This is a genomic window from Flavobacterium sp. CG_9.1 (genome assembly GCF_015751645.1).
Taxonomy (GTDB): domain Bacteria; phylum Bacteroidota; class Bacteroidia; order Flavobacteriales; family Flavobacteriaceae; genus Flavobacterium; species Flavobacterium xanthum.
In genome coordinates this window covers 1-57,671 of sequence record NZ_JADOVC010000005.1, presented here as the reverse complement: position 1 = coordinate 57,671, position 57,671 = coordinate 1, and the positions used below count along the sequence as shown (strand labels likewise).

General features: G+C 35.2%; 56 protein-coding genes and 1 tRNA gene (1 of these 57 running past the window's edge). 27 read left to right on the top strand and 30 right to left on the bottom strand.

Going from position 1 to position 57,671, the window contains the following annotated elements:
* The 3 genes in view from IWX83_RS04215 to IWX83_RS04205 are tightly spaced (each overlapping or abutting the next) and all read right to left on the bottom strand, a layout consistent with a single transcriptional unit that may run on beyond the window.
* Window positions 1-48, bottom strand: the 5' portion of a protein-coding gene (locus IWX83_RS04215; RefSeq protein ID WP_196827871.1) for a glycosyltransferase family 4 protein. 1,053 nt of this gene lie to the left of the window's left edge; only the first 48 of its 1,101 coding nucleotides appear in the window; its start codon is at window positions 46-48; its stop codon lies off the left edge, out of view.
* On the bottom strand, window positions 45-452 hold the full coding sequence (locus tag IWX83_RS04210; protein ID WP_196827869.1) for an FdtA/QdtA family cupin domain-containing protein: 408 nt from the start codon (window positions 450-452) through the stop codon (window positions 45-47). The genes IWX83_RS04215 and IWX83_RS04210 overlap by 4 nt, the downstream gene beginning before the upstream one ends.
* Window positions 449-1,273: a glycosyltransferase gene (locus IWX83_RS04205; RefSeq protein WP_073353901.1), complete on the bottom strand. Its 825-nt coding sequence runs from the start codon at window positions 1,271-1,273 to the stop codon at window positions 449-451. The genes IWX83_RS04210 and IWX83_RS04205 overlap by 4 nt, the downstream gene beginning before the upstream one ends.
* A gap of 44 nt (window positions 1,274-1,317) precedes the next feature.
* Here IWX83_RS04205 and IWX83_RS04200 point away from each other — a divergent pair, with 44 nt between their 5' ends.
* A complete protein-coding gene (locus IWX83_RS04200) occupies window positions 1,318-2,454 on the top strand; it encodes a glycosyltransferase family 1 protein (RefSeq protein ID WP_196827867.1) in 1,137 nt (378 codons plus the stop codon).
* Here the strand turns inward: IWX83_RS04200 and IWX83_RS04195 are convergent.
* From IWX83_RS04195 to IWX83_RS04175, 5 genes are read right to left on the bottom strand one after another with little or no spacing between them, the layout of a single operon-like run.
* Window positions 2,426-3,715: an O-antigen translocase gene (locus tag IWX83_RS04195; protein ID WP_196827865.1), complete on the bottom strand. Its 1,290-nt coding sequence runs from the start codon at window positions 3,713-3,715 to the stop codon at window positions 2,426-2,428. The genes IWX83_RS04200 and IWX83_RS04195 overlap by 29 nt on opposite strands.
* On the bottom strand, window positions 3,715-4,284 hold the full coding sequence (locus IWX83_RS17145) for an acyltransferase (RefSeq protein ID WP_073353897.1): 570 nt from the start codon (window positions 4,282-4,284) through the stop codon (window positions 3,715-3,717). The genes IWX83_RS04195 and IWX83_RS17145 overlap by 1 nt, the downstream gene beginning before the upstream one ends.
* Window positions 4,285-5,421, bottom strand: coding sequence for a DegT/DnrJ/EryC1/StrS aminotransferase family protein (locus IWX83_RS04185; RefSeq protein ID WP_196827863.1), 1,137 nt, complete (start codon window positions 5,419-5,421; stop codon window positions 4,285-4,287).
* Window positions 5,418-6,368 carry a GNAT family N-acetyltransferase gene (locus IWX83_RS17430; protein WP_196827861.1) on the bottom strand — a complete coding sequence of 317 codons (951 nt, stop codon included), beginning with the start codon at window positions 6,366-6,368 and terminating at the stop codon, window positions 5,418-5,420. The genes IWX83_RS04185 and IWX83_RS17430 overlap by 4 nt, the downstream gene beginning before the upstream one ends.
* 35 nt (window positions 6,369-6,403) lie before the next feature.
* On the bottom strand, window positions 6,404-7,006 hold the full coding sequence (locus IWX83_RS04175; RefSeq protein ID WP_196827859.1) for a trimeric intracellular cation channel family protein: 603 nt from the start codon (window positions 7,004-7,006) through the stop codon (window positions 6,404-6,406).
* Between the two features lie 177 nt (window positions 7,007-7,183).
* On the opposite strand from IWX83_RS04175, the gene IWX83_RS04170 reads away from it, so the two are divergent.
* The 7 genes from IWX83_RS04170 to IWX83_RS04140 all read left to right on the top strand — a co-directional run bounded on the left by IWX83_RS04170 (window position 7,184) and on the right by IWX83_RS04140 (window position 15,401).
* Window positions 7,184-7,969, top strand: a complete 786-nt coding sequence (locus tag IWX83_RS04170) for an RNA methyltransferase (protein ID WP_196827857.1) — start codon at window positions 7,184-7,186, stop codon at window positions 7,967-7,969.
* Between the two features lie 68 nt (window positions 7,970-8,037).
* On the top strand, window positions 8,038-9,585 hold the full coding sequence (locus IWX83_RS04165; protein WP_196827856.1) for a serine hydrolase: 1,548 nt from the start codon (window positions 8,038-8,040) through the stop codon (window positions 9,583-9,585).
* 92 nt (window positions 9,586-9,677) lie between these two features.
* Entirely contained in the window at window positions 9,678-11,900 is a 2,223-nt protein-coding gene (locus IWX83_RS04160; protein ID WP_073353956.1) for a bifunctional (p)ppGpp synthetase/guanosine-3',5'-bis(diphosphate) 3'-pyrophosphohydrolase, read from the top strand.
* Window positions 11,901-12,020: 120 nt separating this feature from the next.
* On the top strand, window positions 12,021-12,488 hold the full coding sequence (locus tag IWX83_RS04155) for a Fur family transcriptional regulator (protein ID WP_073353888.1): 468 nt from the start codon (window positions 12,021-12,023) through the stop codon (window positions 12,486-12,488).
* A 43-nt stretch (window positions 12,489-12,531) separates the two neighbouring features.
* Entirely contained in the window at window positions 12,532-13,803 is a 1,272-nt protein-coding gene (locus tag IWX83_RS04150; RefSeq protein ID WP_073353886.1) for an adenylosuccinate synthase, read from the top strand.
* A 135-nt stretch (window positions 13,804-13,938) separates the two neighbouring features.
* Window positions 13,939-14,520 carry a GDP-mannose pyrophosphatase NudK gene (gene nudK, locus IWX83_RS04145; protein ID WP_196827854.1) on the top strand — a complete coding sequence of 194 codons (582 nt, stop codon included), beginning with the start codon at window positions 13,939-13,941 and terminating at the stop codon, window positions 14,518-14,520.
* Window positions 14,520-15,401, top strand: coding sequence for a DMT family transporter (locus IWX83_RS04140; RefSeq protein WP_196827852.1), 882 nt, complete (start codon window positions 14,520-14,522; stop codon window positions 15,399-15,401). Before nudK ends, IWX83_RS04140 begins: the two co-directional genes overlap by 1 nt.
* A 268-nt stretch (window positions 15,402-15,669) precedes the next feature.
* Here the strand turns inward: IWX83_RS04140 and IWX83_RS04135 are convergent, their stop codons facing one another.
* The 3 genes from IWX83_RS04135 to IWX83_RS04125 form a co-directional block, all read right to left on the bottom strand.
* Window positions 15,670-16,308: a peroxiredoxin gene (locus IWX83_RS04135; protein WP_196827850.1), complete on the bottom strand. Its 639-nt coding sequence runs from the start codon at window positions 16,306-16,308 to the stop codon at window positions 15,670-15,672.
* Between the two features lie 255 nt (window positions 16,309-16,563).
* Window positions 16,564-17,775, bottom strand: coding sequence for an MFS transporter (locus tag IWX83_RS04130; protein WP_196827848.1), 1,212 nt, complete (start codon window positions 17,773-17,775; stop codon window positions 16,564-16,566).
* 42 nt (window positions 17,776-17,817) lie between these two features.
* Window positions 17,818-18,726 (bottom strand): AEC family transporter, encoded by a 909-nt coding sequence (locus tag IWX83_RS04125; protein ID WP_196827846.1) that lies wholly within the window; start codon window positions 18,724-18,726, stop codon window positions 17,818-17,820.
* A gap of 597 nt (window positions 18,727-19,323) precedes the next feature.
* Between IWX83_RS04125 and meaB the strand changes: the two genes are divergently transcribed.
* Entirely contained in the window at window positions 19,324-20,415 is a 1,092-nt protein-coding gene (gene meaB / locus IWX83_RS04120) for a methylmalonyl Co-A mutase-associated GTPase MeaB (RefSeq protein ID WP_231379802.1), read from the top strand.
* 4 nt (window positions 20,416-20,419) lie between these two features.
* On the opposite strand, the gene IWX83_RS04115 is transcribed toward meaB, so the two are convergent.
* The 3 genes from IWX83_RS04115 to IWX83_RS04105 form a co-directional block, all read right to left on the bottom strand.
* Window positions 20,420-20,650 (bottom strand): hypothetical protein, encoded by a 231-nt coding sequence (locus IWX83_RS04115; RefSeq protein WP_196827844.1) that lies wholly within the window; start codon window positions 20,648-20,650, stop codon window positions 20,420-20,422.
* Window positions 20,651-20,723: 73 nt separating this feature from the next.
* On the bottom strand, window positions 20,724-20,954 hold the full coding sequence (locus IWX83_RS04110) for a hypothetical protein (RefSeq protein ID WP_066082618.1): 231 nt from the start codon (window positions 20,952-20,954) through the stop codon (window positions 20,724-20,726).
* Between the two features lie 30 nt (window positions 20,955-20,984).
* A complete protein-coding gene (locus IWX83_RS04105; protein WP_196827842.1) occupies window positions 20,985-22,367 on the bottom strand; it encodes an MATE family efflux transporter in 1,383 nt (460 codons plus the stop codon).
* Between the two features lie 225 nt (window positions 22,368-22,592).
* Here IWX83_RS04105 and IWX83_RS04100 point away from each other — a divergent pair, with 225 nt between their 5' ends.
* Window positions 22,593-23,177 (top strand): hypothetical protein, encoded by a 585-nt coding sequence (locus IWX83_RS04100; RefSeq protein WP_073355723.1) that lies wholly within the window; start codon window positions 22,593-22,595, stop codon window positions 23,175-23,177.
* A 57-nt stretch (window positions 23,178-23,234) separates the two neighbouring features.
* On the opposite strand, the gene IWX83_RS04095 is transcribed toward IWX83_RS04100, so the two are convergent.
* The 3 genes from IWX83_RS04095 to IWX83_RS04085 all read right to left on the bottom strand — a co-directional run bounded on the left by IWX83_RS04095 (window position 23,235) and on the right by IWX83_RS04085 (window position 27,619).
* Window positions 23,235-25,010 carry a cytochrome-c peroxidase gene (locus IWX83_RS04095; protein WP_196827840.1) on the bottom strand — a complete coding sequence of 592 codons (1,776 nt, stop codon included), beginning with the start codon at window positions 25,008-25,010 and terminating at the stop codon, window positions 23,235-23,237.
* Between the two features lie 93 nt (window positions 25,011-25,103).
* A complete protein-coding gene (locus IWX83_RS04090) occupies window positions 25,104-26,552 on the bottom strand; it encodes a hypothetical protein (RefSeq protein ID WP_196827838.1) in 1,449 nt (482 codons plus the stop codon).
* 185 nt (window positions 26,553-26,737) lie between these two features.
* Window positions 26,738-27,619: a PPK2 family polyphosphate kinase gene (locus tag IWX83_RS04085; protein WP_073354397.1), complete on the bottom strand. Its 882-nt coding sequence runs from the start codon at window positions 27,617-27,619 to the stop codon at window positions 26,738-26,740.
* A gap of 137 nt (window positions 27,620-27,756) precedes the next feature.
* Here IWX83_RS04085 and IWX83_RS04080 point away from each other — a divergent pair, with 137 nt between their 5' ends.
* The 3 genes from IWX83_RS04080 to IWX83_RS04070 all read left to right on the top strand — a co-directional run bounded on the left by IWX83_RS04080 (window position 27,757) and on the right by IWX83_RS04070 (window position 31,478).
* Window positions 27,757-28,608: a hypothetical protein gene (locus tag IWX83_RS04080; RefSeq protein ID WP_073354395.1), complete on the top strand. Its 852-nt coding sequence runs from the start codon at window positions 27,757-27,759 to the stop codon at window positions 28,606-28,608.
* A gap of 77 nt (window positions 28,609-28,685) precedes the next feature.
* Entirely contained in the window at window positions 28,686-30,554 is a 1,869-nt protein-coding gene (locus IWX83_RS04075; RefSeq protein ID WP_196827836.1) for a peptidase M61, read from the top strand.
* A gap of 213 nt (window positions 30,555-30,767) precedes the next feature.
* Window positions 30,768-31,478, top strand: coding sequence for a DUF4369 domain-containing protein (locus tag IWX83_RS04070; protein WP_196827834.1), 711 nt, complete (start codon window positions 30,768-30,770; stop codon window positions 31,476-31,478).
* 143 nt (window positions 31,479-31,621) lie between these two features.
* On the opposite strand, the gene IWX83_RS04065 is transcribed toward IWX83_RS04070, so the two are convergent.
* The 6 genes from IWX83_RS04065 to idi all read right to left on the bottom strand — a co-directional run bounded on the left by IWX83_RS04065 (window position 31,622) and on the right by idi (window position 34,567).
* Window positions 31,622-32,083 carry a DUF5362 family protein gene (locus tag IWX83_RS04065; protein WP_073354390.1) on the bottom strand — a complete coding sequence of 154 codons (462 nt, stop codon included), beginning with the start codon at window positions 32,081-32,083 and terminating at the stop codon, window positions 31,622-31,624.
* Window positions 32,084-32,218: 135 nt separating this feature from the next.
* Window positions 32,219-32,292 (bottom strand) — tRNA-Thr (locus IWX83_RS04060).
* Between the two features lie 78 nt (window positions 32,293-32,370).
* Window positions 32,371-32,637: a hypothetical protein gene (locus IWX83_RS04055; protein WP_091257270.1), complete on the bottom strand. Its 267-nt coding sequence runs from the start codon at window positions 32,635-32,637 to the stop codon at window positions 32,371-32,373.
* Window positions 32,638-33,124: 487 nt separating this feature from the next.
* Window positions 33,125-33,583 carry a peroxiredoxin gene (locus tag IWX83_RS04050; protein ID WP_196827832.1) on the bottom strand — a complete coding sequence of 153 codons (459 nt, stop codon included), beginning with the start codon at window positions 33,581-33,583 and terminating at the stop codon, window positions 33,125-33,127.
* Window positions 33,583-33,993, bottom strand: a complete 411-nt coding sequence (locus tag IWX83_RS04045; protein WP_066082628.1) for a 6-carboxytetrahydropterin synthase — start codon at window positions 33,991-33,993, stop codon at window positions 33,583-33,585. The genes IWX83_RS04050 and IWX83_RS04045 overlap by 1 nt, the downstream gene beginning before the upstream one ends.
* A gap of 13 nt (window positions 33,994-34,006) precedes the next feature.
* Window positions 34,007-34,567 carry an isopentenyl-diphosphate Delta-isomerase gene (gene idi, locus IWX83_RS04040; RefSeq protein WP_196827830.1) on the bottom strand — a complete coding sequence of 187 codons (561 nt, stop codon included), beginning with the start codon at window positions 34,565-34,567 and terminating at the stop codon, window positions 34,007-34,009.
* A gap of 166 nt (window positions 34,568-34,733) precedes the next feature.
* Between idi and IWX83_RS04035 the strand changes: the two genes are divergently transcribed.
* From IWX83_RS04035 to IWX83_RS04015, 5 genes are all read left to right on the top strand, one after another.
* Window positions 34,734-35,195: a GNAT family N-acetyltransferase gene (locus tag IWX83_RS04035; protein WP_196827828.1), complete on the top strand. Its 462-nt coding sequence runs from the start codon at window positions 34,734-34,736 to the stop codon at window positions 35,193-35,195.
* 307 nt (window positions 35,196-35,502) lie between these two features.
* The gene (locus tag IWX83_RS04030; protein WP_196827826.1) at window positions 35,503-36,822 is read left to right on the top strand and encodes an amidohydrolase; all 1,320 of its coding nucleotides are present in this window, start codon (window positions 35,503-35,505) and stop codon (window positions 36,820-36,822) included.
* A gap of 424 nt (window positions 36,823-37,246) precedes the next feature.
* On the top strand, window positions 37,247-38,032 hold the full coding sequence (locus IWX83_RS04025; RefSeq protein WP_196827824.1) for a CHAD domain-containing protein: 786 nt from the start codon (window positions 37,247-37,249) through the stop codon (window positions 38,030-38,032).
* Window positions 38,033-38,104: 72 nt separating this feature from the next.
* Window positions 38,105-39,136: a glycoside hydrolase family 130 protein gene (locus IWX83_RS04020; protein WP_196827823.1), complete on the top strand. Its 1,032-nt coding sequence runs from the start codon at window positions 38,105-38,107 to the stop codon at window positions 39,134-39,136.
* Window positions 39,137-39,251: 115 nt separating this feature from the next.
* Window positions 39,252-39,737, top strand: coding sequence for a nuclear transport factor 2 family protein (locus IWX83_RS04015; RefSeq protein WP_196827821.1), 486 nt, complete (start codon window positions 39,252-39,254; stop codon window positions 39,735-39,737).
* Window positions 39,738-39,800: 63 nt separating this feature from the next.
* Here IWX83_RS04015 and IWX83_RS04010 read toward each other — a convergent pair whose 3' ends face one another.
* Window positions 39,801-41,363: an NAD(P)/FAD-dependent oxidoreductase gene (locus IWX83_RS04010; RefSeq protein WP_196827819.1), complete on the bottom strand. Its 1,563-nt coding sequence runs from the start codon at window positions 41,361-41,363 to the stop codon at window positions 39,801-39,803.
* A 215-nt stretch (window positions 41,364-41,578) separates the two neighbouring features.
* Between IWX83_RS04010 and IWX83_RS04005 the strand changes: the two genes are divergently transcribed.
* A complete protein-coding gene (locus tag IWX83_RS04005) occupies window positions 41,579-41,818 on the top strand; it encodes a hypothetical protein (RefSeq protein ID WP_066082635.1) in 240 nt (79 codons plus the stop codon).
* Between the two features lie 76 nt (window positions 41,819-41,894).
* Here IWX83_RS04005 and recQ read toward each other — a convergent pair whose 3' ends face one another.
* Window positions 41,895-44,090 carry a DNA helicase RecQ gene (gene recQ / locus IWX83_RS04000; RefSeq protein ID WP_196827817.1) on the bottom strand — a complete coding sequence of 732 codons (2,196 nt, stop codon included), beginning with the start codon at window positions 44,088-44,090 and terminating at the stop codon, window positions 41,895-41,897.
* 85 nt (window positions 44,091-44,175) lie between these two features.
* On the opposite strand from recQ, the gene IWX83_RS03995 reads away from it, so the two are divergent.
* The 5 genes from IWX83_RS03995 to IWX83_RS03975 all read left to right on the top strand — a co-directional run bounded on the left by IWX83_RS03995 (window position 44,176) and on the right by IWX83_RS03975 (window position 47,478).
* Window positions 44,176-45,141: an SIS domain-containing protein gene (locus tag IWX83_RS03995; RefSeq protein ID WP_196827815.1), complete on the top strand. Its 966-nt coding sequence runs from the start codon at window positions 44,176-44,178 to the stop codon at window positions 45,139-45,141.
* Window positions 45,141-45,956, top strand: coding sequence for a twin-arginine translocase subunit TatC (gene tatC, locus IWX83_RS03990; RefSeq protein ID WP_073354373.1), 816 nt, complete (start codon window positions 45,141-45,143; stop codon window positions 45,954-45,956). Before IWX83_RS03995 ends, tatC begins: the two co-directional genes overlap by 1 nt.
* A complete protein-coding gene (locus IWX83_RS03985; protein ID WP_066082638.1) occupies window positions 45,949-46,302 on the top strand; it encodes a carboxymuconolactone decarboxylase family protein in 354 nt (117 codons plus the stop codon). Before tatC ends, IWX83_RS03985 begins: the two co-directional genes overlap by 8 nt.
* Before the next feature lie 142 nt (window positions 46,303-46,444).
* Window positions 46,445-47,185, top strand: coding sequence for an LPS export ABC transporter ATP-binding protein (lptB, locus tag IWX83_RS03980; protein ID WP_196827813.1), 741 nt, complete (start codon window positions 46,445-46,447; stop codon window positions 47,183-47,185).
* Window positions 47,186-47,241: 56 nt separating this feature from the next.
* A complete protein-coding gene (locus IWX83_RS03975; protein ID WP_066082640.1) occupies window positions 47,242-47,478 on the top strand; it encodes a DUF5808 domain-containing protein in 237 nt (78 codons plus the stop codon).
* Between the two features lie 9 nt (window positions 47,479-47,487).
* Here IWX83_RS03975 and IWX83_RS03970 read toward each other — a convergent pair whose 3' ends face one another.
* The gene (locus tag IWX83_RS03970; protein ID WP_196827812.1) at window positions 47,488-48,351 is read right to left on the bottom strand and encodes a glycoside hydrolase family 25 protein; all 864 of its coding nucleotides are present in this window, start codon (window positions 48,349-48,351) and stop codon (window positions 47,488-47,490) included.
* Between the two features lie 8 nt (window positions 48,352-48,359).
* Window positions 48,360-49,076 carry a phosphatidylcholine/phosphatidylserine synthase gene (locus IWX83_RS03965; RefSeq protein ID WP_196827983.1) on the bottom strand — a complete coding sequence of 239 codons (717 nt, stop codon included), beginning with the start codon at window positions 49,074-49,076 and terminating at the stop codon, window positions 48,360-48,362.
* Window positions 49,077-49,635: 559 nt separating this feature from the next.
* Here IWX83_RS03965 and IWX83_RS03960 point away from each other — a divergent pair.
* The 3 genes from IWX83_RS03960 (at window position 49,636) to IWX83_RS03950 (ending at window position 52,352) form a co-directional block, all read left to right on the top strand.
* Entirely contained in the window at window positions 49,636-50,622 is a 987-nt protein-coding gene (locus IWX83_RS03960) for a PorV/PorQ family protein (RefSeq protein ID WP_066082661.1), read from the top strand.
* 224 nt (window positions 50,623-50,846) lie between these two features.
* A complete protein-coding gene (locus tag IWX83_RS03955) occupies window positions 50,847-51,986 on the top strand; it encodes a DUF4105 domain-containing protein (RefSeq protein WP_196827811.1) in 1,140 nt (379 codons plus the stop codon).
* Between the two features lie 105 nt (window positions 51,987-52,091).
* The gene (locus tag IWX83_RS03950; RefSeq protein ID WP_196827810.1) at window positions 52,092-52,352 is read left to right on the top strand and encodes a hypothetical protein; all 261 of its coding nucleotides are present in this window, start codon (window positions 52,092-52,094) and stop codon (window positions 52,350-52,352) included.
* A gap of 45 nt (window positions 52,353-52,397) precedes the next feature.
* Here IWX83_RS03950 and IWX83_RS03945 read toward each other — a convergent pair whose 3' ends face one another.
* From IWX83_RS03945 to IWX83_RS03935, 3 genes are all read right to left on the bottom strand, one after another.
* The gene (locus IWX83_RS03945) at window positions 52,398-53,792 is read right to left on the bottom strand and encodes an exopolysaccharide biosynthesis polyprenyl glycosylphosphotransferase (protein WP_196827809.1); all 1,395 of its coding nucleotides are present in this window, start codon (window positions 53,790-53,792) and stop codon (window positions 52,398-52,400) included.
* Window positions 53,793-54,730: 938 nt separating this feature from the next.
* On the bottom strand, window positions 54,731-56,077 hold the full coding sequence (locus IWX83_RS03940; RefSeq protein WP_196827808.1) for an O-antigen ligase: 1,347 nt from the start codon (window positions 56,075-56,077) through the stop codon (window positions 54,731-54,733).
* On the bottom strand, window positions 56,074-57,153 hold the full coding sequence (locus tag IWX83_RS03935) for a glycosyltransferase family 4 protein (protein ID WP_196827806.1): 1,080 nt from the start codon (window positions 57,151-57,153) through the stop codon (window positions 56,074-56,076). Before IWX83_RS03935 ends, IWX83_RS03940 begins: the two co-directional genes overlap by 4 nt.
* Between the last annotated feature and the right edge of the window lie 518 nt (window positions 57,154-57,671).

Here is a 57,671-nt window from a genome sequence, read left to right as displayed (position 1 = left end):
GACACCTCCCGCGTTATTGATGTTAGGAACAATGTATAAAAGCTTCATTTTTTAGACTCCAAAAATTCATTAAAATCCCGAATATAGTCTTCTTCGTCATAAACATCAGAAGCTAAAACCAAACATACGGCTCCTGAAGAAAAGTTTTGTAATTCTCTCCAAATTCCCGTCGGAATATGCAAACCAACATTAGGTTTATTCAATAGAAATGATTTTTTTTCTACTCCGTCATTTAAAACTACTTCAAAACTTCCGCTCAAAGCGATTAAAACTTCTTGCTGCACAATATGTGAATGACCCCCTCTAAAAGCATTACTAGGAACATCAAAAAGGTAGTACACCCGTTTGAATTCGAATGGTAAAACGGCCTCTTGAATAAATGCTAGGTTTCCCCGCGTATCTTCTATAACGGGAATCTTTAATAATTGAATGGAATTTATAGTTGTTTTCATTTCTGCATTTGTATAAAATCTAACTTGCCTTTATTTGCTGATTTTATCGCTGCAAACAGTTGATTTAGTTTCACTTTATTTTGTTTAAGATCGAAAAAAAGCTTTAAAAAAACTCCTTTATAATAACCGTATTTTGAAATTCTGGTTAAGAAAGCGCCTTGCACGTAATACCGTTGTTTAAAATTTAATTTATTGTCTGTTGAAAACCTCGAATGACTTGCAATAACTTTTGGCACAATAATTACACTTTGCTTTTGCTTTCTCCAATCAGATAAAAAAATAGCTTCTTCACCCATTGCAAATGGACTTCCTATACCAAAATTAGTATCAAACTTAATATTCAATTGGTCGAGAGCTGCTTTTTTAAAACTTATTTCAATGGACAAAATATTAGAAATATCTAGAAAACTCAATCGAGTTTTTGCTGTAGAAGGATATTTTTTAAACAAGAAACCACTAAAATCATCGATTGCAAAACAAATACTTTGTGCTTCTTGATACTTATTGTGCGCTTCAAGAATAGTGTTTTCAAAATCTTCTTTAAATACTTCGTCGTCATCTGCAATTAAAATAATTTCTCCTTTTGCATTTTTAAAGCCCGTATTCCTGCTTTTTGACAACCCTTTTTCAAATGAATTTACTATTCGAATTGACGGATAATTGGAAACTAATAATTTATCCGGTTGGGTTTGGTTGATAATTAAAATCGAAAAGTTTGAAAAATGAGAGAATGAAAACATCGGAATTAAAAAATCCAATGAATCTCTATCCATGGTTGACAATACTATTTCCAGATCTCCTTTTTTAAATTCTTTTATCAATTTGTACTTATATTTACACAAATATAAATAATTCAGATTTGTAAATGAAAATACTTTTGATAGGCGAATACAGTCGATTGCATAATTCTTTAAAAGAAGGATTAATAGCGCTAGGACATGACGTCATTTTGTTGTCGTCAGGAGATTATTTCAAGAAATTCGATACCGATTATTCCTTTCATTCCTCTTTTACATCTGGACATTGGCTGCCTAGAAAGATAAAAAATATCATTCACAAACTCACTGGAATCGATTTATCAAAAGCTGAAAGAGGACTCCGTTTTTATCTTTTATTACCTAAATTAAAAAACTTCGATCACGTACAGCTCATTAACTCTGATGCCATTGAGACCTTCCCTTTTCTATCGCGACTACTTTATAAAAAGTTATTCAAGAAAATTAAAAATCGAAGTTTACTAATCTGTGGTGATGAAACCCCAGTGATTGACTATTTGTTAAAAAAAGAAACAGATTATTGCATTCTGACTCCATATTTCGAGAACAATTCTTTAAAAAATCATTTTGAATATCCATTGAAATATGCGGCTAAAAACTATAGAAGAACCTTTGACTGGTTGTCTGAAAATTGTCGAAATCTTATTACATCTGATTTAGATTATAAAATTCCTATGGACAAAATGAACTATAAAACTCACTTCATCCCTAATCCTGTTAATAGCAATAAAATAAAATTTCAAGATCAAGAAATCAATGAAAAGATTGTTATTTTTTTAGGGATAAATCGCTCCAGTTACATTAAAAAAGGAATTCCTTACTTTGAAAAAGCATTGCGAATTATACAGGAGAAATATCCTGAAAAGGTAACAGTCATTATCACTGAGAACATACCTTACAGCGACTATATTAATAAATACAATACCGCTCAAATTGTATTAGATCAAATTTATGCTATTGACCAAGGCTATAATGCACTGGAAGCCATGGCAAAAGGTAAAGTTGTTTTTACTGGTGGAGGAAATGATTTTATCGATCATTATAATTTAAAGGAGAGAGTAAATATACATTCAACACCAAATATTGACTCTTTAGTAAATGAGATTTCCTTTTTGATAGAAAATCCAGAAGCGATTGTTGTTATTGGAAATCGTGCCAGAGCCTTCATCGAAAGAGAGCACGACCATATTAATATTGCTAGTCAATATTTGGCCGCTTGGAAATAAAAAATAGTTTTCGAAACATAAATAAAATCAACAGGAACAAGATCAAATTGGCAATAAAATAAGCCATTAAAGCACCTTGAAATGAAAAACGACTGATTAAATAAAAAGATACTATCAAATAGGAAACATTAAATACTATTTCAAGAATAAAATATTTTTTGACCCTAGCTTTCACAACAATTTGATAGCCAAAAGCCAATGTCATAATCCTTAAAAAATCACCTAAAAGCTGCCAAATTAGTACATCCTTCACTTTTAAAAAAGATTTTGTAAAAGCAAGATCTAAAATAAATCCTTTCAATAAAAAAACAAGCAATAATACTGCAAAAAATAATGGAACAAAGACACGAAAATAGGATTTTAATTCTAATTTGAACTCCTCCTCTGTTTTTAAAGAAGATAATTTTGGGAGGTAATATAATGATAACCCAGAGCTAAAAACCAACATATAAAAACTAGAAAATTTATTGGTAGCATCCCAAATACCAGCTTCTTGTATAGAATGCGTTTTGATTATAAAACTTCTTATGAGTAATAGCGTTACAGGTGTAAGTATGGCACTTAATAAAGCCATTGAAGAAAAGCTCTTGATGGTATCTAAATATTTCTTTGCTATAATTTTCTGAAGGCTAAATTGAAAATAACTGCTATCCTTTATTATAAAAACAAAAGTCACCACCACCGCCACTAATTCGCTCAAAGCAATTGCTAACAATCCTCCGTTTATCGCATTATTTACTATCAAAAAAGTCGTTAAACTAAAAATTAATAGATTCGAGACAATCTGCAGAATGACAATTTTTTTATATTTTTCTAAAGCAGTATAGATGGCAATCCAAAATGTATTGATAACAAGTAAAGGCAGTAACAATCCAAAAAAACGAATAGGATATGCAAAGGAAATAGTAAGAAATAAAAATTCGGATATTACATTGGAGAAAACTAAAATTATCAAACCTAAACCTACTGAAACAAATAGGAAGAACCAAAAAAAAGTAGAATAAATGACACCTAATTCATTTTTATCCTCTTTATTCTCCACGAAAACTTTAATGAATGAATTGTTAATTCCTAATGTAGCCATGGACTTCATCATTGTTGTGAAGTTTCTAAAATTCCCTAATAATGCCATTCCTGACGTACCTAAATAAATGGAAATAATCTTAGTAGAAACAATCCCTAGCATAAAACTCACCACCACTGAAATCGAATTTAGTGAGATTACTTTAAGAAGCGGATTTTGTTTGATGGTCTTTAACATTATAAGTTTCTAATAACTTTAGCAGGATTTCCTGCCGCAATAACATTTTTAGGGATATTTTTGCTCACCACAGATCCATTTCCTATTACAGAATTTTCTCCTATCGTAACTCCTTTCAAAATAGAAACATTTGAACCAATAAAGACATTTTCCCCAATATACACTGGAAAAGAAATTGGATTACTCTCATTTCTTTTATCAAGATCTAAATAATGCCCATCGTTATCCATGATTGTACAGTTGCCGCCTATTAAAACGTTATCTCTGATTGTAACTTTCGAAGAACAAATAATCGAAAAAGCATTATTAATAGCAACATTACTTCCAATGTTAATTTCACTGCTATCATATTTAGCTTCCATAAAAGTATATCCTAAATAAAAATAGGGCGACGAAATTACCCCAATTTGTACATTTTCTTCAAAAATAATTGTTCCTTTTCCTTTCAATAGTACAGGATAGAAAAGCTTTGGCTTACCCACCACACGTTGGCAATCGGAGAGGAATTTATACTTTATAATCCGCAAATTAACAAAGCACAATTGTTTTATTTTGCTAATTAATCCCATTTAATATTTATTTAAAAGTAAAACAATATAACTGACCTCCTCGACAGTCAAAACTGGACTCATAGGCAAACTCAATACTTCATCATGCATCTTCTCCGTAATTGGAAAAGACAGATCATTGTACTGTTTTAAAGCTTTTTGCTGGTGTGGAGCAATGGGATAGTGAATTACAGTTTGGATACCATTTTTGCTAAGGTAATCCTGTAGCGCTATTCGGTTTTTAGTTCGAATTACAAACAGGTGAAAAACATGATTAGATTGCTCCGTCCCAAGCAATGACAGTTTGGGCAAAATGATTTTATCGTTTTTAATTTCAGACAAATAGCGTTTGGCAATGGTTCTTCGCTTTTCATTTTCAGTATCTAAAGACGGTAATTTTACGTTCAAAAAAGCTGCTTGCAACTCATCTAACCTCGAATTTACACCAATATAATCATTATAATATTTGGTTTCTGAACCGTAATTGCGCATTGAAAAAATTACCTTAGCTAAAGCTGCATCATTTGTAGTAACAGCACCAGCATCTCCTAAACAACCTAAATTTTTTCCAGGATAAAAACTAAAAGCTGCCGCATTACTTAAATTACCTGCTTTCCGCTCTATTGCATTTGAGATATCACTTTTGGCAACTAGTACAGCCCCATGAGCTTGAGCTGCATCTTCAATAACCAGCAAATTATTTGCCACAGCAATTTCGTTTATCGCATCCATTTCGGCCAATTGTCCATACAAATGAACCGCCAAAATAGCTTTAGTTTTAGACGTAATTTTAGCTAGAATCAACGCCGAATTTATGTTGTAGGTTTCTACATTTGGCTCGACTAAAACCGGAATTAAATCTGCTTGTAAAATCGACAATATACTAGCAATATAGGTGTTTGCAGGAACAATAACTTCATCGCCTTTTTGCAGTTTTCCAAGTTGAATATAACCTTTGAAAATCAAAACTAAAGCGTCAAAACCATTTCCTACGCCAAAACAATGTTTTACACCACAATAGGTAGCAAAATTAGTTTCAAATGCGGCAACCTCATTCCCTAAAACATACCAACCGCTATGTAAAACCGATTTCAATTTTTCTTGAAAAACAGTTTCGTAGGGTTCGTTTATTTTTTTTAAATCAAGAAAAGGGATCATAATAGCTTCATTTTATAAAAATCCTGGTTGTAAACAGAGCAACCTAATTCCTCTTTTTGTTTCAAAAGTCCGGCGTGGTATCCTTTTTCATTAGCGTCATTAACGATTCCCATATCAAAAAAAAGTTTTCCTTCCTGTTTGTATTTTTTTATTAAAGTAATAAATAAAAAATCTAAGGCACGCAATTCCTCCCCTTTTTTTGTTGTAGCACCATATTGCGATTTCACCACTGTTTCCGTCTCAAAAAGTGTTATCCCGGCAATGATAGTACCATCATAATAAGCTGAAAACTGTCTGATATTATTTGGAAACTTTTCTTTAAGTACTGTAATTTCTTGTAGCGTATGTACGGGCTTAGCATTGTGTTTTTCTAATAGTCTTGGCTCTAGGACCAATTCCCAAAACGACTCCAATTCTTGTTCTTCTACGAGTTCTACATCGAGTTCTTCTACTTTCCTAAAATGCTTTAATTTACTTTTTGAAATGGTTAATGGCATCGCTAAATTAATACCCAAATTCATTTCTTTTTTATCTAAAAACGCTCCTTTTTTAAACATAAAAAATTCCATTTCAGCGTTGCCTTTTGACACATAGAATAAAGGAATCGGATTGTAATAAAAGGACTGTATCTCCATCTCTTTGTAAAAAGACAGAACAGCATCCAAAATCGTTGCTACTTTTTCTCCATTTAATTTAGCCGAGTAAACTAATCCGCCATACGTTAAACCTTGATGCGAAAAAACGACAACTCCAACTCTATTGGCAGGTAAAACAGCCACTAGCTTGTCATCCTCAAAAATCATCAACGAGAAATCCTCGAACCGATCGTTGTGGTATTCCATAAAATCTCGGTGAAATAAAAAAGTAGCATTTTTGGCTTGACCAATAAAGGCATTCCAATTTATATAATCGTTTTTTTGGTATTGTTTGACAGTGTAGTTTATCACTATATAATTTTAAACTTCGTGAAAGTAAGCAATTTTTATTTATGTTCTAAAGTAGGTAAATACCATTTGAATTTTACAGCCATTAATCGAACCGAAATGATAACTAGTGACGTCGTTAAATACAAAACATCATTATCCAAATTCAGTTTTCGAAGCAGAAAAAAAACAATTCCACCTAAAATACATATTGTAGCATAAATTTCTCTTCTAAATATAACGGGAATTTCTGTACACAAAATATCACGGATCACACCACCAAAGCAAGCCGTCATTGTGCCTAATGCGATACAAATAATGGGATGAAGACCAATGTTGATTCCTTTTTCTAAACCAATCAATGTAAAAACACCCAATCCAATAGTGTCAAATAAAAATAAAGAAGTACGCAATCTATCGAATTTTTTTCTAAATATAATAGCCAAAACAAAGCCAATTGCTATTACATAAACATACTTTAAATCGAGCATCCAGCCCACAGGAGTCCGCCCAATCATGATGTCTCGGAGCGTTCCTCCACCAACAGCAGTGACAAATGCGATGATAAATACCCCAAAAGGATCCAGCTTTTTATTCATGGCCGTCAATGCGCCCGACATAGCAAAAGCCATCGTACCGATGATATCTAATAAGTGAAACATTTGATTTGGGATTTTGATTTTCGAATTCGGACAAAAATAAAGAAATTCCTCGTGAAACAACCTTAAAACTCCCACAATATGACATTATCTTAGTTTCCAACAAATATTCGAACCCTATTATAAAAACTGGATTTTCTCTATGTATCTTTGTAGCTATTAATTAAATAGTTGAACGTCTTGAAACAAATCACTTCTATACAAAATCCATACATAAAATCTTTAGTACAATTGCAGGAAAAAGCAAAGGCACGCAAGCAATCCGGAAATTTCTTAATGGAAGGCAAACGTGAAATTGCAATAGCGGTTAAAGGGGGTTACGAACTGGAAACACTATTGTTTTTACCTGAAATTTGTTCTGAGGCGGAGGCGAGTCAAGTAGCTCCGACTGCAGCACTGATAGAAATCAACAAGGAAGTATATCAGAAGCTCGCTTATCGAGATACTACCGAAGGTGTTTTGGCTGTTGCCAAAACCAAATCAATGCAATTATCTGATTTGAAATTATCTGCAAATCCTTTAATTCTAGTTGCCGAAGCGCCCGAAAAACCAGGTAATATTGGCGCACTACTTCGCACAGCCGACGCTGCTAATTTAGATGCCGTGATTATTGCTAATCCAAAAAGTGATCTATACAATCCAAATATTGTGCGTTCTAGCGTAGGTTGTTTATTTACCAATCAGATTGCCACTGGAACGACATCAGAAATTATTACTTTTTTGAAAGAACGAAATATCAGTTTTTATTGCGCCACTTTGCAAAATTCGACGGCATATCACACACAGGATTATACCACCCCAACCGCATTAGTTGTGGGCACAGAAGCCACTGGATTAACGGAGGAATGGCGTACGGCAGCAACTCAAAATATTATTATTCCAATGCAAGGTGAAATCGATTCGATGAATGTTTCTGTTGCAGCGGCTATTTTGATTTTTGAAGCCAAAAGACAAAGAGGGTTTTAGATTTTTGATTGCAGATTTATAACAAAAAAACAGTAACAATTCACCATTTTACAAACATCGTAGTTAATATGAAAAATAAATTATTCCTTGCAATTGCCCTAATTTCAACCTCTTTTTCTTTCGCACAAATCGATGCGGCTAAAGTTGACGATCTTGTGGAGCGCACTTTAAAAACATTCAATGTTCCTGGAATTGCAGTGGCAATAGTCAAAGATGGAAAGATTATTCATGCGAAAGGATATGGTGTAAAATCTATTTTGACTAAAGAAAAAGTAGATGCCAATACCCTTTTTGGAATTGCATCCAATAGTAAAGCGTTTACAAGCGCCGCTTTGGCCATGTTAGTAGACGAAGGAAAAGTAAAATGGGATGACAAAGTCATTAAATACCTTCCTAATTTCAAGATGTATAATGAATACGTTACGAATGAATTTACAATTCGGGATTTATTAACGCACCGTAGCGGATTAGGCCTTGGCGCGGGAGACTTGATGATTTGGCCTGACGGAAGTGATTTTACAGCTACTGATATTATTCAAAATATACAGTATTTAAAACCCGTTTCCGCCTTTAGAACCCAATACGATTATGACAACTTACTATACATTATTGCTGGAGAAGTAATACAAGTAGCAAGCGGCAAGAGCTGGTGCGATTTTGTAGAAGAACGCATGATGAAACCCTTGGAAATGAATTATAGTGCTGCTTCATTTGTACGATTGAAAGATACCACCAATGTTATTGCACCGCATGTTCCCATCAACGGGGAACTAAAAGTAATCAAACGCTATAAAAACCAACTCTTTGATGCAGCAGCTGGAATTTACTCCAGTGTGAATGATTTGAGTAAATGGACCATCATGCAAATGAACAATGGAAAATATGGCGCTGATAACAAGCAATTATTTTCGAAAAAGGAGCACGATGAGATGTGGCAATTACAAACCATAATTCCAGCGGCCACAAGACCTCCGTACAATACGCATTTTAGCGGCTATGGCTTGGGCTGGTTCCTAAGTGATGTAAAAGGATACAAACAAGTTACCCACACCGGCGGATTAGAGGGTATTGTTACTCAAGTAACGCTTTTACCGGAACTGAATGTAGGAATTATTGTTTTGACCAATCAGCAGTCTGGCGCTGCGTTCAGAGCAATTACCAATACTATAAAAGACAGTTACTTAGGCATTCAATCCGAAGATTACGTGGCTAATTACAGTACAAGTCTAAAACAAAATGAAGCCTCATCAGACAAAATCACAGACGAAGTTTGGGCAGCTGTAGCTAAAAATAAAAAAGACAAAATCAAAATTGATTTCAAAAGCTTTATAGGAACCTACCAAGACAATTGGTTTGGTGAGGTGGTACTTTCAGAAAGAAAAGGAAAATTGTTTTTTGCCTCTAAACGCTCTCCACAGCTTACGGGCGAAGTTTTTTTCTATAAGGATGCGAATTATGTAGTAAAATGGGATAGTGCTTATTTCCATGCGGATGCTCATTTGTTTTTTGAATGTGATGCTACTAGAAAAGCAGTACGACTAACAATGAAGCCCATTTCTGAATTAACTGATTTTAGCTATGATTTTCAGGATTTAGATTTTAAAAGAATAAATTAAATAATAAGCTCAATTTCTTATACCTTAAGTTCTAATATACATTTGCATATCTCCAAGCTTATTGTTATTTTTAGGAAATGAACCATGCCGTTATGACAGAAATAGATTTAGAAAAAGAAAACAAAGCAATTGCTCAAGAATACAAGGAACTGCTGCGGATAAGTTATCAAACCTTAACTCCCGAAGACAAGAAACTGATTCGAAAAGCATTTGATGTGTCCGTAGAAGCCCATAAAGAACAAAGGAGAAAATCCGGCGAAGCCTATATCTTCCACCCTATTGCTGTAGCAAAAATTGTTGCTTCGGAAATAGGCTTGGGAGCAACCTCTATTGCAGCAGCCTTGTTGCACGATGTTGTTGAGGACACACCTACTACTGTGCAGGATATTGAACGCTTGTTTAATCCAAAAGTAGCGCAAATCGTAGAAGGATTGACCAAAATATCATTGGTACAAAGAGATTTAAATGTTTCCATGCAAGCAGAAAATTTCCGTAAAATGATATTAACGCTGAATGATGATGTTCGCGTTATTCTTATCAAACTTGCGGATCGTTTGCACAACATGCAAACTATGGATTCTATGCAAGAGGACAAACAAACCAAAATTGCATCTGAAACTTTGTACATATATGCACCACTAGCACATCGCTTGGGGCTATATAATATAAAAACCAAGCTGGAAGATTTAGGATTAAAATATACGGAACCGGCAATTTACAAAGAAATAGTCAGTAAAATAAAAGAAACTAAAGAAGAGCAAGATGCTTATATTGACGATATTTCAAATGTCCTAAAAGCCTCTTTAGATGCTGAAGGTGTTGAATACATCATAAAAGGTCGTCCAAAATCTATTTATTCTATTCGTAGAAAAATGTTAGCACAAAACGTGAGTTTTGATGAAGTATATGACAAATTTGCATTGCGCATTGTATATAAATCAAATCCACATGATGAGAAATTCGTTGCTTGGAAAATATATTCTATTGTTACTGACCATTACAGACCGAGTCCAAGCCGTTTGCGGGACTGGATTTCATCACCAAAATCAACAGGTTATGAAGCCTTGCACATTACCGTTATGGGGCCAAAAGGACGTTGGGTGGAAGTACAAGTTCGGAGCGAAAGAATGGATGAAATTGCTGAAAAGGGATACGCAGCACATTATAAATACAAGAATGGTGCTACCGAAGAAAGTGGATTAGACGTATGGCTTAATTTACTAAAGGAAGCGCTAGAGAATTCTGAAACGAATGCCGTAGACTTTGTAGAAGATTTCAAAATGAATTTATATTCAAAAGAGATCTTCGTTTTTACTCCAAAAGGGGAAATAAAATCGTTGCCTAAAGGAGCTACATCGCTCGATTTTGCGTTTAGCATTCACTCTGAAATAGGAATACGAACCAGAGGAACTCGGGTCAATGGAAAACTAGTTCCTTTGAATTTTGAATTGAAAAGTGGAGATCAAATAGAGGTCATCACGTCACAGCATCAAAAGCCTACCATTAACTGGCTTGATTATGTCACCACCTCTCGAGCGAAAACGAAAATAAAAAATGTTTTAAACGAAAATACCAAGAAAATTGGTGAAGAAGGCAAAGAACTGCTTACCCGAAAATTAAAGCATCTAAAAATAACCATGAGTGAGCAGGTTATTAATGAGTTAGTCAACTTTTTTAAACTAAAAACAAGTTTAGATTTATTTTATAGAGTGGGAATTGGTGCTATCGAGAACCAGCAACTTAAAGATTACGCCGCACAAAAAAGCAATACATTCATTAATTTCTTCAAAAATAAAATGAAGCGTTCTTCGAGTACTACTGCTGACGAAGACATTCACAAACCAATAGTTAGCAGTAATTATGACATGCTTGTTTTTGGGAAAGAACATGACAAACTAGATTATAAATTATCTCCTTGCTGCAATCCAATTCCTGGCGATGACGTATTTGGGTTTGTAACAATCAATGAAGGGATAAAAGTGCACAAAAAAGATTGCCCTAATGCTATAGGAATGCAATCCAATTACGCCTACCGAATTATGTCGGCCAAGTGGATCGATTCTTCGCAGGAAGAGTTCAAAGCCATTATAAACATAACAGGAATGGATGTTTTAGGACTTACAAATCAATTAACAAAAGTGATATCAAACAACATGCATGTTAATATTCAAAGTATAGCGCTGAGCACTGATGCTGGAATTTTTCATGGCCAAGTTGCGGTAATTGTTCAAAACAATACCATTTTAAAAAAAATGATTAATAATATCAAGAAGATTGACGGAATAGATAAAGTAACTCGGGAGTACAAAACGTAGCACAATAGTGATTTTTGCTGACTTTTATTAAGGCATTTTGAACTCGTATTAGAACAAACTTGAAACTTAACAAACCGGAAACTTTAAACTTTAAACTAAAAAAATTATCTTTGCCACTATATGACACTCATTTCCACAGATAACACCAAAAACCAAGAAATTGTAAAAAATGTTTTTACAATGTATCTTGAAAAAAAAGGACATCGCAAAACCCCTGAACGTTATGCTATCCTTCAGGAAATTTACGATAGCGAAGAACATTTTGATGTAGAAAATTTATATATCAAAATGAAAAACAAAAACTATCGTGTGAGTAGGGCAACGCTTTACAATACAATCGAGTTGCTCCTAGATTGTGCTTTAGTTCGCAAACACCAATTTGGACAAAATCAAGCACATTACGAAAAATCGTATTTTGACAAACAGCACGACCATATTATAATGACTGATACAGGTGAAGTAATTGAGTTTTGTGATCCGAGGATTCAAAGTATCAAAAAAACAATCGAAGAAATTTTTGATATCGAAATTACCAATCATTCGTTATATCTCTACGCAGTAAAGAAACAAAAAGAAAACTTGGAATAAGATCGTTTAAAAACATAAAAATTAACTACAAATAACGTACAGAATGACCGTAGATTTATTACTAGGATTACAATGGGGAGATGAAGGAAAAGGAAAAATTGTTGATGTTCTTACTTCTAAATACGATATTATTGCTCGTTTTCAAGGAGGACCAAACGCAGGACATACTTTAGAATTTGACGGAATAAAACACGTACTTAGAACCATTCCTTCTGGAATTTTTCACGGAAATAACATGAACATCATTGGTAATGGTGTTGTAATTGATCCTGTAGTTTTTAAAAGTGAAATTGATGGCTTAGCCAAATTTAACTTAGACCTAAAGGCAAAGCTAATTATTTCTAGAAAAGCTCATTTAATATTACCTACCCATCGTTTATTGGATGCAGCATCTGAAGCATCAAAAGGAAAAGCAAAAATAGGTTCTACTCTAAAAGGAATTGGTCCAACGTATATGGACAAAACCGGAAGAAACGGTATCCGCGTTGGAGATATTGAACTAGAGGACTTTGCAGATCGTTACAGAGCTTTGGCGGATAAGCATGAAGCCATGATTGCGTTTTACAATGTTGATATTCAGTACAATTTACCCGAATTAGAAAAAGAATTTTTTGAAGCTATCGAAGATCTAAAAAAATTAGATTTTATTGATAGTGAAGAGTATTTACACCAAGCTCAAAAGGCAGGTAAATCAATATTATGTGAAGGTGCTCAAGGTTCATTATTGGACGTTGATTTTGGGACCTATCCTTTTGTAACATCCTCTAATACTACTGCTGCTGGTGCTTGTACTGGTTTAGGAATTGCTCCAAATAAAATCAAAGAAGTATACGGAATTTTCAAAGCGTATGTAACTCGCGTAGGTAGTGGTCCTTTCCCAACGGAACTTTTTGATGAAGACGGTGCTACAATGGCAAGTGTTGGAAATGAATTTGGATCTGTGACTGGCAGACAAAGACGTTGTGGATGGTTAGACTTAGTAGCACTTAAATATGCTATTCAAGTTAATGGTGTTACACAATTAATGATGATGAAAGGAGATGTACTTTCTGGATTTGAAACGTTAAAAGTATGTACCGAATACAATTATAAAGGAGAGAAAATTTCTCATTTTCCTTACAACATCGAACCTGAGAATGTAACTCCAGTGTATCAGGAATTCAAAGGTTGGCATGCCGATTTAACCGGAATGACCACTTACGAAGAACTACCAACAGAGTTGAAAGAGTACATTGAATTTATCGAAAGAGAAGTTGAAGTTCCTATCAAAATAGTTTCTGTTGGACCAGATAGAAAGCAGACTATTCTTAAATAAGATTACAAAACGCTCTGAAATTTCAGAGCGTTTTTTTTTCCTCTCCCCAACCCTCTCCTAAGAAGAGGGAGCCGAGACCGTATTATTTTTTAATAATATTTTACCTAAACAGAAAAAAACACTTTCGATACAGCCATGAAAAATCCAACTATTAAAATACAAAAAACTGAATTGCTATCTGACAACTGGTATATCTTAAACAAAGTTACTTTCGACTATCAAAAAAAGGACGATTCTTGGATCTCCCAAAAAAGAGAAGTGTACGACCGTGGGAACGGCGCGGCGATTTTATTGTACAATAAACAACAAAAAACGGTTATTTTAACGAGACAATTTCGCTTGCCAACCTACCTAAATGGGAATGACTCTGGCATGATGATTGAAGTTTGCGCCGGTCTTTTAGACGAAGACAATCCAGAACAATGCATCATTCGAGAAACAGAGGAAGAAACAGGATACCGACTCACAAAAGTCGCTAAAATCATGCAAACCTATATGTCTCCTGGTGCTGTAACTGAAATTTTATACTTGTTTGTTGGGGCTTACGATGAATCTATGAAAGTCAGTGAAGGTGGTGGAGTAGCGCACGAACAGGAGAATATTGATGTACTCGAAATGCCCTATGAAGAAGCATACGCTATGATAGCAACAGGCCAAATTCAAGATGCCAAAACAATTATGTTATTACAACATGCCAAAATAAACAATCTTGTTTAATGAGTAATCAGACCAAGGGAGTTTTATTTGCCTTATTCGCTACACTTCTATGGTCAGTCAACATGGTCATTGCTAGTGGTGTAAAAGGACATATTCCACCAGTGGGATTGGCTTTTTGGCGCTGGACCGTTGCCTGTATTGTTTTAGCTCCTTTTGCTGCTAAAAGGACTTTTGAAAGTTTACCAATACTAAAAAAGCACTTTTGGTACCTTACACTTACTGCCGTTTTGGGTATTACTATTTTTAATACACTGATATACTTTGCAGGAAAAACAACAAGTGCTATCAATTTATCATTAATTGCCATTTCAATTCCGCTATTTATCATTATCCTATCTAGAATCATCTTCAAAGAGAAGGTATCAAATTTAAAAATAGTTGGAATACTAATCCTAATTACAGGAGTTCTGGTGCTTATTTCCAAAGGTTCCTTACAAGCATTGCTTACCATCAACTTTACAATTGGAGACTTGTTGATGCTTCTCGCTTGTTTCTTTTTTGCGTGTTACACTATTTTAGTTCGAAAAAAACCACAACAACTAGCTCCGAAAGTATTTTTATTTAGTGTTTTCAGTATTGGTACAGCACTACTTCTTCCTTTATATATTTGGGAAAATACTACTTATCAAAAAGTGATTTTTGATTCTACAACAATCTTAATTACGCTATACGTTGGTATTTTTGCGTCGCTAGTTTCTTTTTATTTATGGAATGAGGCAATCCGATTAATAGGTACTTCGAAAACTGCTTTAATTTATTATTTGATTCCAATATTTAGCGGCATACTTGCTTATTTTTTTCTAAATCAAGCTATTGGACTTACCCAAATCATAAGTATGGGAATCATTATTTCTGGCCTGTTCATTACAGCTAAAAAATAAAATGTGATATATTTTTTACAGTGAACTCTATTTGTAATTAAAGCCTTGAGATAAAAGTTAAGGATAACATTTTTGAGAAATTCCAATGTGTAGTAAAAATTCCGATACAATCAAATTTAACTGCTGGGTATTAAAGCTACCCGTTTAGTCTAACCTTTGAATTAAACGCCATTATCTCGCTTCTTTTTACTGAGGTCTTTGAGCATAAAAAAAGCAACATAAAATCGTTTTTATGCTGCTTTTCAATCTGTAATAGCGCGGTAAATTATTATTTATTAGGCTGTGGCGTCATCCTTAAATACGGTTTAACCCTTTCATAGCCTTTTGGAAACTTTGCTGCAATATCTTCATCTTTAATAGCAGTTGAAATCACTACATTATCTCCATCTTTCCAGTTGGCTGGTGTTGCCACGCTATATTTAGCCGTTAACTGTAGACTATCGATTACACGCAGAATTTCATCAAAATTTCTACCTGTAGATGCCGGATAGGTTAAGGTCAATTTTACTTTTTTGTCAGGCCCAATTATAAAAACGGAACGCACTGTAAAACTTTCACTTGCATTAGGGTGAATCATATCATATAATGCTGCAATTCGTTTGTCTTCATCCGCAATAATAGGGAAATTTACTGTCGTATTTTGAGTTTCATTGATATCTTTGATCCATTCCATGTGTGAATCTACACCGTCCACGCTCAAGGCGATAACTTTTACATCCCTCTTTTCAAATTCAGGATAATAATTGGCTACGGTTCCCAATTCAGTGGTACAGACTGGTGTAAAATCAGCTGGATGTGAGAACAAAACGCCCCACGAGTCTCCAAGCCATTCATGAAATTTTATTTTTCCTTGTGACGTTTCTGCTTCAAAATCAGGAGCAATATCGCCTAATCGTACTGTTGCCATACTCGTTTTTTTTTATTGATTAGTAACATTGTAAGTTATTGAAATAAAAGTAATAAAGAAGAAAATTTATCTTAAGATTGTACTAAATTATTACCAAAATCACAAAATGACCCTCTCCAAATTTGACCATAAGAATGCCAAATAACTTACTATTGATAAACGGACCAATTTTTGTTTACCATTCAGATGAAGAAAGAATGTTTAACAAAATATACTGTTTAGTCGGAAAGAACTCCTGAAAAACACATTACAGTTCTATTTTTTCTTTAGATTAGGCAAAAAGAAGGCGATACCTCCTATCAAAGGCAAGTACGCACACAGGTGGTAAACATAATTTATGCTAGTATGATCCGCAAGATTTCCCAATAATGCAGAGCCCAAACCTCCCATTCCAAAAGCGAAACCATAGAAAAGGCCAGAGACCATACCTAATTTTTTAGGCAATAATTCTTGCGCAAAGACCAAGATCGCAGGAAATGCAGATGAAATAATCGTTCCTATTATGACTGACAAAACCCCTGTCCAAAACAAATCGACATACGGCAACAGCAGAGTAAAAGGAGCAGCTCCCAATACTGAAAACCATATTACGTATTTCCTTCCAAATTTATCCCCTAACGGCCCTCCAATTAAGGTTCCAATAGCACAAGAAGCCAAAAACAAAACCAAATGAAATTGGGCTTCCTGAACAGACAAATTAAATTTTTCCATCAAGTAAAAAGTAAAGTAACTAGACATACTTGCCATATAGAAGAATTTCGAAAAGATTAAGACCATCAGAATTGCAACCGAAATCTTTATGGTTTTTGGCGATAAATTAGGCAAGTCGATTACTGCTTTTTTAGTGCTTCTTAAACTCAGATGGTTTTGGTACCAAAGCGCAATTCTACTCAAAACAAGCAAGCCAATCAGCGCAACAACCACGAACCAAATAATATAATATTGGGAGTTAGGAACCACAATTAAGGCGACTAACAACGGTCCTATTGCGGTCCCAGCATTACCTCCTAATTGAAAAATGGATTGTGCTAAACCACGTTTGCCACCTGAGGCCAAAAAGGAGATCCGCGATGCTTCAGGATGAAAAATGGAAGAACCAATTCCAACCAAAACTACTGAAACAATAATCGTTTCAAAACTGGAAGCGTAGGATAAGCAAACAATTCCAGATAAAGTAAATAGCATTCCAAAAATCTGAGAAAAAGGCTTTGGTCTTTTATCCGTGTATAAACCAACCACAGGCTGCAAAATAGAGGCCGCCAATTGATAGGCTAACGTAATTAATCCAATTTGGGTAAACGTCAACTGAAAGTTTTCCTTTAAAATAGGATATGCCGCAGGGATAACAGCTTGCAGTAAATCATTGAGTAAATGGGCAAATGCTATCGAAAATAATATGGAATAAACGGTTTGCTGAGCGACAGGCGCTCTTTCAATTGGTGCAGCGTTATCAGAGGATATATTCATTTTTTTACTAAAACTATTAATTATTAATGGCTTAAATCGGCTTTAAATTTGAAGCACAAAATACCAAAACACCAAGGTGATAAATGACAGTGGAATTCCAAAACCAATCATCATACTACTTAACCGCGGTTTTAAACCATGAGAAGTCGCTAAGATACTTGCTGTAATCATGGGAGCCATAGCTGACTCCATAATGGCAACCTCAATCATCTTTGAATGTTGCTGCAAAATTACGACATACAATAAATAAAGCAGTGCAGGAGTCAACATTAATTTATATAAAAGTCCTAATCCTAAAAACTTCCAATGTTGGCTTCTTCTATCAAACTTCAATTGTAAACCTACAGAGAGCATCGCCAGAGGAGTCATAACACTTCCCGTTTTCTGCAATACATATTGAACGTATTCGTGAAAATCAAAATTCAGATAATTCATTAAACAGGCGCCAAGAAAGGTTATAAAAGGCGGAAAGAACATGATTTTTTTGGCGATATGAAAACCGTTTGTCGTTCCTGTAGAATACAACGTGGCTACTAAAATTCCTAAAGTGGAAAGCACGACAAACGAACCCGGTTGATCAACTAAAATAGCTGTTTTTAAGCCCTCTTCACCATATAAAGCCTCAATTATGGGAAAGCCTAAAAAGGAAGTATTCCCTAAACCAGCGGTAATAATTAAACAGCCGATGAGTTTTCTGGACCAGCCGAATTTTTTTCCCAAAAAACTAAACAAGAAGTAGGCACCAGCAAAAGTAATCCAAGCAACTCCAATAGGAAATAACAATTCGTTACTCCACTCAATTTTTGGAATATAATATAAGGCTAAAGCAGGAAGACAAACGTAAATAACTATCTTGTTTAACAACTTGTAAATAGGAACGGGAAATCCTTTAATATTTTGGAAAATAATACCTAAAAACAAAAAAACGAAGATTAAAATAAAGTTGCTCATGGCGAAGAATTGATTGTAAAAATACCATTTAAATTCAGTTCCGGAATAAAGAAATTTATAAATTATAATTTTAACCAAAAGATAGAAATACATTTTATCTAACCTGTTGCGTGCAATTATTCAAAACGTCTGTTCGAGTGTTTTTTGTGAAGTAAAACGGAACAAAACTTCTCGATACGCTCCGCTACTTGAAGTGACGTGTATCAAGAACCGTTTTTAATGAAACTTTTATTGTTCTCGATACATTTTTCTACCGAAAAATACTCGAACTGACGAAAAATTACCATCAAAAACTAATTACACCCAACGGGTTTTAACTACTATAACACTAGGTGCTTTTTTTATTGATAAAGTAAAAAACCTTCTTACCAAGTTTTACAACATATAAAAATTAAAAATCAAGCATTAAAAATAAAACGGCGTGAATTAAATCTGCTAAATACGTTCGATTTATTGCAAAAAAATATCAGAAACAGGACTAAACAGCGCAAACGCTATACTAATTTAAATTTTTCAACACAAAGTAACGGTTTCTTAGAGAAATCCTTTTTGAAACTATTTTTGTTTTCACTACTTTTACTTTTCAAATCACACGTTTTGTCAAACAAAAAATCCCACCCTAGCGCCTTACACGAAAAAGCAGGAATTCCTAGGCCAGAAATGATTAGCGCAACCGCTGTTGAGAACATCCAGCACTTTAGAAAAATACAACCCTCAGCGGCAGCATTAGTTGAAGGTATTTTAGCAGGAAACATAACCGCTTTAAGTCGCGCGATTACATTGGTAGAAAGTACGAATGGCACTCATTTGGCAAAAGCCACTGAAGTAATTAATGCGTGTTTACCGCATGCTAGCCAATCGGTACGAATAGGAATTACTGGTGTTCCAGGCGTAGGAAAAAGCACGTTTATCGAAGCTTTTGGAAAATTCTTGACGGGGTTAGGAAAAAAAGTGGCGGTTCTTGCCGTTGATCCCAGCAGTACGATAAGCCATGGGAGTATTTTGGGTGATAAGACACGAATGGAAGAATTAGTTAAAGACAAAAACGCCTATATCCGACCATCCGCTTCAGGAGACACATTAGGGGGTGTCGCACGAAAAACCCGCGAAAGTATTACCCTTTGTGAGGCTTGTGGCTTTGACACTATTATCATTGAAACCGTGGGAGTAGGTCAAAGTGAAACTGCCGTTCACAGCATGGTAGATTTCTTTTTGTTATTGAAAATATCCGGTGCTGGGGACGAATTACAAGGCATTAAACGAGGTATTATGGAAATGGCAGATGCAATTGTAATCAACAAAGCGGATGGCGATAACATTAAAAAAGCACAATTTGCTAAAATGGAATTCAATAGAGCATTGCATCTTTTTCCAGCTAAAAAATCCGGTTGGACGCCTACAACCTCAACTTGCAGTTCTGTTACACACGAAGGAATACCTGTGGTTTGGGAAACTATTGAAAAATTTATTGAATTGACAAAAGGAAATAATTACTTCTTTGAAAAGCGAAAAGAACAGAATCAATATTGGATGTTAGAAACGATAAACGAGCAATTGAAAACCAATTTTTACAGCAATCCGGAAATTCAAAAATCATTGGATTCAACCAAAAAAGCGGTGCAAAATGATGAAATTTCACCCTTTGCAGCCGCTCAGTTTTTGCTGGAAAAATATTTTAAAAAAGACTAGTATTTTATCCTTTGATCTTTAGTTCTAAATAGGTTTCGTATCCATATTTTAACATCAGAAGTCCTAAAATAATTTTGATAAATTTACCAATAATATATCCTACACTATGTCCTAAATTATAAGCATTTCCAAAGTTCGTATTCGATTTAATTTCAAATGGTAAAAAGTTAAAAATCCCAGTGATAATTAGCATCGTCCCAAAAACAAACATGACATACATAAATATATTTTTCATTTCTACCTAAATTTTATTAGTTGCACAAAAAACAGGAACTAATATCTATTACAATTGTCCCTTTCCATAAAGTTTACTCTTTCTCGTAACGTTCCATTTCTCGATCGTAGAATTCGTTTGCAAGAACAATAAGCCCTTCCAATTCCGCATTTAATTCGCCTTCATCAAGATCTTCGGCTTCTTCGATAAACTCTACCTCATCATCCTTCAGATTGATAATAAAACGAGGATAATCAAGATGGATGATAAAAATATCCTCTGGAAAATCAGTATTGTCGCCTAGTAAAAATTTTGGTAATTCCATGAATTTGATTATTTAAGTAATTTAGTTATTTTATTTTTTTTCGTTTTGAACCACCAACATTCTTGTCAATCGCGCAAAGCGAATATACAAAAATAAAGCGGCAGCAGTCAATCCTGCCAAAAGTCCAATCCAAATTCCAACAGCTTTTAGTTCCGTAAACTTCCCTAAATAATATGAAATCGGAAAACCGATAACCCAGTAGGAAACGAAGGTAATGTACATGGGAATTTTTACATCTTGTAAACCCCGTAAAGCTCCCAAAACAACAACTTGAATCCCATCGGAAATTTGAAAAATGGCAGCTACCAAAAGTAACTTAGAAGTGATTATAATAATTTCTGAATTATCTAGCACTTGACTCGGATCGTCCATATTTAAAAACAGATGGGGCAAAAATTGATGAAAAACCACAAAGATGATCGCAAATAAAGTTTCCAGAATTATGGCTAACAAGAAAATAGATCGAGCAACAACAATCAATTTTTCATAATCATTCATTCCTTTAGTATGACTGACCCGAATCATTGCCGTAACACTTAATCCCATCGCAACCATAAAGGTTGACGAGGCTAAAATAAGCGCAATTTGATTGGCTGCCTGGCTATTTTTACCTAAAGAACCAGAGAGCCAAATTGCAGCAGTAAACAAGGTTACTTCAAATAACATTTGCATGGCTGAAGGCAAACCAAGATCGATAATTTTCTTCAAAATTGATTTGCGAATTTCTTTAAAGCTAAAGTTCTTAAAATATTTTTTCATGACGGAATTATTTTTCATGAGATAATGCATAAAAACAACCATCATTATTCGGGAAATTACAGTACCCAAAGCCGCACCTAAAATACCTAATTTTGGAAAAATCCAAATTCCGTAAATCAATACATAATTAAAAAAGATATGTACCACATTCGCTAATAATATAGCGTACATAGAATATTTAGTTTTCGCTAATCCATCCGCAAATTGCTTGTAACCTTGATAAATGATTACAGGAATTAAAGAAAAGGCCACCCAATCAATATAAGGCGCCGCCAAGTCAGCCACTTCTTTGGGTTGTTGCATCAAATACATAATTTGTTTGGAAAGCACCGTCAAAATAAATAATGCAATGCCTAATACCGTGCACAAAAGCAGTCCATGATGAAAAGTAGTTCGGATTTTTTGATCATCTCTCTCCGCATCTGCTTCTGCAACTAATGGTGTGATTGCTGTAGAAAACCCAATTCCTATAGACAAAGCTATAAAGATGAAACTGTTACCTAACGAAACAGCCGCCAACTCGGTAGAACCCAATTTACCAACCATAAAATTATCAACGATTCCTATTAAAGTATGCCCTAACATTCCTAAAATAACAGGATAGGCTAATTTAATATTATAAGAAAACTCTTTGAAGTATATAGAAAAATTCACTTTTCGCTTTTTTGTTGGCAAATATAATTAGAAGCTTTCAATTGCATCCATACAATTGGATATATAACGTATTTATTTTATTCTGCTACCTGCAAAAACAAGGAATTCTATAACAAAACAACTTAATTCTATAACTTTTGAAAAACTTACAGTCTTACTTTTGCAATGTTGTTTTTAGCCAAACAAAACCCCTAAAAACAACGAAAATATTAAAAAAATACAATTATGAAAATCGCAGGAAAAATTAAATTCGCACTAGCACTTACAATCTCAATGATGTTTGCTAGCAATGTAGAAGCTCAAGAAACAACAAATGAAGCAACAAATTACGATCAAGGATTTCGTTTAGGATTTGGTGCAAATGCTGGATACTCAGTACATGACCCATACAAATTAGCACTTGGAGCTGATGTAAGAGGACAATATGATTTATCAAAAAGATACTCTTTGACTTTGACTACAGGTTACACTAACTTATTTGTCAGCAAAGCGGATGCTTTTCCTGGACAAACAGAAGGAAAAGATTTAGGGATTATCCCAGCAAAAGCGGGTTTTAAAGCTTTTGTATGGAATGATCAATTTTACTTAATGGGAGAAGCTGGTGCTGCATTTGCAGTAAGTAATGTAGATAATACTAGAGAGAAAACTTCTTTATTGTTATCCCCAAGTATAGGTTACGCAACTAAGTACATAGATGTTTCTTTGAACTATACACATTACAGTCATTTTGATCGTCTAAACAATAATGGTTCTCTTGGTAAAGGAGTTGGACAAGTAGGTGTTCGTTTAGCTTATGGTTTCAAACTATAATCCTACTTTGAATTAGATATAAAAAATGCCCTGAAATTTCAGGGCATTTTTTGTTTATTACAACGAATACTTTTTATCTGTCAAGGTTCGCATAAAGGCTATGAGTTGTTTTTTTTCTAAGTCTGTCAAATTGAGTTTGTCCTCGGGCAATGTTTGATTTGGTAAATTAAAACCCAACCCGTTCCCGCCGCCATCATTATAAAAATCAATTACTTCTTCTAGTGTTTTGAAAACACCGTTGTGCATGTATGGCGCAGTCAATTCCACGTTTCTTAACGTTGGTGTTTTGAAAGAATTGCGATGAATCTCCGCTTTAGTTAAATCAAATTTTCCTAAATCAGTATCTAATTTTTTGTAGTGGTTTGGAACTCCCAAAACTTCACTTTCTGATTTCATAAAACTCGGCGGTACCGTTCCGTTTGTTAAGGGAATAAAATGGCATGTGGCGCATTTTGCTTTTCCGGCAAACAAATTAAAACCTGCAACTTCATTCCAATCAAACTTTTCATTATCAAGCATATAGGCATCAAACTTAGCATCATATTTACTCAACGATCTGATGTAGGACGCCAATGCGTTCTTGATCCCAAATTCATCTATTTCTTTATTGGGAAATGCCTTTTGGAACCTCGTAACATAACTCACTTTATTTTTTAGAGCTAAAACTGATTGTACCAAAGAGCCGTGCATTTCATTTTCATTTTTAATAACCGCTACCGCTTGGTCTTCCAGATAATTGACTCTAGAATCATAGAAAAATACGCGTTGAAATGCAATATGAGTCAGTGTGGGTGTATTTCTTTTTACTAAAGATTTACCATCCAATGAAATGGCTTTTTCCAAACCATCCGTAAATGCTTTTTCTGAATGATGACACGAAGCACAAGCACGAGAATTATCTCCTGACAAAACAGGATCATTAAACAATAATTTCCCTAAGGCTATTTTATCTGACGTTGTTTCATAATCTGGAAATGCAGAGAAAGCCTCTACGTCAAAGGCATTTGCATCAAAAAGTGTTTTTGCGCTAGTTCTTAGTCCTCTTGTCTCTTTCAAGAACGGAATTTTTAAGCTGACTTGCGTTTTATGTAAACCAATGCTTAACGGATTAGCAATTTTGCGAATAAAAAAAGCACGATCAAAGGAATTAAAAGAGGAATTGTCTTTTAAATATCGCTTTCCTACTTCCAGTGTAGTTAAAACCTGCTGCAAAGATGCATCCTGTGAATTAGCTGCATAAATTTTATAATATTTTTCAATACTTTCTAGCGCTACTTGTGCTTCCGGAATGGATTGTTGCGCAATAGGGGAATCAAATCCAGTTATTCCCAGCGTTATGACTCTAAAAACTTCCAAACGCATCGCATCAAAAACATGCGCATCTGTGAATTCATTTGTTTGTGACACTTTGACCAAGCGCTTTAAGTTTGCTGATAGAATACCCATTTCCGTTAGCAATTCGGCTTTTAACTTTGCATTATACTCGGGAAAAATAAATTCTTCAATCACTTGAAATCCTTCAGCAGGCAATGTCTTTTTATCATTTTCTTCAAATTCTGCTAAGGCTGGCCCATTTATAGCTTTGGCAACTGCAGGAAAATAATATTCACTAATTATTTCTACTTGTTTGTAACTAGAGTGTGCCTGCAAAAATTGTTGTTGGAGTGCTGCTGTTGCAGTATTCGACTTAATTAAACGTTCCAGTTTAGAAACCTCTTCTACGACTTTTAGAATGTCGGCTTTGTATATATTATTTACCGATTCATGCTTCGGAATTGTTTTTTGGCAAGAGACCAATACGATAAGAACCAATAAAATACAACTATTTTTCATGATAAAGGGGAGTAATTTAAAAAATTATAAATAGCAAAAACCACGGTTCTTAAAAATTGAAACCGTGGCTACTTGCAATTATTTCATTGGTATTTATCGAGCTAATCCTTTGATCAAAACGATTTGACTTGCCTGATCTTCATTTGGACGATTTGTTCCTCCATCCACTCCTTTATACTTTGTCCCTCTCCAAGTATGAGGTTGAACACTCAATAAAAAAGTATCATCAATTCCTAATTGATCGGAAACATCAATCATGGCTCCGTATTCCCAATCTCCAAATTTACTTATTCCTCCAAAATTATATTTGGCTGCATCAGTAGCGGTACGACGGTGGTCCAACTCTACCACTACTTTCAGCTGTTTGGTTGCCATATTGTATTGATAAATGTAAGCGTCATGTGTTTCATCGCCATAGCCATTAGCATCTTCCTGAACATAAACATAGTTTTTTGTCACGCAGATATTATCTGGATTTTGAAATTTTCCTGCAATTCCAGTACGATCATCGCCATCAAGAAGTACTTCAAGAGTTCCAGCCAAAGGATTGTTTACCTCTAAATTCAGTTTGTACACTCTACCATATTTTGTTCTGGAAGCATCTGCATTATTTCCAGTAGTGTTTTGTCCTGTAACATTAAAGTAAATTTCTCTCGCTCCTGCATCCGAACCTTTTTTATAATCTAAGTCCTCTACTCTACCAAATTTAATTCCTTTCAATGTATTTACAGCGGCGTTGATAGCGGCTCCAGTCATTGTGCTATGGTTTTCAATTTTCACAAAAGAAACACCGTAGGACTGATTCAATACCATATCTTTTTCTCTCTGATTGTCGTTTGTTCTTTTCATCATGTACAGAGATCCATTTATTAAATCACCAACAGTATTTGAAACATACATAAATACTTGACCTCCGTACGTACCTGAATCATCGTCCCCAATTACAATTACAGTTTTACCCGCAAAGGCAGACGCTTTTAATGGCAAAGCATTTTCAGCACTAATCCTACCTAAAGCAGGTAACTCCTTAGACACTGATGCTGATGCAACATCTGCAAAAGGATTTATTCCATGCGTACGAGATTCCTCGCCAGATTCTCCACAAGTCAAAAATAAGGGTCCAAAACCATGTTCAGCTACAGTTGCCATCGTAGCGCCACATAATCTCCAAGTACCTCCATTAGAATTCAATAAATATTCTCCTTTTGTTGGTTTGAATGTTTGGTCCAAAGTGACTCTTGATACCGCAAAATTGTCCTCGTGATTGACCAAAAAAGTAAAAGTCCCATCCGCATTTTTAAGTAATCCTGATCCATCCGCAGAACCTCCAAAAACAAAATTTGGACTTCCTGCCAAAACATCATCTGAAGTGATTAGTGAAAAAAGTTCTACGTTTTCAAAACCTGATTGCTTTTTCAATAACACCGGAGTTACAGATTGATTTGCTAAAATAACACTCGTTGTTTGGCTAGAAGATTTAGAATCATTCTCACAGGAGAATAATGATGCTAAAAATAACATTGGTAAAATAGTTCTTTTCATTTTGGTTGTTTGTTTAAATTTTAAGCAAAGTAATGCTGTGAATTTAAACTCTGAATGAATTGAACATTAACAAAAAGCTAACAGTTGGCGGTTTTTAAAAGCACTAAAAACAATAAATTTACATCCTAACCGTATCATAATAGAATCATAAACTTCTAGTAACTTTTGTACGAAAATTAATTACATCAAACCTCTTTTTTCAATATATCCTTATACATTTCAATATTCGCTTTGACTTTTTCATCCATTTTTGGCTCTTGGATATCCTTGTGTTGCTGCATTTCTTCCCAAATAATTTTACCTACAATATAACGTGCCATTTCCTTATCATCAGCGGGAACAACATACCAAGGTGCTTTTTCAGTAGACGTATTATTTATTGCCTCTTCGTAATGCTGCATGTATTCATCCCAATGTTCTCTTTCTTTTAAATCTCCCGTAGAGAATTTCCAATTGTGTTTTCCCTCTTCTAAACGCCGCAACAAACGTTGTCTTTGCTCTTCCTTGCTCAAATGCAAAAAGAACTTCAACACGATAACTCCATTTTGGGTAATGTGCTTCTCAAAATTTCTGATCTGTTCCATGCGATTGTCCCAAAACTGAGGTGTAATATCCGCCACAGTTTCTATACCAGGCAAATTTTCATTCAGGATGTATTCAGGATGTACCCGCGTAACCAAAACATTCTCATAATGGGTCCTATTAAAAATAGTAAACTTTCCTTTTTCTGGCAAAGCCAAATAATGGCGCCATAAGTAATCATGTTCCAGTTCTGCAGAATTAGGCGTTTTAAAACTATGCACTACTACCCCACGGGAATTGAATCCTTTAAAAACTTCGCGTATCAAACTGTCTTTTCCAGAGGTATCCATTCCTTGCAAACAAATCAAAACACCGTAACGATTGTGCGCATACATTACGTCCTGTAAGTCGCTCAATTTACTGCTTACGTTTTCTAACTTGTCTTCTTTTTTATCATCACTCGCACCAATATCTAAATTGGTTGGTAATTTTGACAATTCAATGGGGTTGACTACTTTAAAATCATTGGGATTTATTGACTTCATAAGAAATAATTTATCTTTACCTCTCAAATATAATAAATTATAATAAGCCTTTTCCGGCTGTACACTTGAATCTTTTCATTTTTAAAACAAAAGAGAGAAACGATCGGGAATAGGGACTCTTTTTCAAAACACGCACAATGGAAAAATTCACACTGGAACAACAATTTCAAATCAGCGGCATTGGCGCTGCATCGGGACTGATCTACAAAGACAATTCACTTCTGATTATCGGTGACAACAGCAGCTATCTTTACGAATATAATATGAATTCTCGAAATTTAAAGCGCCATCCACTACTGGAAAATCCATCCGAAAACATTCTTAAAAAGGAAAAACCAGATTTTGAAGCCATTACGCCTTTTGGCGAAAGCATTTACGTTTTTGGTTCGGGTTCAACCCAAAAAAGAAACAAAATGGTACAAATTAATGCAGCTGATAAAAAAATAGTAGCTACAAATGACCTTACAGATCTGTATGCAGTTCTACAAAATTCTGCAGAAATAAAACCCGAAGATTTCAATATTGAAGGTGCAATTTACGATGGTAAAAGTTGGTATTTATTCAACCGTGGAAATGGAAGTTCTACTAAAAATGTTCTTTTCGAACTAAAAGGAGAACTACTGACCAAGCAAATTACTGTTCTATCTTACGCCTACCAACTGCCAACAATAAAGGGAGTTCAAAGCAGTTTCACTGATGGAATTCTAGTAGAAAACACCATTTATTTTTTGGCCACAGCCGAAGACACGACATCTACTTACGAAGATGGTGACGTATTAGGAAGCCTTATTGGAAGCATTGATCTGAAAACCATGAAAATTAATTTTACAAAAAAAATCAGTGATAGCCATAAATTCGAAGGCCTAACATTATATAAGCACTCCAAAGAAAAAATTGAATTTCTATTGTGTGAAGATAAAGATACCGATACTTTGGAAACGGACATTTACAAACTAAGTCTCAACTTGGACTGCGCTACAATCATTTAAACAAGGTTGAAAAATTGCTTTCCCTTGTAACAATTGTTCCATAACTGAGTCTAACAATTAAAAATAAAACACGACCAATGAAAAGAATATTTTTTGCATTAGCATTTGCTTCCGTTTTTTGGAGCTGCAAAACTGCCGGAACAGGCACAACGATGTCAAAACCAGCTATGGAAAAAGTGGCTGTTGCTATCGATTTAAACAATGTTAAAGAGGATAAGGTTATGGTTGTCGTTACATCCCCTAAAATAAGCCTGGATGAAGTAACCTATAGCGTTCCTAAAATTGTACCTGGGACTTACTCTATTGATGATTATGGGAAATACATTGAAGATTTCAAAGCATTTGATAGCAAAGGCACTTTACTTTCAACGACCAAAACAGATGAGAATACTTGGACCATCAAAAATGCGAAAACATTAGCGAAAATCACCTACCTCGTAAACGATACTTTTGACACTGAAAAAGGAAGTGGTTTTGGCAATATTGATATTTTTTCACCAGCTGGAACTAATATCGATGCAGGTAAAAATTTCATGCTTAACATGCATGGTTTTGTAGGCTATTTTCAAGATAAAAAAGACCTTCCGTACACTGTAAGTATTTCACATCCGGAAACACTTTGGGGAGCTACATCAATGACCGACATGGATTCAAGCACTACAAATGATTTATTTACTACAGCTCGGTACGCAGAATTGGTCGAAAATCCAATTATGTATGCTAAACCGGACTACACCACTTTTACAGTGGATGGTATGGAAATCTTAATTGGTGTGTATTCCCCATCTGGAAAAGTAACTGCTGAAAGTATAACTCCAGAAATGAAAACGATGATGACGGCTCAGAAAACGTTTTTAGGAAAAATCAACGCTACAAAAAAATATAGTGTTTTATTGTATTTATCAAGCCTGACGCCTACTGACGCCAAAGGATTTGGAGCTTTAGAGCACCCAACGGCAACTACCGTAGTTTTACCGGAAATGATGCCTAAAGCAGAGTTGGTAAAATCAATGCAAGATGTTGTTTCACATGAATTTTTTCATATTGTAACTCCATTGTCGATTCATTCTAAAGAAATTCATTATTTTGATTACAACACGCCAAAAATGTCACAACATTTATGGATGTATGAAGGAGTTACGGAGTATTTCGCTAATCTTTTTCAAATCAATCAAGGATTAATTACCGAGCAAGAGTTTTACACTCGCATGTCAGAAAAAATTGAGCATGCAAATGCAATGAATGACACTATGCCCTTCACAACCATGAGTGCTAATGTTTTGACAGAACCTTATAAAGAGCAGTACTTGAACGTTTATGAAAAAGGAGCGCTTATAGGAATGTGCCTAGATATCATCATTAGAGAAAAAAGTAACGGTCAGAGAGGAATTCTTGATTTGATGCAAAAATTATCTACTGAATACGGTGCTGCTAAACCTTTTAATGATGAGGAGCTTTTCGCCAAAATTACATCATTAACCTATCCTGAGGTGGGAACTTTTTTAACAACTTATGTTTCTGGAGCTACTCCCATTCCTTATGAAACCTACCTCTCCAAAGTAGGAGTTACAAAATCTATGAAGCAAGTCCCTGGAAATGTATTCCTAAAAGGACAAACTCCTTACATTACAGTAGACCAAAAAACAAAAGAAATTATCGTGATTCCAGCAATAGAATTAAACGATTTTTATAAAAATTTAGGAATAAAAGGCGGTGATATTTTAGTATCCATCAATGACAAATCATACTCCTTGGACAATATTTACGAAATGATTACTATCAGCCAAACTTGGAAAGAAAATGACTCGATCTCTATTAAAATAAAACGAGACGGTAAAGAACAAGTGATTAAAGGCAAAGTAAAACTTCCTTATGAAGAGAAAGAAGGACTAAATGCTACTGATACAACAAAAACGACCTTAAAAGAGGCTTGGCTTAAAGCATAACCCAAAATAAAATTGAGAAATCCCAATGTAGCAATAGATTGGGATTTTTTTTGTGAAATTTGGAACTATATCTAAATTCTTTCCAACAATTTTCTTTATTTTGCGGCCAAATCTAAACACTATTAAAATCGGCATGATTTAATTCAAAAGCTCCGGCACAAATCATAAAAAAATTACGAAGTCATGCTCCAAAAAAACAAATTTTACTTTCCCATGAAAAAATCAATTATTGCATTCGTTGCACTTTTATTATTATCTGCTTGTAACAAAAACGAATCAAAAGGCAACTTACATATTACTGGAAATATTAAAGGATTAAAAAAAGGAACGTTGTATATTCAACGAATTGTAGATACAGCGTTGGTTGCTATCGACACCATCAATATCGATGGGAGCTCTTCTTTTGAAAGTAATTTGGATCTAAAATCTCCTGAGATGCTTTATTTATTCTTAGACAGAGGCGTGACTAATTCTTTGGACAATAATTTACCATTCTTTGCTGAGCCTGGAACCATAACTATTGAAACAACTTTGGATCGTTATTTATCTGACGCCAAAATAAAAGGGTCCAAAAATCAAGAAATATTTGAAGAATATAAAAAAATCAATACCCGTTTCACAGATGAAAATCTGTCTTTGATCGAGCAAAAATTTAATGCCATCAAAAGCCAAAACACACAAAAAATAGATAGTTTAAGCGCCAAACAAGATTCTAATATCAAAAGAAAGTACTTATTTGCTACCAATTTTGCACTAAATAACAGAAAATTTGAGGTAGCTCCTTACATTGCGTTATCCGAAATCTATGATATAAACATCAAATATTTAGATACGATTCAAAAATCAATGTCTCCAAAAGTAGCACAATCTCTGTATGGCAAAAAACTTACAGAATATGTTAGTTCTATTAAAAAGCAAAAATAAAAGACTCCTAATTGTTACTGTTACCTATTAAAACAAAAAAATCATCTTGTTCTGCAAGATGATTTTTTTGTTTTGTATAAAGTAGTAAAGAAATTAGAATACGCCTAATAAAACCTCATTATTACTTAGATCTAAAAAGCTCTTTAAACGCTAAAAGCCATTCTTCCAATAATCATTCCCACAAACATTAAGAGATAAAGAGAGAAAACAACAAGAGTCATTATCCCTATAAACTTATAATGTGATTTTAAATATCTAAAAGAAGTAGTCAACGTTTCAGAATCATTGGTATTTAAAGCTGCTTTAGCATTAGATGCGAATTTATTCAAGTAATACACTGGAAAGAAATAAAGTGCTGCAATAAGCAAATAAACGACAGCCATCGCCATTCCAAAAGAGGAACCCATCATTCCCATAGCAGGATTCATTTTCCCCATTGCAGAAAATAGTGTTCCCGCGAACAAAGCAGCTAAAATAATAAAACCAATTCCTATGTATCCTAGAATGGATAAAAAATAGGCCCATTTTGCTGTTTCCCTTAAAAAGTCTTTCGCAGACTCATTAAGTTTCATTTCGAAAGTTTCAATTACTGAATGCTCTTCCATAATTATTTTATATTTAGGTTAGATTTCAAATTTAACAAAAAAATTATGACATATCAATAAATAGAAGAGGCAATTACTAATTTAACTCCTTAAAACAAAAAACCACCTAACAAAAGTTAGGTGGTTTTATTAAAGAGCCGGCGGAGGGACTCGAACCCACGACCTGCTGATTACAAATCAGCTGCTCTAGCCAACTGAGCTACGCTGGCGACTCATTACGGGTGCAAATATAAGTCTGAATTTCTATTTTCCAAAACAAATTCAAACTTTTTTTGCGTTTTTTTTGACTACAATTCGTTGATTTTAGCAATCAATTGATTAGCAGTTTGTTCCAATTCAACATTAATTTGTTTGAAGTGTGCTTTTTTATCCTCTACATTTTTTGCATTCACTTTTGTGATCAAAGCGTCAAAAGCAGCGATAGCTTCGTCGATTAAACCATTTGTTTCAGTTGTTGGTTTTCCTGTAGTAGAAATTTCGAACAAGTAAACTGCTTCAATAATATCTCCTAAAACGTAGTTGATGTCTTTTTTTAAATTCTTAATGTTTGCCATTTTTATTTTTTTAAAATTTGAATTTTAATTTGCGTCTGCAAAAGTACACATAATCTTTCTATTACCGACTATGAAATGTAAATTTCTAAAATCGAAGCTTTTCCATTGAGAATGAATATATTCCTCGCTTTAAAATCAAAATAGGACTGCGTTTGCAATAGTTTTCTATTTAGTTCCCACATTCCATTTCTAAACCATTATAAAGCATGTTCCTCTTTCACTATTTAATAGCTCGTAATACTTCCAGCAAGACCATAAAATCAAGACCAACGCAGAAGACGTTAATCTGAATGTATTGATGAACTAACGATATTCCCAGAATAGTTATTCTGTTTCTATAACTTGACAAACAATGGTTTCGAAGAGGAAATAAATAGCTAATTCTCCTCTACTTTAAAAAGCATCCATTTTTGAAATACCTTTAATAAATCCGTCTATTATTCTGGAAATCAACAGAATCAAAAATAACTGTCTTTAGTACGAGCTCTTACACTACCAATTTTTTGATTGCTTGTAGTGCTTTAGGAATGTGTTTTGCAGCCAGCATACTGTCAAAAATCATTTGTATAATTCCATTTTTATCGGTTACATAGGTTACTCTTCCTGGAAGCAAACCAAACATACCAGTAGGAACTCCAAACAATTTTCTAATTTTTTTATCATAATCTGACAAAAGAATAAAGGGTAACTTATATTGCTTACTAAACTTTAGATGCGATGCTACACTATCACTACTAATCCCTATAACTTCAGCACCCAAATCTTTAAAATCTTCATATTGATCCCTAAAACTGCAGGCTTGTGTAGTACAACCTGGCGTATTGTCTTTAGGATAAAAATAAATAACTAAGGGTTTTTGTCCCACAATGTTTTGACTGTCAAAATCAATTCCATCTGCATCTTTTGCCGTAAATTTAGGGATTTTGTCCCCTACTTTTAGTTCCATTATTCTCCTTTATACGTTACAAAATTTCGAGGTGTTTCGTATAGAACTACTTCTAATTCAAATTCTGACTTTATTTTTTTTCTGATCTTGTTCCAAATCACAACTACTATATTTTCAGCTGTTGGATTTAAATCTTGAAATTCGGGAACGTCTAAATTTAAGTTTTTATGATCAAATTGATTCTCAACATCCTCTTTGATTATATCACTTAAAAACTTCACATCCATAACATAGCCGGTTTCAGGATCAATCTCACCCGTTACGCTGACTATCAGTTCATAATTATGTCCATGGAAATTAGGATTATTACACTTCCCAAAAATCGCATCGTTTTGTTCAAAACTCCAATCTTTTCTGTGCAATCGGTGTGCCGCATTAAAATGGGCTTTTCGTGAAATGGTAACTTTCATATAGTAGAATAAATTAGGTGTTATGGGTTCCCTCTTCCGAAGAAAGAGGACTTTTATGTTCTTCCAAAAAATGATAAAATTCTTCAAAAATGATTTTAAACCAAACAGTATATAGTAAGGGATGAAGCTCCATATCTTTTTTAACTTCCTCAATTTTCATCCATTTCCAACTTTCAACTTCCTCTGGATTGATAACGGGCTCCCCATCATAATAACCAATCATCACGTGATCCAGTTCATGTTCTGTCAAGCCATTATCAAAAGGAGCTTTGTAGATAAAATGAAACAGTTCCTTGAGTTCTGTTTTAAAGCCCATTTCTTCAAACAATCGTCGGCTTCCAGCTTGAATATTTGTTTCTCCCTCACGCTGATGACTACAACAGGTATTGGTCCACAACAAAGGGGAATGGTATTTTTGACCTGCACGCTGTTGCAGCATGATTTCATTTTTACTATTCAAAACAAAGACAGAAAAGGCCCGATGCAACACCGCTTTTTCATGTGCTTCAAGTTTAGGCATCAGCCCTATTTGCTCGTCGTTTTTATTAACTAAGATTACATTTTCTTCTATCATAGTGGTGAATTTCAGGTCAAAAATACAAAAAAGATAAATAGGGATAGGGGCTTTAACGTTCTCTTTCGATTTGTTGAAGTTGAATTATTAAAAGAATATCTAAATAAAATGATGCTAAACCTTTCAAAATTCTGTTGTATTTTTATAAATATTTATAAATAACACCATGTCTCCTATAACCATCCGAAAAGCACGCCCTGCCGACCTACAAAAACTTCTTGTCTTTGAACAAGGAATTATTACTGCCGAACGCCCTTACGACCCCACTTTAAAAGAAGATCCGATTCATTATTATGATATCGAAAAAATGATTGCTGCCCCGCATATAGAAGTATTGGTAGCTGAAATAAATGCAGAAATTATTGCCTCCGGATACGCTAGATTAGAGGCTGCACAACCTTATTTGAATCACGAAACGTATGGATATCTTGGATTCATGTATACCGATCCTGATCACAGAGGAAAGGGAGTAAACGCGTCAATCATCAAAGCACTTAAATCTTGGTGTAACTTACACGAAGTGTTCGAACTTCAATTAGACGTTTACAGTGAAAATGGTTCAGCCATCAAGGCGTATGAAAAGGCAGGATTCAAAAAACACCTTGTAAATATGAGAATGATTTTATGAACCGTACGAATTCGTTCTTTCTAAATCAAAACCTCTTTTTATGCTGTCAAAATTTATAATCAAAACTTACTGTACTCATCTGTTTATTGTTACGTAGCAGTAGCACACAGATTCTTTAGGGATTTATATTTTCAGTGGAAAAAACTTTTCTTTTTAACATTTTTTCCAAGTGGAGTTTAGTTGTCTAAATACCAAAACTATAAACTATTAATTTATATATTTGTTTTTAACAAAATTTAGGTTTTTTTCCAAAAATCTAATTAAAATATGCATTTTAAGCATGTCATTCTTTACTAAAACACCACTCATGAAAAAAATATTCATTTCTGCAGTTCTATTTTCTTTTGCCTGTACAACTTCAGCACAAAATACCGCCCTGAAAACTAAGATTAGCACGAAAGCAGAGTCTCTAGAATCCAAAGTTATTGCATGGCGTAGGGACTTTCACCAAAATCCAGAATTAGGGAATAGAGAATTTAAAACCGCAGAAAAAATAGCGACACATTTGCGCGCTTTAGGTATCGAAGTACAAACCGGAGTCGCTAAAACTGGAGTTGTAGGCATTTTAAAAGGAGGAAAACCCGGACCGGTTGTCGCCCTTAGAGCAGATATAGATGCCTTACCAATAAAGGAGCGGGTAGCTATTCCATTTGCTTCAAAAGTGGAAGGAGAATACAATCAAAAAGTAGTGCCAGTGATGCATGCGTGTGGACATGACACCCATATTGCTATTTTGATGGGAACTGCCGAAATTTTAGCTTCTATAAAAAGCGACTTAAAAGGGACTGTTAAATTTATTTTTCAACCCGCTGAAGAAGGTCCACCCGAAGGAGAAGAAGGAGGAGCAAAATTGATGGTAAAAGAAGGCGTTTTAGAAAATCCTAAAGTTGATGTTATTTTTGGACTACACATCAATGCCCAAACAGAAGTGGGCAAAATAAAATATCGTCCAAGGGGAACTATGGCAGCTTCGGATTGGTTCACGATTAAAATTAAAGGCAAACAAACACACGGTGCTTATCCATGGCTGGGTGTTGATCCAATCGTCACAGCAGCTCAAATTGTGATGGGAATCCAAACGATTGTAAGCCGAAATGTTAACATAACTGAGTCTGCTGCAGTTATTAGTGTGGGGCAAATCAACGCCGGAGTAAGAAGTAATGTTATTCCAGAGGAACTAATTATGACCGGTACCATTCGTTCGCTAGACCGCAAAGTGCAAGACATGATGCATTCCCGACTAAAACAAGTTGTAAATTCAATTGCTGAAAGTGCCGGAACCACAGCTGATATAACTATAACTAATCAAACTCTTATTACCTACAATGACCCATTATTGACAGAAAAAATGGTTCCCACACTGGAAGCAACTGCTGGCAAAGAGAACGTCTCTATTACACCTGCCGTAACTGGCGCAGAAGACTTTTCCTATTTTCAGGAAAAGATTCCAGGGCTGTACTTTTTTCTGGGTGGCGCTCCTAAAGGCAAGGCCATTTCAGAAACTGCCCCTCATCATACGCCCGATTTCTATATCGATGAAAGTGGTTTTGTATTAGGAATGAAGGCGTTGTCTGACCTAACAGTAGATTACATGGAAATGAATAGTAAAATAAATAACACCAACTAGGAATTGGTATTATTAGGATGAATTTTGTCAAAGCAAGTAATTGTTTTACCTTCTTTAGCAACAAAGTGGTACGGCTTCCTTATGCTAAAAAGGTTTTCGTAGCTTGTCTAAAATCAGGATGGTACGCACCGCCCGACCAAAAGTCAAAAAGTTCAAAATACGCGATCGACTAGTTTAGTAAAGACCCAATTGTAGTAGCAATACAAAATCAATTAGCACAGCAACCGACAACAAATTTTCTCTTTTTCAACTCTTGTTGGATTTTATTTTTAACTATAATAATAATTTGATTTTAAATGACATACGCATTTTATTATGTCGTTTTTTAGTAAATTTACTTCACTATTTTTAGCTAACCTTTCATTAGGGAAAATCTAAGGATAGGCTCAACGATTCGTAAAATTACCAACTCAAGTTCCACAAAATGAAAGTACTTGAAACCTATTTTAATAACCATAAAAGTGCTGTAAACCGCCTATTGGAAACCGCACCTGTAGTTTATACTGTCGAACCTTTCCATGAACTACGGGTTGAACTTAAAAGATTTAAGGCATTATTTGAATTGGTTGCCTTTTGCTCAAAGACATTTAAACTTAAAAAAACCTTTGCACCATTTAAAATTATTTTTAAAAAAGCAGGAAAACTTAGGGAAATTCAAGTAGTTCAAGCTATTCTAGAACAGCAGCCCAGTTTTCATTTAATCAAAAGCTATTCCTATCGCTTAAAGAAACGAGAGGAGAGAGAACGAAAAGACTTCTTTTCAATTGCCAATACGCGCTTCATCAAAAAGTTAAAACAAAAGTATCCCATTATCATTCGTTTTCTTAAAAAAACAAGGTCAAAGAAAACGAATCGATATTTGAACAAAATCAGCAAGGAGAAAAAAAAAATAATTAGTAAGAACGCTTTTAAAAAGAAACAAATTCATGCCGTTCGGAAAAGATTAAAAGTATATGGATACAATACAAAAATCTTTGATTTAAATCATCAAAGTAAACTAGTTCCTGAAAAGATTACGCTAACGGATATGCTTGGAGAATGGCATGATTATGAAATGGTCATTCATCTTTTAAAAAAGGCTGTTAAGTCCAAAAAGACAATTTCAAGGGAAACGAAACAACTAGAAGCAACCAAAAAACTAGTACTTTTAAAAAGCGAAGTGTTATTCAATAAAATAAATCGAACTATACCCTATCACACTCTTGTATAACTATTGGAGACTACGAAACACTACTAACTGCGGGAATCAGGCGGTTCCTCCTTGTTTAACTTTACAAACATTATGAAACTAACCATAACATTGTTATTAGTAGTAATTCTAGATGGTTGCGGCAGTGTTTCAGAATACCGCTTGGAAACTAAAACAAAGGATTGGGCGGTGCACCACTTTGTAAAAGTAGACAGCCTCAACTCTATTTTGGAACCTGAATTCCATCAAGTTTTTCAATCTCCAATCAGTAACAAACAAGTACATTGGGAAGAACGAAATGTACTGAATCCGTTCGTAATTGTCAAAAACGGAAAGGCATATCTCATTTACAGAGCACAAGACAAAGACCTGAAATCAAAACTGGGACTGGCCATTAACGATGACGGACTTCATTTTAAAAAACAACCACTGCCTATATTCTGCCTAGACAACGATACTATCAAACAATACGAATGGCAAGGTGGCATTGAGGAAACACGAATCATAGAAAGTGAGAATGGCACATACATCATGACCTACACTTCGTACGATGGTAAAACGGCCCGACTTTGTTTAGCCAGCTCAAAAGATTTATACACCTGGACCAAACACGGTTTAGTTCTAAAGGAAGAGAAATACAAAGATTTACGGTCTCAATCTGGTGCTATCGTTTGTAAATTAGCCGGCAACAAGATAATCGCTGCAAAAATAAAAGGCAAATATTGGATGTATTTTGGGGATAATGATTTGTATCTGGCAACCTACGAAGATCTCATCCATTGGAACGTTGCAGAAAATGATGAAAATAAAAAAATGATTTCCGTTTTGCATCCACGCATGGGGTATTTCGATAGCCGTTTAGTTGAACCCGGCCCTCTTGCTTTGGTACAGAAAGAAGGTATTCTACTAATTTATAATGATAGCAACGCCGCTAATTATAATGATTCGAATTTGCCTAAATTCACTATTGCTGTAAGTCAAGCCCTTTTTGACAAAGAAAACCCCTATAAGTTTATAGACCGAATGGACGATTATTTTAGTCATCCAGACAAACCCTATGAACAAACAGGCGAGGTAAATGAAGTGTACTTTGTTGAAGGCTTGGTTTATTTTAAAAAAAAATAGTTTCTGTATTATGGAACTGCCGATTCATAAATTGCCGTTGCTGTAAAAAAACAAAAGAAATAGTTGCCATTTGACCAAAACCAATTACAAACCTATCCTCTCAAAAATAATTATTATGAAACAAGACGGCCACAAAATTCATTTATTTTTATATTTAATTGTTGCTTTAGTATATTTTAATGCTGCTACTGCACAAGAAAAAAAAGTTGCACCAACATCCGCTGCACTCTATAAGGAAATCGAACAAATGGATGCGGTTATGTTTGAAGCATTCAACAATAAAGATTTGGAAAAATTCAAGTCTCTATTTACAGAAGATTTAGAATGGTTTCAAGACAATGGGGGATTGCTTTCGTATGAAACCGTTTTTACCAATTTTTCGACTATGTTTAAAAATGAAAATAAACTCACCCGAAAACTAATCAAAGGAACTCTGGAAGTTCATCCAATTAAACACTATGGAGCAATTGAAATCGGCGTTCACGAATTTCGCCATGTTGAAAATGGAATAGAAGAAATTGGCACATTTAAATTTCTTATGATTTGGAAGAAACAAGACACGCAATGGAAAATAGCTCGAGTCATCAGTTACGATCATTAAGTCTATTCCTTATTGTGGGTATTTTGATTTATTTTACAGTGCAAAATTCCTAATTCCAGTCTTTTATTTATTCAAAATCGCACCAATCATCAAAGCGCATTTTTCTCCATCAATGGCAGCAGATATAATTCCGCCCGCGTAACCAGCACCTTCTCCACACGGATACAATCCTTTTATTTGGACATGTTCGTATGTCAATGGATCTCTAGGAATACGCACCGGCGAAGATGTTCTGGATTCAGGTGCATGAAGAATAGCTTCATTTGTTAAATAACCTCGCATGGATTTCCCAAATTCGGTAAATCCTTCTCGTAAAATCTGACTTAAAAAACCAGGAAAAACTTGCCCCATTTCTACCGAAGTGGTTCCTGGAACATAAGAGGTTTTAGGAATATCCGCTGATACTTTGTTTTGAGTAAAATCAATCATCCGCTGTGCTGGTACTTTTTGAGTTTCTCCAGCTAAATGCCACGCGCGTTGCTCGATACTTTTTTGGAATTCCATTCCGGCCAAAGCACCAAATTTGGCAAATGGTTTAAAATCTTCTAATTTCAATTCGATTACAATTCCAGAATTGGCCGTCGCCTGATCCCTTTTTGATGGTGACCAACCGTTCGTCACTACTTCACCTGGACTCGTAGCACAAGGCGCTATAACACCACCGGGGCACATACAAAACGAATACATTCCGCGACCATTAACCTGCTTCACAATAGAATAAGGTGCTGGAGGTAAATGTTCACCACGGTAATCGCAACTGTACTGAATGCTATCGATTAAAGATTGTGGGTGCTCCGCTCTAACGCCTAAGGCAAAAGGCTTAGCTTCTATAAAAACTTTCTTTCTATCCAATAATTCAAAAATATCACGAGCTGAATGTCCTGTAGCCAGAATGATTTTACGAGCAAGAATCGTGTCTCCTTTTTGAGTAACGATTCCCTGGACTTCATTGTTTTTTATTAAAATATCTGTCAATCGGGTTTCAAACAAAACTTGTCCACCACATTCGATGATTTTCTCCCTAATATCCTGAATGATTTGTGGTAATTTATTAGTCCCAATATGAGGATGCGCTTCAATCATTATATCCTCTGACGCCCCAAAAGCAACAAACAGTTCGAGAATCCGAGTGACATCACCACGCTTTTTAGAACGCGTGTACAACTTCCCGTCAGAATAGGTTCCCGCACCCCCTTCACCAAAACAATAATTAGAATCTTCATTCACGAGATGATCGACATTAATGGCTTTCAAATCGCGACGACGGCCACGAACCTCTTTTCCGCGTTCAATCACTACAGGTTTCAATCCCAACTCTATCAATTGCAAAGCAGCAAAAAGCCCTGCTGGTCCTGCCCCTATTACGATTACTTCTTGTGCGATTGCCACATTTTTGTAATCAGGAAGTTGGATTTTGTTTTCCTGAAAAGGCTCTCCTTTTAAATATATCGCCACTTTCAAATTGATTTTAATCGCTTTCTGACGCGCATCTACAGAGCGTTTTAATATAGAAACATGCTGAATATCGGCTACCGAAACTTTGATTTGTTTCGATAAATAGTCTTTTAGCAACAATTCGTTTGTAGCTATTTCTGGAGTAACCTGTAATAAAAGTTCTTGAGGCATTGTCTTTGATTGTTCGAGTTTTAGATTATCAAGCGTTTAAAAGTGTCTTACATAATTCTGGTACAAAAGTAGTATTTTGAACTGACTTCTTCTCATTGAAAGAACAATCCGTTTTCAATTTTTAAAATTGACCTCTTTTCGAATTAGACTTCGTAACTTTGCCTCCTCAAAACCAATAAACCTTATTATAGGCAACACACTAATCATATCGAAAAATGTCAAGAAAAATAAAACTAATTTGGGATTTCCGTGGGCCTGCTTCCGCAAAAACGGCAGAGCATCACGAAATTCATTTGAAAGAATACATCGCAATTGAAAAACTTGCTTTAAATATCACCGGTTTTGAGATTCAAAGCGAAATGCAGGCAATTGCTTTCATGGTGGTCACCGATGAAAATATGATTCAGGTTCGCGATGCTTTGAAGCCGCATCGAGGTGAAGTTTATGAGGGATGATTTCCAGCAAAAAAAATTCCAAATTACAATTAGGTAACGAATTGGAATTTGGAATTTCTATTATTGGAATTTTACTTTAATTCGCTACTTCACTAATGAATTTAATTCGCATCAAACGCAATTCGTCAAGATCATAATCTCCATCAAATTCTTTAAGTGCAGATTCTATATTATCAGATTCGGATTCCATAAAATAGTCATGAATTTCTTCTTGTTGGTCATCGTCCAACATATCGTCAATCCAGTATTTTATATTGAGTTTGGTTCCGGAATATACAATTTGTTCCATTTCTTTAATCAAAGCATCCATGTTGATTCCTTTGGCGGAAGCGATATCATCCAAAGACAATTTTCTATCGATATTTTGAATAATATAAAGCTTATTTACAGAATTAACTCCAGTGGATTTCACTACTAAATCTTCTGGACGGGTAATATCATTTTCGCTAACATAGCGGCTAATTAATTCTAAGAATTCCTTTCCGTATTTTTTTGCTTTTCCTTCGCCAACTCCATGAATATTAATCAGCTCTTCTTGAGAAATAGGGTATTTCAAAGCCATATCTTCCAGTGAAGGATCTTGAAAAACCACAAATGGAGGAACGCCTACTTTTTTAGCTACTTTTTTTCGCAAATCACGCAACATTCCCATGAGAACTTCATCGGCGACTGCTGTAGATTTTGAAGCTGTTACAATCGCTTCATCTACCGTTTCGTTGTATTCATGATCCTCGGACATCATAAAAGATTGTGGTTTTTTAATAAAATCCAATCCTTTATCTGTGATTTTTACAATGCCATAGGTCTCAATATCCTTCGATAAAAACCCGGCTACTAATACTTGGCGCAGTAGGGCCATCCAATATTTTTCATCATGACCTGCACCACATCCAAAAAAGGATTGTGCATCCGTTCTATGTGCTTTAATTACTGCATTTACGCGACCAATTAAAGTAAAGACAACCTCTTTAGATTTGTATAAATGTTTGGTATCCCGCACCACTTCTAACAGCTTTACAACTTGTGCTTTGGCCTCTACTTTCGCTTTTGGATTGCGAATATTGTCATCCATATCAGCACCTTCGCCATGTACATCATCAAATTCCTCACCGAAATAATGCAGTAAAAATTTCCGTCTTGACATGGAAGTTTCGGCATAAGCCACAACCTCCTGTAATAAAGCGAAACCAATTTCCTGCTCAGCAACTGGTTTACCGGACATGAATTTCTCTAATTTTTCCACATCTTTATAGGAATAATAAGCTAAGCAATGCCCTTCTCCGCCGTCGCGACCAGCACGACCCGTTTCTTGGTAATAACTTTCCAATGATTTTGGAATGTCATGATGAATTACAAAGCGCACATCGGGTTTATCAATTCCCATTCCGAAAGCGATAGTTGCAACCACCACATCTACATCTTCCATCAAAAACATATCTTGGTGTCTGGCTCGGGTTTTAGCGTCCAATCCTGCATGATACGGCACGGCACTAATTCCGTTTACCTGCAAAACTTCGGCAATAGCTTCCACTTTTTTGCGGCTTAAGCAATAAATAATTCCTGATTTCCCTTTGTGTTGTTTTATAAATCGAATAATATCCGATTCAATATTTTTTGTTTTTGTGCGTACTTCGTAATATAAATTAGGTCTATTGAAAGAGGCTTTGAAAGTTGTCGCATCTGTCATGTCTAAGTTTTTCAGAATATCTTCTTGTACTTTTGGTGTAGCCGTAGCGGTTAAACCTATGATAGCCACATCGCCCAATTGCTTGATAATGTGCTTTAAATTTCGATATTCTGGTCTAAAATCATGTCCCCACTCTGAAATACAATGGGCTTCATCAATTGCGACAAAAGAAATAGTAACATTTTTAAGAAAATTAACATACTCCTCTTTAGTCAAAGATTCAGGAGCAACATAAAGCAACTTAGTCAATCCAGACGTGATGTCTTTTTTTACTTGCGTAATTTCAGTTTTAGTAAGGGAAGAGTTTAAAACGTGAGCCACTCCGTTTTCAGAAGACAAACTCCTAATGGCATCCACCTGATTTTTCATCAAAGCAATCAAAGGAGAAACAACTATAGCCGTTCCTTCCTGAATTAAGGCAGGCAACTGATAACAAAGTGATTTTCCTCCTCCTGTCGGCATAATCACAAATGTATTCTGTTGATTCAGTATACTTTTTATGACTTGTTCCTGCAATCCTTTAAATTGGCTAAAGCCAAAATACTTCTTTAATTCTTTGTGTATGTCAATTTCGTTTGGATTCATTCTTTATTATGTGGTATTTTGTATAAATTTGCGACACCTAAAGGTACAAATTTCTTTTACACATACAAATTTTAATTATTCTGTTTTGATCACCAAAGAAAATATATTGGCCAGTGCCAAAAAAACAATCTTATCGGAAAGCCAATCCATAGCTAAACTAATTGATTTACTAGACAATAACTTCATTGAAGCCACGCAAAAAATCTATAATTCAAAGGGGCGATTAGTCGTAACAGGAATAGGAAAAAGCGCTATCATAGCTCAAAAAATGGTCGCTTCCTTCAATTCTACTGGGACACCCTCTCTTTTTCTGCATGCTTCTGAGGCCATTCACGGAGATCTAGGCATGATTCAAAGCGAGGATGTTATCATTTGTATTTCAAAAAGCGGCAACAGTCCAGAAATAAAAGTCTTGGTTCCGCTTTTAAAACGTTTTGGAAACACGCTGATAGCAATAACAGGCAACATGACCTCCTTTTTGGCTAAAGGTTCTGACTATATTTTAAATACAACTATAGATGCGGAATCTTGCCCAAACAACCTAGCACCCACCAATAGCACTACGGCACAATTAGTCATGGGCGATGCTATTGCGGTATGCCTAATGGAAATGCGGGATTTTAAACCGGAAGATTTTGCAGTGTACCATCCCGGTGGTGCATTAGGTAAAAAATTACTATTGCGCGTGAAAGACATGTTGGAGCACAGCCTAAAACCAATGGTTGCTCCAGAAGCCTCCATAAAAAAAGTTATTTTTGAAATTTCGGAAAAACGTCTTGGCGTAACTGCCGTAGTCGAAAATGATATAGTAATTGGTATTATTACTGATGGTGACATTCGAAGAATGCTAAACGACCGCGATTCTTTTGCTGATTTAACGGCTCGAGATATTATGACTAAAAACCCAAAAATGACTTCCTCCAATACAATGGTAGTAGAAGCATTAAATATAATGGAAGATTTTTCCATTACCCAATTAGTAGTTGTTGATGATACGCACTACAAAGGCATACTGCATTTACACGATATTTTAAAAGAAGGAATAGTATAATGGCAAAAAAAAACTTAAACGAAATGTCGTTTTTAGATCATCTTGAAGAATTAAGATGGTTATTGGTTCGAAGTACAATTGCAATATTAATTTTGGCTACATTCACTTTTTTTGTGAGTGATTACATTTTTGATGTCGTCATTTTTGGGCCCACCAATGCTAACTTTATTACCTACCGCTTTTTTTGTGATCTCTCCAATCAACTGGGCTTCGCCGAAACTATTTGTGTAACAGAAATGCCTTTTATCATTCAAAACACGAATATGGAAGGGCAAATCAACGTTTTGATTTGGACCTGTATAACCGCTGGATTCATTCTTGGATTTCCGTTTATACTTTGGGAAGTATGGAAATTCATCAGTCCCGCTTTATATGCCTCAGAGAAAAAACACGCGAAACTTTTTATTTTTTCGTCTTCGTTACTTTTCTTCCTTGGCGTGTTGTTTGGGTACTATGTAATTGTTCCCATGTCCGTTAACTTTTTTGCAACATTCACCATCAGTGATGTTGTGAAAAACCAATTTAGTATCGATTCTTACATTGGACTCGTAAAAACCAGCGTGATTGCTTGTGGGTTGTTTTTCGAATTGCCTATAATCATCTATTTCTTGACTAAACTTGGGCTGGTAACACCCGTTTTCTTGAGGAAATATTGGAAATACGCGGTAATCATCATTCTTATAGTCGCCGCTATAGTAACGCCACCGGATGTCGTGAGTCAGATAATAGTCACGATTCCAATGTTATTAATCTATGAAGCAAGTATCTTAATTTCAAAAATAGTAGTAAAAAATCAAAAAAAAATAAATGGCTGATATAATCGAAGAATTCAATGAATACCGTTCTAAAATGAACGAAAAATTACTAGCAGACAACAATAAAATTGTGAAACGAATTTTTAATTTGGATACCAATGCATACGCTGCTGGCGCACTAGATGTAAAAACTAAAGAGTTGCTAGGATTAGTCGCATCGGCAGTTTTAAGATGCGATGACTGTGTGAAATACCATTTGGAAACCAGCCATAAAGAAGGCGTTACCAAAGAAGAAATGATGGAAGCCATGGGAATCGCAACACTTGTAGGAGGAACTATTGTAGTACCTCATCTTAGAAGAGCCTATGAATTTTGGGAAGCCTTAGAAGAAATGGCTACCAAATAATTGTTAACAAGTGAAACCGTTTAATTGTTTATTCGTTTATTTGATCCATAAATAATGATACCATCAAAGGGTTAAACAATTAAGCGCTTCACCAATTAAACATTTAATCCGCTAACTTTTTCAACAAATAAACCATCAAACGATGAAATTAAGAGCCGAAAATCTAGTCAAAACCTATAAAGGGCGCAGTGTTGTAAAAGGCATTTCGGTAGAGGTGAACCAAGGAGAAATCGTTGGACTCTTAGGTCCTAATGGTGCCGGAAAAACAACCTCTTTTTACATGATTGTGGGATTGGTTAAACCAAATTCAGGCAATATTTTTCTTGATGACTTGAACATCACCGATTATCCGATGTACAAAAGAGCACAGCAGGGAATTGGGTATTTAGCACAAGAAGCCTCTGTTTTCAGAAAGTTGAGTATCGAGGACAATATACTGAGCGTTTTGCAATTGACCAAACTTTCCAAAGCGGAACAAGAAGCAAAAATGGAAAGCCTGATTGATGAGTTTAGCTTGGAACACATTCGGACTAACCGTGGCGATTTACTTTCTGGAGGAGAACGCCGTCGTACTGAAATTGCACGTTGCCTAGCCACTGACCCTAAATTTATATTGCTGGATGAACCTTTTGCAGGTGTCGATCCAGTAGCTGTGGAAGACATTCAGCGTATTGTAGCGCAATTAAAAAACAAGAATATCGGAATTTTGATTACGGATCATAATGTTCAAGAAACCCTAGCCATTACCGATAAAACGTACCTTATGTTTGAAGGTGGAATCTTAAAAGCAGGGATTCCTGAAGAATTAGTAGAAGATGAAATGGTACGTCGCGTCTATCTTGGACAAAATTTTGAACTAAGAAAAAAGAAGCTCGAATTTTAAATTGGTAGTTTTATGTGTTTAGATCCTGGTTTTTAGTATCCAAATAATATAGCAAGATGTCATCATACCAAGAACCTTCAAAAGAAACTTCAGACCGATGGAAAAATGATCCCAAAAATTGGGTTTGGGGAATTTTCTATTATAATAAAGAAGATCCACGCATTTTACCTCCTAAGAAAGTAGCGGAAATGGGTTTTACCATCAACTTTGCAAATCCAAAATCAGTTTTGATTTTTTTAGCTGCTTTGGCTTTTTTTGCGATGGTAGTCTTTTTTATTTCGAATAAAAGGTAGATTAGAGCACTATTCTACTGTTATAAACTGCAATTGCTGTAAATCACCATTATAAATATTGACATCGACATTGCCTTTGATTCCGGGAATTGATGCTTTCTCCGTGAACTGCCAGAAAAGCCAATCCGTTCCTATTTCCTCTCTATAAAAGTTATAATTAGCAATCCAAAAAAGGTAATCGCTGAATTCTTCTTTTAAAAAATCATCATAATAGCGCTCTCCCGTATAAATAATAGGCTTTACACCGTAGTGCGATTCCACGGCTTTCAACCAACGCTTCAGTCCTAATTTCAGATTGGCAATCGATTGGTTTTTTGGTAACTTTTCGATATCCAAAACAGGTGGTAAATCCCCTTTTTGAAGATGAACAGTAGTAATAAAGAGTTCGGCTTGTTCCAATGAATTCTCATTGGGACGGTAATAATGATAGGCTCCCCGAATCATTTTGTTTTCTTTGGCGCCAAGCCAATTCGTATCAAACTGACGGTCTTTGTGGTCTTTACCTACCGTAGCACGAATAAATACAAAATGCAAAGGATACTTTTTTTCTATTGTATCTACATAAGACCAACTGATTTTACCTTGGTATTCTGACACATCTATCCCAATACTTTTACCCTGGTGTTTTTCGAGAACCTGAAAATTGCGAACATCAGAAATGCGTTTAGCGGCACGGGCCGCTCTGATTGTCTTGTCTGATTTAAACCCTAAATAATAGGCTAAACCATTTCGATAATGATAACCGCTACCAATTAGCAAAGCAATCAGAAAAGTAACAATCGAATAGCGTACAAGCTTCCCAGAGAAAACGGTTGCTTTCTTTTTGGACTTGCGAACCACTGTAGTTTTTCTTCGGACTGTTTGTTTTCTCATTTAAAAAACTACTTTTTGAGTACTTTGTTATTCACCACGGACAAACAAACATAAAAAAGAATTAATAAAGGAATTCCTAAGTACTGAAAGAAAACTAACAATAAAAGGGACACCATTAAAAAGGCAAATTGAAGCGCATTTTCTTTGAAACTAAATTTCTTGATTTTCAAAGAAAACAAGGGGATTTCAGCATTCAACATGTAGGCACTCAAAAAGGTAAGTACCAACAAAAACCAAGGATTAGTCAAAAGCTCCACTATAATTAAGGAGTCGGTATATTTTAAAACTAAGGGCAGGCTTAAAATAAACAGCGCATTAGCCGGTGTGGGCAAGCCAATAAAAGAATCTGTTTGACGAGTATCAATATTAAAATTAGCCAAACGGTAGCAAGAGCCCAGCGCAATTATAAATCCCAAATAAGGAAAAAACTGCAAATGACCTGCCGCTGCAGTTGTCGCGTGACTGACCATCATTTGGAACATCACTAAACCTGGAACCACTCCGCTGGTTACCATATCTGCTAGGGAATCCAACTGCAATCCTAACGGACTGGAAACGTCGAGTAATCGAGCAAAAAAGCCATCAAAAAAGTCTAAAAATATACCCAGACAAACAAAATAAAAAGCCATCTCAAAGTCTTCGTTAAAAGCAAATACCAAGGCGATACAGCCACAAAAAAGATTAAGTAAAGTAATTATATTCGGGATCTGCTTTTTAATATTCATCATAATGTAATTTAAGGAACCAAAGTTGGCAAATTTAATATAATAAGTTGCGCGAAAGAACGTTTTTTACTGGAGATTTTTAACCTAAACGTTCGTCACAAGCCTTTACAAGTTTTAAAAAACAAAAAAAGCCCTTTCCGTAAAAGATAAAAAGTAAGTGAGGCACCTTGATTTTATAGAATAAACATTCTTATTTTAAATCCTAGTTCAATGGAATGGTGGCTTCTAAAAAAGTTTTAATGGCATGCTTTACCCATCGCGCTTCTTCTTTTTGAAATGAAACGGCTCACGGATTAAAGGACTATAAATGCAGTCATCTAAAGGAGTATGCTCTTTTAAAAAGTATTTTTCACCCCTTTATTTGAGGATTCTTATTTCATTGTTAGTTTATTTGGTAAAAGGAATAAATAACCTCATTAAAAAATTATATTTTTGATAAAAATTAAACAGACTTTCCATTTGTAAAATGATACCCTTGAAAAAAAGATTACTCTTAGCGCTACTTTTGGTCAGTGCGGTAACGTACAGTCAAGCCGTCAGGAAATACTCGAATGAGTTTATGAACATTGGCGTTGATGCCGCTGCATTGGGTATGTCCAATACCGTTGTGGCTTCTTCAAACGATGTCAATTCTGGCTATTGGAATCCCGCTGGGCTTACCCATCTGGAAGACCATCAGGCAGCTGTCATGCACGCAAATTACTTTGCTAACATCGCCCAATATGATTATTTGGCTTATGCCAGCCCAATTGATGATCGCAGTGCGTGGGGAATTTCGTTAATTCGGTTTGGGGTAGATGACATTTTAAATACCACCGAATTAATAGACAGTCAAGGCAATATCGATTATAACCGCATTAGTCTCTTTTCAACCGCTGATTACGGATTTACTTTTTCATATGCGCGAAAACTTCCTGTTCCTGGATTTCAATATGGTGTCAACGCCAAAGTGATTCGGCGCATTATTGGAAACTTTGCTAATTCTTGGGGATTTGGTTTTGATTTTGGACTGCAATTCGAAAAAAACAATTGGCAATTTGGATTGATGCTCCGCGATATCACAACAACGTATAATGTTTGGAATATAGATGAAGACGAATATGGAAAAATCGCGAATGCCATTCCCGGAGAAAATCAGGAACTACCAGAAAGCACCGAGATTACGGCTCCAAAAGCACAATTAGGAATCGCTAAGAAATTCATTATTCGGTACGATTATAGTATTTTGGCTGCAGCCAATATGAATATGCGTTTTACTAGAACTAATGATCTTCTTGCTACTGATTTTGTTAGTATCGATCCTGCATTGGGATTGGAATTTGGTTATACCGATTTGGTTTTCGTTCGTGCAGGCGTTGGAAATTTCCAAAACATACAGCAATTAGACAGCACTGAAAAGGTAGGTTTCCAACCCAATATTGGTTTGGGTTTTAAATACAAAGGCATACAAATAGATTATGCATTAACCGATTTAGGCAATCAAAGCGCGGCCTTGTATTCTAATATCTTTTCCGTAAAAGTTGATTTGGGACTGTTTAGGAACTAATTCACAAGCACCTTTACAAGTAAAAAGCGATACTGTATCTTCTGCTATTTCCAGTACCTTGATTTGAAACCCGTGCGATAGAATCGGTTTCCTGTATAACTTGAAAACTTTGTCTGTGTATTTTCTTTCTTTGAGTATCTTTGCATGAAAAACACCAATAGAACAGTGGTAATTCAAATTTCATAATAATAACCACTGACTTTTACCCTTTTAACTACCAACGAATGAACGCTTCTTTATTAAAAAAAATTACATTAGTAGTACTTCTTTTTTTCAGTATAAATTATAGTTTCGGACAAAATATCCAATTATCAGAAAACACAAAAGTCAGCGTAATTACCTGTGGAACGGGCAACGAATCGTACTCTCTTTTTGGACATACTGCCATTCGAGTACAGGATTCGACCAGTTCCGTTGATGTAGTTTATAATTATGGCGCTTTTGACTTTAACACACCTAATTTTGTGATGAAATTTATAAAAGGAGACTTACAATATTTTGCTGTAGCGCATTCCTTTCCTGATTTTATCAATCAGTATCAGTATGAAAAAAGATCTGTTTATGAACAGGAACTCAACATTGCGACTCCCTTAAAACAAAAACTGTTTGACAATTTAAATACCTCTTTAGCTTCGGGAGAGAGTCACTACACCTACAAATTTATTGACAAAAACTGTACTTCGATGGTGGTTGCAATCATAAATAAAACACTTGGAACTGCAGCTATTGTAAAAAATGCAGATACTGACATTACGTACAGAACCATATTGTATCCGTATTTTTACGGACATTTCTATGAAAAATTAGGAACCAGTATCATCTTTGGCAAAAAAGTAGATCAATTGGGAACGCAGCTATTCTTGCCTTTTGAACTGCTAAAAAGCCTGAAAAAAGCTTCTTTTGAGAGCCACCTTTTAGCCCAAGAAAGCAAAACGATTATCGAGTTTAAAAATGAGGCGCCCTTTTCTTGGTGGAACAATCCCTACACGTACATCGTACTGCTTATGTTTATTATTTTCATAAAAAAGAAAAGCGTGACATTGTTTTACCTCAGTTTCATAGCGGTAATAGGTCTTTTCTTCACTTTTGTAGGGTTCTATTCGTCCCATCTCGAATTAGGATACAACTACAATATCTTATTGTTTAACCCTACTCTATTAGGTCTTCTTTATTTTTATTGGACAAAAAACAAAAAAGGAATCTATAGATTGGCTTTATTTAATTTGCTTACGCTACTAGTCTATTTCTTTTTGATCATCAACAAAGCCCATCTGATTTTGGTTTTACCCCTGGTCATTACAAGCGGTATACTTTTAGTCAAACTGGCGATTCAAAATAAAAAACGCATTCCCATTATAATTTAAGAAAGTATGCTAATGATTTGCCATGTGCTTAATTGAGGCTATTTTGTAGACACTGATAGGTTCCTTTTTAAGCTAAACCAAGGGTCTGAAAGTGTATAGATTTAGATGAAAGACTACACTTTTACGAAGTTGGATTCCGATCCATCAGCACACTTTATTCCTGATTCACCGTTTAGAAATGATGTTGAACGCTATAAACTCGTGGCATTTTTTATAGAGGCTAAAGAGGAGGTACGGAAAGTGCATCCTTTTACACGCTATGGAAGACCAGTACATCTTGTTTTACTATTTTCCCGACAACCTTTAGTAAGAAACTGTTTTCGATTGTACGAGAAGGCCTATCCCTCTAATTTACACATGAACTAAAGATAAACCTAGGGCAACAAAAAGTACTTTATGGTGTTGCTATTCTTATTGTCCCCTATAAAACAAGACCGTGGTTATGGTTTTAAAAGCAATATTTAAATCCAAGTAAATACTACGGTGCTTGATATAATACAAGTCATACTGTAGCTTAATCAAACTATCATTTATTGTTTCTCCGTACGAATAATTGACTTGTGCCCAACCAGTAAGCCCTGGTTTGATAATGTGCCTCGTTTCATAAAAAGGCATTATTTCAGCAATTTCTTTTACAAAAAAGGGACGTTCTGGACGCGGTCCGATGACTGCCATGTCTCCTTTTAAAATATTAATGAATTGAGGAAATTCATCGATGCGGGTTTTACGTAAAAACCGCCCAAAAACAGTCACTCGAGAATCATTTGTAGCGGTAAAAACAGCTCCATTGGTTTCGGCATTTTTCACCATCGTACGAAATTTCAAGATTTCAAAAACAATCCCATCTTTACCAACGCGCTGTTGTGTATAAAATAAACGACCTCTATTACCTATGGCATTGCCCACCAAAATAAGCGGAAAGAGGAACAGGCCTATAACCAAACCTGCCAGTGAAACGGCAATCTCAAAAAGGCGCGCAGTGAGCAAGTATAATTTATTTTGATTGCTTCGGCTGAAAGGGAAAAAGCGATAAAAATCCCGAGACATGTACTGTACTGGAATGCGCTGGGTCATACTCTCATACACTTGTGTATATTCACGGATGATATTTCCCGACTCTAGCAAATGCAATAATTGTTGGTATAAATCAGGTGTAATTCCTTCTGTTTTCTGTGAGGCAATCACAATTTCAGAAATCCCATTTTCTTTTACAAAAGAAAACAAATCATCTCTTCTGATGTGCTGTACATAATGATATTCTTCGATATCTTCTTCACTGGCATCGGTATTAACGAAGCCAATTATTTTATAATGGGGATCGATATTTTCCAATCCTAAAATTAACTCCTGCACTTGTTCTTGATCACAAATTAAAATGGCTTTTTGGAAAAATCGATGCGATGCCAAAAATGTAACATACAGCATGCGCCACGTAAATAAAGCCAGAAAGATGACGAGAAAAAACAATAGGATTTGAAGACGGTTGGAAGGCAACTGTGGCGAAAAAAAAGGTGTTAACAAATACACTATAACAGTAGTAGAAACGGTGATAAGGGTACTTTTTAATACTTGAAATTGGTTGCTGGCCACTTGAAGATTGTACATTTCGAAAATAGTACCAAACACATTAATGTAGATTGCCAAAACGATTGTCCAGTAATAATTAGTGGCCAAAATCGCAAAATAGTCAAACGCAAATAAATTTCCGGTTACATATAAAGCCGTCAAAACGAACAGAACATCAAAAAGTCGAAGAATCATCTTTCGCTCTGATATTTCAAAATGCATTTTGTCAACTGAAAACATGGTAGGTCTTTACTTATGTGGGTGCAATTTAATGTTTTTGTCCCGAAGAAAATTTAAGATATGTTAAATTTTTTAACAAACTTAGCTTTTTAATGATGTAATTTCATTCTGTTCGAAAATGACCACGGAAATACCTTTCAAACAAGCCGTTTACTTTACTATGAGCTTGCTACTTTTAAACGATTTCTAGATTAAGTTATGATTCTAAAAGTAGTTCACTTTCTTTTTTACGGGATTTGATCGTTAGAAAACAGAATGAAGTGTCTTTTTTTTTGGCCCCAGCCCTAAAGGGAGAAAAAAAGAACGAATACTTTCTTTTTTACGCGATTTAATGGTTGGGAAAGAAGAGCAACTTTCTTTTTTTTGGCCCCAGCCCTAAAGGGAGAAAAAAGAACGAATACTTTTCGTTGTTACACGATTTAATGGTTGGGAAAGAAGAGCAACTTTCTTTTTTTTGGCCCCAGCCCTAAAGGGAGAAAAAAGAGCGAATACGTTTCGTTGTTACACGATTTAATGGTTGGGAAAGAAGAGCAACTTTCTTTATTTTGGCCCCAGCCCTAAAGGGAGAAAAAAAGAACGAATACTTTTCGTTGTTACACGATTTAATGGTTGGGACAGAAGAGCAACTTTCTTTTTTTTGGCCCCAGCCCTAAATGGAGAAAAAAAGAAAGAGACAAAATCTCGTTGCAGTATTTGATTGTTGGAAAACGGAATTAAGTATCTTTTTTTTTGGCCCCAGCCCTAAAGGGAGAAAAAAAGAACGAATACTTTCGTTGTTACACGATTTAATGGTTGGGAAAGAAGAGCAACTTTCTTTATTTTGGCCCCAGCTTTAAAGGGAGAAAAAAAGAAAGAGACAGAATCTCGTTTGGAGATGAACTTCAGCTGTGATTGCGTTTCCATTATGGTTAAAATGGAACTTAAATACTAGTCTACTTTCAATTCGTAACCTTTTTTCTTACTGGAAATCCCAACTGCACATTTAGCAATGATAGCGAGTAAACGAAAGCAGGAGCGGCGGTACGCATGGCGGCATGATTGATCGTTAAAAACCAAAAGGCCACGAAACACAATAAAAACATGTTGAATTTGTTTTCTAAGTATAGCACTAAGGGCGTAAAAAACAAAATCAATAATCCTAGAATTCCTAGAGACCCATGTTCCGCAAGCATGCGGGTAATTTCATCATGGGATAATACTTGAACACCCGTTTCATCCTCTCGAACTTCAGCACCTTTGCCTACCCCAACCCCAAAAACTGGATTCTTCAAAAAGGTATTAATCTCATTTTGAGCCACGTCTTCCCGACCTGTAAATTGGCTTTGTTTGACTCGTCCAGCTGCATCTTGATTAGAGTACCTTTTATTGATCAGACCTCCCGTTTGAAATGAAGTGTAGGCCCAAGTAGCCATCAAAGCAAGTACGAGTGCTACAATAATATAATTCAATTTTACCCTTCCTCCAAAATTAGATTTAAAATATAAAAACACGACTAACAAAACAATCATTAGAAATCCCGTGATCATACCCCCTCTGGAAAAAGTCAACATCCCCCGATAGGTGATATTTAAAGCAATGATGAGATTGATTATAATTTGGAATTTTGATTTGGAATCCAATATTACTCTGGAGAAAAAGATAAACATGCCTAAACCTAAAATAGTTGCCACTTGATTGGGACCATAACCGCCAGAGGTCTGGAAATTAGATTCTGTACCCGTAATCACCTCCTGAACATTAGGTGTGTAAAAAGTTAAATACACCATACACGTAATAATTGGTAATCCCATACTGAGCAAAATCCTATTTATTTCTTCTAATGCAATTTTGCGCCGAAACGTGTAAAGCGACGCTAATCCTAAACAGACGGGACCCGATATATTAAACGCAATTGCTTTCCGAATATCAGTATCAAAATTCAATACAAAAACACTGATAACCACACTGGGAACGAGCAACAACAAGAAGATCCAGTAGGGCGCTGCTCCTTTGGAAAAACCACTGTAATACATCCCTATTAAAATAAAGACCATCACCCCATATTTAGAAATCTCATACAAGGGATTTCCTCCGGTCATTCTCAAGAAAACTTCACTTCCTACGACATAAGCAGCTGCAATCAGTGCTTCGTTATTTCTATTTTGTTTTTTGATGATGTAATAAACTCCAAAAATAAAAATAGAGTATCCATAAATTTTTGCTGTAAAAGGCAATAAAAAGCCCAATGCACCAATGACCACATGGAAAAGAATTAAATAGAGATAGGATTGATCCTCTTTTTTCATTTACAAGAATTTTGCAACCAATTTATATACTGCTTCACGACAGCCTCTTTTGAATTATTTTTAATAACTGCCTCGTGGAGCGCCGCACCAAAATTACTCCGTAGCATCTCGTTTTGGATCAATTTCACTATGGAATCATAAAACAATTGAGACTGTTGCGCCCCAACAAGAAATCCATTTTTATCGTTTTCTACCAAAGACGCTATTTCTCCTACATTAGTTACTACCACCGGTTTCTTGTACCATCCATACTCTAACAGCGAAACAGGCAACCCTTCAGATTGAGAGGTAAGAATTCCAATAGCAGCTTGCTCTAAAATATTTCCTACATCTGGTTTGGTGCCGTAAAGAAACACATTTTTTTCTAAACCAAAAGCAATAATTAAATCCTTAATTTTTTGAGAATAGGCATCTTCAAAATCTTTTCCAACCAAATGAAATGTCCACTCAGGATGAGAAATTTTTAGCTTTTTGGCCACTTCCAGTACTAAAAAATGATCTTTCTGCACCCTTAAATTGGCTAAAGAGACAATCTGCTTTCGTGCTTTTCCTTTCAAAACAGTTTGTGCGGCAATGCTTTTTTCTGTGGATGGAAAATTTGGAAGAAAAAGGACATTTCTAGCCCGTAATTTTTGTTCACTCCACTTTTTAAGATTTTGATTTACCGCTATTATTCCATTAAAAAAAGGAATTATTAGTCTTAATGCCAATGTAGGTCTTTTAGATAAAAACTCACTATCCCCATAATGATCGTGCCAAATTAATTGCACCGAAGGACAAGTTACTTTCAATAAAAATGCCAGAAAAAAAGAAGTACTGTGCGCATGAACAATTGTAATTTTATTTATATTTACATAGCTTCTCAATCTCATTAAGGCCTCAAAATCTATGGCTCGTTTTTTATTTAAAAATAAATAAGAAACCTTCTCTTCAATCTGATTTAGAAGTGGCCCTTCCTTTCGGGTTACTACCAAACCTGAAAAGTCAATTTGTTGTGTCAAAGTATTAGCATAGTGCACCGCCATGCGCTCCGCACCGCCCGCTTCTAAAGAATCTATGATTTGAATAATACGCATGTATCCTTGCCGTTTTTTAATTTAATCTAGTTGTTCTTTTACAATAAAAGGATTTTAAAGCAAAACTAAACCTTCCTTGCTAAAATAAATGCCGTACTTTAAAAATTGTATCGAAAACTTTATAACTAAAAGCACTTCTCGATACATTTTTGGCTTGATGAGTTTGTGTTTAACATGGAAAAGCCATTACAAGCCAAAAACACTCGAAGAGACGTGTTTGGTGATGATGACGGTCGTCTGTTCGAGTGGTTTTTAAAGCTGAACTAAGCTCGATTTGTTAAACTAAAACGCCTATTATACACGTCTGTTCGAGTGATTTTTAAAGCTGAACTAAGCTCTATTTGTTAAACTAAAACGCCTATTATACACGTCTGTTCGAGTGGTTTTTAAAGCGGAACTAGATTTGCTTTTTAAATTAAATGCCCTGCTTTAAAAATTGTATCGAGAACTGTTGTTGAAAAGCACTTCTCGATACATTTTTGGCTTGATGAGTTTGCGTTTTGTATGCAAAATTCATT

What these genes read in the sequence shown, in the direction of transcription:
- IWX83_RS04210 (WP_196827869.1), bottom strand. Translation starts at nt 452, where the DNA reads ATGAAAACAACTATAAATTCCATTCAATTATTAAAGATTCCCGTTATA.
- IWX83_RS04200 (WP_196827867.1), top strand. Translation starts at nt 1,318, where the DNA reads ATGAAAATACTTTTGATAGGCGAATACAGTCGATTGCATAATTCTTTA.
- IWX83_RS04195 (WP_196827865.1), bottom strand. Translation starts at nt 3,715, where the DNA reads ATGTTAAAGACCATCAAACAAAATCCGCTTCTTAAAGTAATCTCACTA.
- IWX83_RS17145 (WP_073353897.1), bottom strand. Translation starts at nt 4,284, where the DNA reads ATGGGATTAATTAGCAAAATAAAACAATTGTGCTTTGTTAATTTGCGG.
- IWX83_RS04185 (WP_196827863.1), bottom strand. Translation starts at nt 5,421, where the DNA reads ATGATCCCTTTTCTTGATTTAAAAAAAATAAACGAACCCTACGAAACT.
- IWX83_RS04175 (WP_196827859.1), bottom strand. Translation starts at nt 7,006, where the DNA reads ATGTTTCACTTATTAGATATCATCGGTACGATGGCTTTTGCTATGTCG.
- IWX83_RS04165 (WP_196827856.1), top strand. Translation starts at nt 8,038, where the DNA reads ATGAAAAATAAATTATTCCTTGCAATTGCCCTAATTTCAACCTCTTTT.
- IWX83_RS04160 (WP_073353956.1), top strand. Translation starts at nt 9,678, where the DNA reads ATGACAGAAATAGATTTAGAAAAAGAAAACAAAGCAATTGCTCAAGAA.
- IWX83_RS04155 (WP_073353888.1), top strand. Translation starts at nt 12,021, where the DNA reads ATGACACTCATTTCCACAGATAACACCAAAAACCAAGAAATTGTAAAA.
- IWX83_RS04150 (WP_073353886.1), top strand. Translation starts at nt 12,532, where the DNA reads ATGACCGTAGATTTATTACTAGGATTACAATGGGGAGATGAAGGAAAA.
- nudK (WP_196827854.1), top strand. Translation starts at nt 13,939, where the DNA reads ATGAAAAATCCAACTATTAAAATACAAAAAACTGAATTGCTATCTGAC.
- IWX83_RS04140 (WP_196827852.1), top strand. Translation starts at nt 14,520, where the DNA reads ATGAGTAATCAGACCAAGGGAGTTTTATTTGCCTTATTCGCTACACTT.
- IWX83_RS04135 (WP_196827850.1), bottom strand. Translation starts at nt 16,308, where the DNA reads ATGGCAACAGTACGATTAGGCGATATTGCTCCTGATTTTGAAGCAGAA.
- IWX83_RS04130 (WP_196827848.1), bottom strand. Translation starts at nt 17,775, where the DNA reads ATGAATATATCCTCTGATAACGCTGCACCAATTGAAAGAGCGCCTGTC.
- IWX83_RS04125 (WP_196827846.1), bottom strand. Translation starts at nt 18,726, where the DNA reads ATGAGCAACTTTATTTTAATCTTCGTTTTTTTGTTTTTAGGTATTATT.
- IWX83_RS04115 (WP_196827844.1), bottom strand. Translation starts at nt 20,650, where the DNA reads ATGAAAAATATATTTATGTATGTCATGTTTGTTTTTGGGACGATGCTA.
- IWX83_RS04110 (WP_066082618.1), bottom strand. Translation starts at nt 20,954, where the DNA reads ATGGAATTACCAAAATTTTTACTAGGCGACAATACTGATTTTCCAGAG.
- IWX83_RS04100 (WP_073355723.1), top strand. Translation starts at nt 22,593, where the DNA reads ATGAAAATCGCAGGAAAAATTAAATTCGCACTAGCACTTACAATCTCA.
- IWX83_RS04095 (WP_196827840.1), bottom strand. Translation starts at nt 25,010, where the DNA reads ATGAAAAATAGTTGTATTTTATTGGTTCTTATCGTATTGGTCTCTTGC.
- IWX83_RS04090 (WP_196827838.1), bottom strand. Translation starts at nt 26,552, where the DNA reads ATGAAAAGAACTATTTTACCAATGTTATTTTTAGCATCATTATTCTCC.
- IWX83_RS04085 (WP_073354397.1), bottom strand. Translation starts at nt 27,619, where the DNA reads ATGAAGTCAATAAATCCCAATGATTTTAAAGTAGTCAACCCCATTGAA.
- IWX83_RS04080 (WP_073354395.1), top strand. Translation starts at nt 27,757, where the DNA reads ATGGAAAAATTCACACTGGAACAACAATTTCAAATCAGCGGCATTGGC.
- IWX83_RS04075 (WP_196827836.1), top strand. Translation starts at nt 28,686, where the DNA reads ATGAAAAGAATATTTTTTGCATTAGCATTTGCTTCCGTTTTTTGGAGC.
- IWX83_RS04070 (WP_196827834.1), top strand. Translation starts at nt 30,768, where the DNA reads ATGAAAAAATCAATTATTGCATTCGTTGCACTTTTATTATTATCTGCT.
- IWX83_RS04065 (WP_073354390.1), bottom strand. Translation starts at nt 32,083, where the DNA reads ATGGAAGAGCATTCAGTAATTGAAACTTTCGAAATGAAACTTAATGAG.
- IWX83_RS04055 (WP_091257270.1), bottom strand. Translation starts at nt 32,637, where the DNA reads ATGGCAAACATTAAGAATTTAAAAAAAGACATCAACTACGTTTTAGGA.
- IWX83_RS04050 (WP_196827832.1), bottom strand. Translation starts at nt 33,583, where the DNA reads ATGGAACTAAAAGTAGGGGACAAAATCCCTAAATTTACGGCAAAAGAT.
- IWX83_RS04045 (WP_066082628.1), bottom strand. Translation starts at nt 33,993, where the DNA reads ATGAAAGTTACCATTTCACGAAAAGCCCATTTTAATGCGGCACACCGA.
- idi (WP_196827830.1), bottom strand. Translation starts at nt 34,567, where the DNA reads ATGATAGAAGAAAATGTAATCTTAGTTAATAAAAACGACGAGCAAATA.
- IWX83_RS04035 (WP_196827828.1), top strand. Translation starts at nt 34,734, where the DNA reads ATGTCTCCTATAACCATCCGAAAAGCACGCCCTGCCGACCTACAAAAA.
- IWX83_RS04030 (WP_196827826.1), top strand. Translation starts at nt 35,503, where the DNA reads ATGAAAAAAATATTCATTTCTGCAGTTCTATTTTCTTTTGCCTGTACA.
- IWX83_RS04025 (WP_196827824.1), top strand. Translation starts at nt 37,247, where the DNA reads ATGAAAGTACTTGAAACCTATTTTAATAACCATAAAAGTGCTGTAAAC.
- IWX83_RS04020 (WP_196827823.1), top strand. Translation starts at nt 38,105, where the DNA reads ATGAAACTAACCATAACATTGTTATTAGTAGTAATTCTAGATGGTTGC.
- IWX83_RS04015 (WP_196827821.1), top strand. Translation starts at nt 39,252, where the DNA reads ATGAAACAAGACGGCCACAAAATTCATTTATTTTTATATTTAATTGTT.
- IWX83_RS04010 (WP_196827819.1), bottom strand. Translation starts at nt 41,363, where the DNA reads ATGCCTCAAGAACTTTTATTACAGGTTACTCCAGAAATAGCTACAAAC.
- IWX83_RS04005 (WP_066082635.1), top strand. Translation starts at nt 41,579, where the DNA reads ATGTCAAGAAAAATAAAACTAATTTGGGATTTCCGTGGGCCTGCTTCC.
- recQ (WP_196827817.1), bottom strand. Translation starts at nt 44,090, where the DNA reads ATGAATCCAAACGAAATTGACATACACAAAGAATTAAAGAAGTATTTT.
- tatC (WP_073354373.1), top strand. Translation starts at nt 45,141, where the DNA reads ATGGCAAAAAAAAACTTAAACGAAATGTCGTTTTTAGATCATCTTGAA.
- IWX83_RS03985 (WP_066082638.1), top strand. Translation starts at nt 45,949, where the DNA reads ATGGCTGATATAATCGAAGAATTCAATGAATACCGTTCTAAAATGAAC.
- lptB (WP_196827813.1), top strand. Translation starts at nt 46,445, where the DNA reads ATGAAATTAAGAGCCGAAAATCTAGTCAAAACCTATAAAGGGCGCAGT.
- IWX83_RS03975 (WP_066082640.1), top strand. Translation starts at nt 47,242, where the DNA reads ATGTCATCATACCAAGAACCTTCAAAAGAAACTTCAGACCGATGGAAA.
- IWX83_RS03970 (WP_196827812.1), bottom strand. Translation starts at nt 48,351, where the DNA reads ATGAGAAAACAAACAGTCCGAAGAAAAACTACAGTGGTTCGCAAGTCC.
- IWX83_RS03965 (WP_196827983.1), bottom strand. Translation starts at nt 49,076, where the DNA reads ATGAATATTAAAAAGCAGATCCCGAATATAATTACTTTACTTAATCTT.
- IWX83_RS03960 (WP_066082661.1), top strand. Translation starts at nt 49,636, where the DNA reads ATGAACATTGGCGTTGATGCCGCTGCATTGGGTATGTCCAATACCGTT.
- IWX83_RS03955 (WP_196827811.1), top strand. Translation starts at nt 50,847, where the DNA reads ATGAACGCTTCTTTATTAAAAAAAATTACATTAGTAGTACTTCTTTTT.
- IWX83_RS03950 (WP_196827810.1), top strand. Translation starts at nt 52,092, where the DNA reads ATGAAAGACTACACTTTTACGAAGTTGGATTCCGATCCATCAGCACAC.
- IWX83_RS03945 (WP_196827809.1), bottom strand. Translation starts at nt 53,792, where the DNA reads ATGTTTTCAGTTGACAAAATGCATTTTGAAATATCAGAGCGAAAGATG.
- IWX83_RS03940 (WP_196827808.1), bottom strand. Translation starts at nt 56,077, where the DNA reads ATGAAAAAAGAGGATCAATCCTATCTCTATTTAATTCTTTTCCATGTG.
- IWX83_RS03935 (WP_196827806.1), bottom strand. Translation starts at nt 57,153, where the DNA reads ATGCGTATTATTCAAATCATAGATTCTTTAGAAGCGGGCGGTGCGGAG.